Raw genomic sequence first — 57,671 nt, 5'->3', positions numbered from 1 at the left:
ATTTATCGTATTGACCATTACTTAGGTAAGCCCATGGTGCAAAACCTGGAAGCCTTAAAATTTGCTAATCCATTGCTCCAAGGAATATGGAACAATCAATACATCGCCAATGTGCAAATTACCGCTTCCGAGACTGTAGGGGTGGAGGAGCGAGCAGGATACTATGATCATTCCGGCGCTATTCGTGATATGGTACAAAATCACATGCTGCAGGTGTTGATGATGACGGCGATGAACAAGCCGGGACATGTCACGGCTGACCAGGTGCGTGACGAAAAAAGCAAGGTCATGGACGCGCTTCGTGCGCTTGATCCTTCCGACATTGCTTCCAACGTGGTTAGAGGCCAATATACCAACGGTGAGATCAACGGAAAAGCAGTTCCTTCCTATAAAGAAGAGCCGGATATCGGACCTGATTCGCAAAATGATACTTTCATTTCAGCTCGCCTATGGATTGACAACGAACAATGGTCGGGTGTGCCGTTCTATATTCGTACCGGCAAACGTATGAAAGAAAAATCTACTCGTATCGTCGTGGAATTCAAAAAGGACAGCACAGATCCTTATGCCGCTCAAGGACAACCGACTGACCCGAACTTGCTGATCATCCATGTTAACCCGGATGAAAAGGTAACGCTGCGTCTAAATAGCAGAGACCCGCTAAACGCTGGTCAACTGGAAACGGTTCTGATGAATTATCATTCCGAGGCCAAGGATGTACCAGAAGCCTATGAGCGCCTCATCTTTGATGCGCTGCGCGGCGATTCCACCTTTTTTGCTCATTGGAACGAAGTTGAGCTTTCATGGGTGTGGGTTCAACCTGTACTGGAAGCTTTTGCTCGTGGTGAGGTTCCACTTCACACGTATACAGCAGGCTCTTACGGTCCAGAAGCTTCAGATCAATTGTTGGAAGAACAAGGCTTTACATGGTGGCTGGACGAAAAGTCCGAAAGCACTGAAAAAGCAGTCGTTCGTTCTTAACACCAATAAGAAAGTATATACAAAATATGTTTGCTACGGCAGGAGGCCTTTACAATGCAAGTAGGATTAATTGGTTTGGGAAAAATGGGCTTGAATCTCGGAAAAAATTTGATCGATCATAAGCATGAACTTGTCGCTTACGACGTCAATGCAGCCGCAATCCAAGAAATGAAGGATTATGGAGCTACAGGTGCTTCTACATTGGAAGAGCTTGTACAGGCAACTCAATCCCCTAGAGTATTGTGGATTATGGTTCCTCACCAAATTGTTGATTCTGTGCTGGATCAGCTTCAACCGATGTTGTCCAAAGGGGACATCATTATTGAAGGTGGTAATTCTCATTACAAAGAGTCTATTGCTCGTCATGCCCGTCTTCAAGAATATGGTATCAGCTTCATGGATGCTGGAACTTCAGGCGGGATGGAAGGCGCACGTAATGGCGCTTGTTACATGATCGGTGGCGATCCGGAAGCTTGGGCGGTTGTTGAGCCTATTTTCCGCGACACAGCAGTGGAAAATGGATATCTGTATGCAGGTAAATCAGGAAGCGGACATTTTCTGAAAATGGTTCATAACGGTGTGGAATACGGCATGATGGCTTCCATCGGTGAAGGATTTGAAGTGCTAGAAAAAAGCAGCTTTGACTTTGATTATGAACAAGTAGCGCGCGTGTGGAACAACGGTTCTGTTATTCGCTCTTGGCTGATGGGTTTGACTGAACGTGCATTTTCCAAAGATGCAAACCTGGACGAAATTCGTGGGGTTATGCACTCTTCTGGTGAAGGAAAATGGACGGTAGAGGAAGCACTGGACATTCAGGCCGCAACTCCGGTTATTGCCTTGTCCCTGCTGATGCGCTATCGTTCTCTTGATGCGGACACGTTCAACGGGAAAGTGGTTGCTGCGTTGCGCAATGAATTTGGCGGTCACGCGGTAGAAAAGAAGTAATAACAATATAAGTTAGTATCTATCCCCGTAGCTTCACAACTGCGGGGATATTGCTATATGTTTTGTCGTTTATTGGATTTTTGCAAAACCTGCATATGCATATTTTTCCTTGTATATCCGCACAATAGGTGAAAAAGGCGGAAGGATGAATAGCAAATGTGCAAGAGGTTTTCGTTATCGGCTGATTTGGATGAGGTTAGGGATCATTTTGGTATACAACGGGTGATGTATTATTACAAAACACGCTATAACATGAGTCCCACCCAGCATGTTCCAATTGTGCTGCATCAGGATGGAGAACGAGTACTTGATGAATTCCGCTGGGGATTTATTCCCTACTGGGGCAAGGATTGTGTCAATGCAGACTTGAATACGGTTCGGGTAAATCCAAGTTATCGCAAGATGGCGGAAACCCGGCGCTGTATCATTCCATGCAATGGATTTTATTATTGGCGAAAATTGGGTAAACGCATGTGTGCTGTACGAGTGGTATTGCCGGAACAGAAGATGTTTGCGGTCGCGGGGCTATATGAAGTATGGCAGGATAGTCGTAAGGAGCCTTTACGCACCTGTACGATGATGACAGTTCAGGCCAATACGGATATACGTGAATTCGATACCCGTATGCCGGCTATTTTGGAAGCTGACCATATAGATTCATGGCTGAGTCCGTCTGTACAGAACATAGATGAGCTACTACCTCTACTACGCACGTATGAGCAAGGAGACATGAGCATCTATCCGGTGACCCCACTGGTGGCCAATGATGAACATGATAACCGTGAATGCATTCAGGAAATGGATTTGCAGTGGTCCTGGATTAAACCTTAAAACGTATGTAGATTTTCATCCATGATTGATCATAAGCTTCCCGCCGCCTGCATAGGTATGTATTGGGGAACAAGCGTCATGATCCGGGGAGAGGGGAAACGGCCGAAGGAGTATCTCATATGGGATGGAGGCGATTGGAATGAGTAACGATACACTCATCCAGCTGCTGGTGCTCATGGTGACGATCATCGGTCTGGTCCAAAACCGGTAAGTGGCAGGTTCCAGAAGGCGGGAGAATTGCCGTAGGCAATCTTCCGTTTTTTTTGTGTTAAAAAGCTCGCAGATTAAGGAAGCTTACGGTACAATAGATGCTAGGCTACAGGTGACAAGACACCTGAATATACGTCTACATACGATATATTTTTAAGGGAGAGCAAATCATGAGTGAATTAACTTCATTACCACCAGCCAAAAAAAGAAAATTGCTGTTTAGCGCAGGGCTCAGCTGGTTGTTTGATGCTATGGATGTGGGGCTGCTTTCATTTATAGTCGCAGCGTTGGCAAAGGAGTGGCATCTGGGATCTGAGCAAATTGGACTGCTAACTGCAATGAATTCGATAGGAATGGTGTTCGGAGCCGCTTTGGCGGGGATTTTGGCTGATCGTTACGGTAGACGTGCTATATTAGTGTGGACATTGTTGATCTTTTCTATTGCCAGTGGATTATCCGCTTTGGCGACAGGTCTCGGAATGCTGCTGGTACTGCGTTTTATTGCTGGTGCAGGCTTGGGTGGGGAATTGCCTGTTGCTTCGACGCTGGTGTCAGAATCAGTGCCTGTGAAAGAACGAGGAAGAGCGGTTGTCCTGCTGGAAAGCTTTTGGGCGGCAGGCTGGATCCTTTCGGCTCTTATTGCTTATTTTGTTATTCCAAAGTATGGTTGGCAAATGGCGTTTATTCTCGGCGCAGTACCTGCGCTGTACGCTCTTTATCTGCGCAGAGCTATAGATGATTCACCGCGTTACAAGCAGCAAAGCGTCAAACTTCCGCTGCGTGCACGATTGGCTTCGATTTGGTCGGGACCCCATCGCAAGTCTACACTGATGCTGTGGATTTTATGGTTCACAGTTGTATTTTCATACTACGGCATGTTCCTGTGGCTACCGAGCATGATGTTTATGAAAGGTTTCGAACTGGTTAAAAGCTTTGAGTATGTGCTGATCATGACGCTTGCGCAACTACCAGGTTACTTTACCGCCGCTTATCTAATTGAAAAGCTGGGCCGCAAATTCGTACTGATCATCTACTTGCTGCTCACAGCAGTGTCCGCCATTTGGTTTGGCACCTCGGAAACGGCGGGAATGCTGTTGGCTGCTGGTATCAGCTTGTCCTTTTTTAATCTTGGTGCATGGGGAGCCATGTACGCCTATACTCCAGAATTGTACCCGACAGCTGTACGTTCAACTGGTGTGGGTATGGCGGCTGCGTTTGGCCGTATTGGAGGCGTTATCGGGCCTTTTGCGGTCGGTATACTCGTAGGACAGGGCGTAGCGCTACCATCTATCTTTGTGATTTTCTTCGTAGCTATCTTGATCGGAGCTGCGGCTGTATGGTTGCTGGGTACGGAAACCAAAAATCAGGAGATTGACTAACCTTTACATTCACCTGTGTAAAGATTCATAATATAAGAGAGAGGAGTGACCTGAAATGGAGCATACCTTTCTGCTCAAGGCAGACTGGAACGGGGGGCGCAACAGCGACGGCCATATTGAGGCTGGACAGTTGCGGACTGCAATTTCGATCCCGGCTGAGATGGGAGGCCCTGGTGTGGGCACCAATCCAGATGAAATGCTGCTCGGTGCCGCCGCTACCTGCTATTTGATTACGTTGGCGGCGATGATGGAGCGCGCGAGTCTCCCGGTGGCATCACTGGCGCTGGAATCCGAAGGGATTGTCGATGTAACGAACAATATTTTTACATATCGCCGAATTGTGCATCGTCCGCAGGTTCAATTGGTCGCCGATGCGACAGAATCGCAGATTGAACAAGCATTGCGACTGGCAGAGCAGGCAGAAACCTCATGCATGATCTCGCGTGCCGTAGCGGGAAATGTGGCGTTGTCCACAGAGCCCGTGGTGGAGCGCGCCTCTTAAAGCGATGTTTGTAACAGGAGCAATCATTCCAATTGCCCATCATTTTTTTAATCCAAGGAGGACACAACCATGACAGCACAACAAAAATTGCTCGTATTTGCAGGCTCTTACGCCGAATTGGAAGGTAACGGAGTTTATTCGTACACTTTTAATGAACAGACAGGAGCACTTACACTACAGGATGAGTTCTCCGGCTTGAAAAATCCTACATTCCTGAATGTGGACGTCAAAAATCGGAAGCTGTATTCCATTGGAGAGACGACTTCTGCTGCAGGAGCGAAAGTAGGCGAAGCCTCTGCTTTCGAAATTGACCCAGTTAAAGGAACATTTACATTGCTGAATCGTGCGGAAAACGTGGGTGCAACAACTTGCCACATTCAGCGTGATCCATCTGACCGTTACCTTATTGTAGTCAGCTACCACGGTGGTATGGTGGGACTGGTGTCTCTGACTGAGGACGGACGTATCGGTGAGTTGCTGGATGTTAAACAGCATGAGGGCAAAGGAGCGCATCCTGAACGTCAGGATCGTCCACATCCACATTCCAGTTTCTTTAGTCCGGATGGTCGCTTCCTGTTCGTACAAGATCTCGGTCTGGATCTGATCCGCGTTTACACCATTGATGACAGCAAAGGACAACTGGTGTTTCATGGTGAAACGAAAACCCATGCAGGTGCAGGTCCACGTCATTTGACGTTCCACCCGAATGGTAAATTTGCTTTTGTCATTAACGAAGTGGATTCTTCCATTACTTCTTTTGCATATGATGCAGAGGCTGGCAAGCTCACTGAGCTTGAGAGCGTTCCGACATTGCCATCTGACTTTACAGGTGAAAACACAACTGCTGAAATTGCGATTTCGGGGGATGGAGCTTATCTGTACGGTTCCAACCGTGGGCATGACAGTATTGTCGTATACGCTGTAGACGGAGCAACTGGCAAGCTGAGCCTAGTCGAGCATGTATCTGCTGAAGGAGAGCATCCACGCCATTTTGCTTTGACTCCAAATGGTGACCATATGCTCGTGGCCAACCGCGACACCAACAACATCGTTACGTTCAAAGTGGACAAGGCAAGTGGACGCTTGACCTACACCGGGCAACAAGTAACCGTATCCAAGCCAGTATGCGTACAGCCTTTTTACTTTTCCGTGTAAAAATCGTTCTACATTAATATCATGCAGAGTGACAAAGTAACGGTATGCGGCTTGTGACCGCTACGAGGACGGATCATTCTTCCGATCGCTGTTGCCCCCGGATTTCTCGATTGTATGTTCAAGGGTAGAAATCCGGGGGCAAAGGCGAACGCTCCGCTTCTTCAGAACAATTCCGTCCTCTCCGCTGCTTTAGTGCTTTTGGCGACCATTTTTTATGCAGAAACAATAAACGAATACGTTATATGTTGATGGTACTAATAGATTAACCAAGCATATAAAATTTTTTAGTGTAAACGGCTCGTAGAATAACCTACAGCCGTTTTTATTTTAGGACTTAGTCATTTCTAAAGAAGTCACTACCTACAAAAATAATGTAAAATTTTATGGTTACAAATAAGATACGAATAATCTCGGTAGGAAAAGGGTACATATGTTATAAGCGGGACAAGAACCCCTCAAGCACTCCGATAATGCAAATCTAGGACAAGCATTGTGAGTTCCATATAAGGGTTAGAGGCTTTAAATAAAAGTATTATATTTGGCCTAAGTATCAGTTTAGGTCGTTGGCTTTTTAGAAGTGAACTCATGAAAAATGAGAATGGCAAGGATAAGCTGGGTAACGAAGCGGGCAGATGGATTTCGGAGAAGCGATAGCGTTCGCCTTTGGAACCTGATTTTAACCATTAAAATATAATTCAAAAAATCAGGCTCCAACAGCGATCGGAGAAACCATCTGATCGCGAAGTGGGATACACAAATCGAAAGCCTTGGATTGCACATATTTTACAGGAGGAGGAAACGAAATGAAAATTATCATTACGCAAAAGGAAGCTGTCGACAAAGGAATATGGACCGAGATCATGGGGATGTTTGCTGTAACCAAAGAGGACGAAGTATGGCAAAATGAAGAGTTTATTCTCACCGAAGAACAGGCACGTCAGGTCGGGTTATTAAGATAGCAAAGATAAATAGGACTTATTATCAAGTTTTAAGACCAAGTCTTAAAAAATCGTAACTTCTTTTTTATGTATCTGATACACTTTTTAACCGTGCAACGTTTATGATAAGTACACAAGGGTAATGAAGCTTACAGACACCGTGTACATACCCAAACGGCAAGGAGAGATCAGACATGATGAAACTAGCTTCGAAATGGACCGTATTGGCTTTAATGATGATGCTGATTACGACGGCAGGGGCAACAGCGCAAGGCTACACGCCTGTAGCAGCTGCTGAAAATCAGGAGACCGTATATATAAACCAAATGGAGATTCGTGACGGACAAATTTATTTGTCGGCAGACCCGATTGAATGGTATGAAGGCGCGGCAGCTGACAAAGCATTATTGGAGCATGAAGGAAATACAGGATTGGATGGAGCTCCAGATGGCTACTACATCGTAAACAATTCCGTGCAAAATGACGTGTATCAGGTTGCACCAGATGCTTCGGTAGAGGTGCAGATTTATGATCACACGGGTAACATAGAAGATACAGACGTGCAATGGAACGAATCGATTCCTCTGGCACAGTTTGAGAAAGATTTTGCTAAAAAGGACGTTCTGGACCTCAGTCAATTTCCATACCATGTTACGCTTCGTGAGGGTAAAGTTGTAAAAATCGTGCAGCAATTCATTCCTTAAAATAGAAGTAATCTCATTTCACAAACACGTGCTTTCACTTGATTATAGATCAGGGGAGCACGTGTTTTTTATACTTTATAACAAAAAAGAGGATATCCAGCCCATATAGGGCGCGGATATCCTCTTCTCTTCATAATATATGATTAGAACGATTTTGCTGTGTCCACTGCACGTTGTACGGCAGAAGCAACGATTTCTTGTGCTTGATCTGGAGCTTGGTTATGTCCTTCCAGAACAACTTTCACGATGTCTTTCACTCCGAAGAAGGATAAGATGTTGTTCATGTAGTTCAAAGACATTTCAGCTGCAGCAGCTGGTCCTTCGGAATAAACGCCGCCTCTTGCATTCAACAGGGCTACTTTAGTTTCAGTTACGAGACCAACTGGACCTTCAGCAGTGTATTTGAATGTTTTACCAGCCTGGTTCAGGTAATCAATGTACGTATGCAGTACAGCTGGAATCGTCATGTTCCAGAGCGGGAAAGCAAATACGACTTTGTCTGCTGCCAGGAATTGATCAAGGTAGCCATTAGCGATGTTTGCTAGGCGAGCTTCTTCTGCGTTCAGCTCCATGCCTCTAGCGGATTTGAACGTGCCGTTGATCATGTTAGCGTTCAAATAAGGAAGCTCAACGGAGAACAGGTCCAGCTCAGTGATTTCATCAGTTGGGTGGGAAGACTTGTAGCTTTCTACGAAGGCGTTATACAATTTAACTGTTGCAGATTCTTCAGCTGTACGATCATTAGCTTTGACAAATAATACTTTAGACATGATTTATTTCCCCCTAAGTAAGTTGAATAAGTAAGTTAAGTTAGTAAGTTACCACGTAATATTACAATATAAAGATAATATCTGTCAACACTTTTATATTAAATTTACTTTGAAAAGCTACTTTATTTTTTACACTGTAAATTTTACGTGTTTCTTTTGCAAAATATCAGTTTTGCGGTAAAATTTAAATGTAAAGTCTAATGAAGAGAATGGTTTGAGTAGGCGAAGAAGAAAATGAACATGGTGCCTGTAAGATATGGCACAATAGTTGAACGAAAAAAGGTGAGTAGCTTGAAGATAGGTTTTTTTGATTCAGGATTGGGTGGAATTACAGTATTGTCCGAGGCACTAAGACGTTTGCCAAACGAAAATTTTGTATACATGGCGGATACGCTTCATGTGCCTTACGGGACGAAAACTCCTCAAGAGGTGCTTGGTTATGTCAAAGCTTCAGTAGAAACGATCCTTAAAGAAGATGTTAAGGCATTGGTCATTGCCTGCAATACGGCTACAAGTATCGCAGTTGCGGAGCTAAGGAAGGAATATCCTATTCCGATTATTGGTATGGAGCCAGCTGTGAAGCCAGCGGTCGAGATGAACCGAGCCAATGGTAAAAGAGTTCTGGTGTTAGCCACACCATTGACGTTGAAACAATCCTGTTATGCAGCGCTGGTATCCAGGGTTGACGATCATGGAAGCGTGGACTCTCTACCTCTGCCGGAGCTAGTACATTATTGCGAACAGTTGAATTTTGACCGGGCAGAAATGTTCGAATATTTTAACCGTGAGCTGTCTTCGTTCAATCTCGACATATATGGTACGGTGGTATTGGGATGTACTCATTATCCTTTTTATAAGGAAATTCTAAGGGAACTACTACCTTCTCATATTCAGTTAATTGACGGGAGCCAGGGAACAGTTAGGCGGTTGAAACAGGTGTTGTCTGAGCGTAATTTGCTGGAACCTTCGCCAAAATCCGGTCCATCGCAGGAGGGACACATTACATTTCTATGTTCTAGTCAGGATGAGGCCTATGTGCATAAGATGGAGCGGGCGCTTGAAATCTATGCGGAGCATGAAAAGATTTATTTTTAAAAGAAGAGTGGCTGGCGAACGTGTGGGAGCTAAATGAAATATCCAAATCGCCAGCCGCATTGTGGATCAGACGCATGGAGGGAGGCGTGAGATGGATGTTCAACTGATCCTGAATGAGCTTCACGAAACGGGCGTGCTTGAAAGCCATATGCGAAATCTCAAACCGCTGACTGGCGGAACTTCGAGCAAAGTGGTAGTTGTCATGGACGGAACTAAGCCACGATACGTGATTAAGCAAAATGATCCCGCTGTCGTAGAAGCCGAGGCAGAATTCTTACATACCTATGTACAGATTGAGAAACTATCGCGTTTGGTTTATGTAGATCCGTTGCACCGTTATTTGGTATACACGTTCAGGTCAGGGTTCACACAGTATCATGGAAGAAACAAAAGCGATTTGTTGCTTCGTCTGGCAACGGAGGTGATCTTGCACTACAAGCCTTGTGGTGAGGAACGTCATTATGGTTATCCGGATCACCCGTTTGTGGAATGGAGAGATTTTCTGCTGCACAGAACGAAGGAATCTGGAAAGATCATACAAGGCGTTTTACCCCAAGAGAATCATCGGTTCGTTCATACCCTTGTGGCTGGATTGCCGCAACGTAATATTAAATATTTGCTTCATGGTGACTGTGGGGTACATAATTTTGTGTTTACCGAAAACGGCACATTGACGGGTATTATTGACCCTGATCCAGTGGTAGGAGAACCTCTGTATGATCTGATATACGCCTTTTGTTCTTCACCGGATAGGCTGACCGTCGATACTATTTTGCCTGCCTTAGAGAAGGTTGAGCCGGAGATGACAGGGGAATACGAGCTGAACAGGGAAGTGTTACTGGGATTATACTTTCGTATAGCTACCTGCATTCGCCATCATCCTAAAGACCTCGATAAATATACAGAAGCGTGGACCTACTGGCTAGACAGGGTACGCTGAAAGGAATAGGGAACATGAGCATACAAGGGTGGAATCATATTTGCTTTTCGGTGTCTGATTTGGAGAAGTCTATACATTTCTATCAGAATGTACTAGATGGAAAACTGCTCGTTAAAGGACGTAAGCTGGCTTATCTGGACTGTTTGGGAATGTGGTTGGCTCTCAATGTGGAAGAGGATATCCCGAGAAATGAAATTCATCATTCCTATACGCATATTGCATTTTCGATAGCGGAAGCTGATTTTGAGAGTATGCTCAACAAGCTGAGAACTTTTAATGTTACCATTTTGCCTGGACGAGAGCGGAATGAACAGGATAAAAGATCGGTCTATTTTACAGATCCAGACGGACATAAGTTTGAATTCCACACAGGACAATTGCAGGACCGCTTGGAATATTATAAAAAAGATAAAAAGCATATGACTTTTTATGATTGATTAATTGACGTGTAGGTATTAAGTAATAATTGGGTCGCATTTAGGAGGAATACGGAAGGATGTCACTTTCTCAGGAAAACGGTTCCAAGCAAGCACAAGTCGTTAAAACGATGACGGTTTTTGCAATCACTTGGCCGATCTTTATAGAGATGTTGTTTCACATTTTGATGGGTAGCGTGGATACGTTCATGCTAAGCCATGTTTCTGATGAGGTTGTATCGGCTGTGGGTGTGTCAAGACAGTTGATTGAATTTACGATTATACTTTTCAATCTGCTTGGTCTTGGTGTAGGTGTGATCATTGCTCAGCTATTGGGGGCGCAAAAGCATGTGGATGCAAGCCGTGTTACGGCTTCGGCACTAACCTTTAATCTGGTGTTTGGTCTGGCGCTGAGCTTGATGTTTATTGTGAGCCGGGATTTTTTACTATCCTTTTACCATATTACCCCGACGATTAAGGAAAATGCAGAGATTTATATGATGCTGGCAGGGGGTTCGCTGTTTCTGGAAGCGCTTATGCTAACCGCAGGTCCGGTTATTCGATCGCATGGTTTTACTAAAGATACGATGATCGTGGGCATTGGTATGAATATATTGCATATTGTGGGGAATGCGCTGCTCATTTATGGCTGGTTTGGTCTGCCGCAGATGGGAGTGGCGGGTGCAGCGATTTCAACGGTTATTAGCCGTGCTGTAGCATGTGTCTGGATTTTTCTACTGCTGTACAAGCGTGTGAGTGCGCCGATTCGCATCCGGTATTATGTACAGCTTCAATGGAGTAAGCTGGTAGCAATCCTGAAGATTGGTATTCCTGCCGGGCTGGAATGGTTGTCTTATCAACTTAGCCAAATGATGGTGACCCGATTTGTCAGCTTTATGGGTACAACAGCGATCGCAACCCATTTTTATACGAATACAATTGTGTACTTTTTTATGGTATTTGGAATGGCTGTAGGTGAGGGAACGGAAATTATTGTTGCCCGCCTGATTGGAGCAGGAGACAAGGAAAAAGCCTATCATCAACTTTTACGGAGCCTAAAATGGTCTTTGGTCATTACGATTGCTGTGATCGTGGTAGTATCCTTTTTCCGATATGAAGTGATGGCGATCTTTACAGATGAGCCGGCGATCATTCAATTAGGGGCAGCGATTTTGCTGTTCTGTATACTGCTGGAGCCGGGCCGTGTGTTTAATCATGTTGTCATTAACTCCTTGCGAGCAGCGGGAGATGTTCAGTTCCCGTTAATGATGGCCATTATTTCAATGTGGGGGATTAAAATCCCGCTAGCATATGTGCTGGGTATTCATATGGGATATGGTGTGCTGGGTGTGTGGATTGCACATGCCTGCGATGAGTGGGTACGAGGCATTTTCCACTATTTACGCTGGAAGGGGCGGAAATGGCAGCACAAATCGCTGTTATCTAAGGCTGAGCTTCAGGCGGAATCAGTCTAAGGCTGAAAGAGATTCTACAACAGACATTCTCCAAGCAAATTGGGGGATGTCTGTTTTTTTACAAAAATAAGCAAAATGGGGATGTTCAAACTTTTCAAAAATTGCTAGAATATAGTAACCTCGAACGTAGTAGAGGTTTTCAAAGTTTCAAAGACGGATGGTTTCCGATTGAATCCATGAAGGAGGGAATAGGATGGAACGTAAAGTGCATATCATTCCTTACCAAGTGATCAAGCAGGAGCAACAAGTGAATGAAATACCGCGAGGGGTAGAGTTGATTCAGGCTCCTGCGGTATGGAACCAGACTCGAGGCCGAGGCGTGAAGGTGGCGGTGCTGGACACGGGCTGTGATTCGGACCATCCTGATTTGAAGGCGCGCATTATTGGCGGCCGGAATTTCACGGATGATGATCAAGGTAATCCGGAAATTTTCAAGGATTACAACGGTCATGGTACGCATGTGGCGGGAACTATTGCGGCAGCAGAAAATGCGGATGGTGTCGTGGGTGTTGCTCCAGAGGCAGACCTGCTCATCATCAAAGTGCTAAACAAGCAGGGCTCCGGTCAATATGACTGGATTATTCAAGGCATCTATTATGCGATTGAGCAAAAGGCAGATATCATATCGATGTCACTTGGAGGTCCTGAGGATGTGCCAGAGCTTCATGAAGCAGTAAAAAAGGCTGTAGCTAGCCAAATCTTAGTCATCTGTGCAGCTGGAAATGAGGGAGACGGTGACGACAGAACGGACGAGCTCGGCTACCCCGGCTGCTATAATGAAGTGATTAGCGTAGGTGCTATCAACTTTGATAGGCACGCCTCAGAATTCAGTAATTCAAATAATGAGGTGGATTTGGTTGCACCGGGAGAAGATATTTTGTCCACCGTTCCGGGCGGCAAATATGCGACCTTTAGCGGAACTTCGATGGCTACTCCGCACGTAGCAGGTGCATTGGCGTTGATTAAGCAGCTGGCGAATGCGAGCTTTGAGCGTGATCTTACCGAACCGGAATTATACGCACAACTCATAAAACGCACGATTCCACTCGGTAATTCTCCTAAGCTGGAGGGCAACGGTCTACTGTACTTGACGGCAGTGGAGGAGCTCTCCCGCATTTTCGACGCACAACGTGTAGCTGGAATACTCACTACAGGATCATTGAAGGTTAAATAAACCGTAACTTCAACTTCGGATATATAGCGGCTCTCCTAAAGGGAGGGTCGTTTTTTTGGATTTCAAATCTTAGGAAAAACTCCATTTACATTGCATTCAAATGTCGGGTAACATATAACTCAAAGATAGGCATGAGTCAGAAGTGGAGGATGAATATGAACGATATCATGGCGCAAGCTGACGAGCTTAGACGAACAGGGCAAGCAGAGAAAGCACGTAAGCTTCTTTTAAAGGCATTAGAACAGCAGCAAAATGATGCAGAATTGTGGTATCAGACAGCTTGGACACATGATTCATTGGGCTTAGAGAGGGAAGCGGTTGCCTATTATGAAAAAAGCCTAGGTATGGCGTTATCCGCAGAATCAAGGAAAGGAGCAATCCTTGGATTAAGCAGTACATATCGTGTATTGGGAGATTACGCCAAGGCGAAAGCGTGGTTGGACACAGGAATGAACGAATTTCCGGATTACAGACCGTTTCGGGTATTTTACGCGATGGTGTTATACAATCTGGGGGAATACGGGAAAGCCATGCAGGAGCTGCTAATGGAGGTGGCTGAGACGACCTCGGATTTATCTACACAGGAGTACTCACGTGCTATTCAATATTATGCAGATAAACTGGATCAGATCGAGGCATAGGTGAACCGGAGTGAGAGCATAAGCAGTAATGTATATATATGCTCGTACATAAAAAGATCACAGTCAGAGAGCAGTAATTCTCTTCCCTGACTGTGATCTTTTACTGTTTATTGTTTAGCTATAGGGTCCGTAACTTGATGAGTTATATAACTGTGATTACTGCGCACCTTCAGTAACGGCAATTTCTTTCTCCAGGTTTTTTCTGGACAGGTTGGCCTTCAAGTAATCTGGCGTATCGGGCAGGACCAGGTGCAGATTGGATTTTTGACAAATGCGGATGGTACACTTTTCGACGATAAAATCAAAGACATGCCCGCCACCAGTGCGTTCATCGTTAATAAAATGCAGATGAAATCCGGCTACCCCAATACCTTGAGCATAGGCAGGTGTCCAAAAACCTGTAATCACGCCGGAAGCCTCATTAAAAGTGAAGGTAGGCTGTGACTTGGTCGCTTCGATAAAAGGTTTGTATGGTTTAACTTGGTGAGGCACGGTCCGTGTCTTTACTTCATGAAAAGTGCCATCCATACGGAAGGCATAGAACAGATTACGGCTTGGAAACAACGTTAACAGCAGAGCTTCCAGCTCTTCACGATGCATAGGGCGGTCAATAGTATATGTGAAATCTTCCTGGAAAAAGGTGACGGTGGAAAAAGGTGTAGTTTCTTCCGGTTTTACGCGATGGGCCGTACCGTCTGGAAGCAAGTGATAAAATTCACCATCGAACGCGATCATCTCGCCATTCAGTTGATCAAAGGTACCAATTCCGAAATCCCCGTGCTTTTGCAACTCCTCAAAGGCAACAACTCCGTCATAAAGACCATCTAATAGAGCAAGCATAGTGGATGTTTGGTAAATATCATGATCAGCTTCTTGCTTGGTTTCCAATTGCGCAACGGTCATGGCAATACACTTCCTTTTATAATTGTATGCATTTATTTTCTTTCCTTTTCAATAATAAACGTAAAATTTCAGTAAATAACATGAATAACTCAAAAAAATCATAAAAAAAACGTTATACTCCATAATTGTCATAAAGCCGTCACGAGTGAGGCATGGTTAAGGTTAGTTTAATTGGTTAGGCAGCAGTTTACGTCCCAACTGGATGTTATCCTGATAATCAATCGGAATATCGACGACCACAGGACCATCGGTATGAAGTGCCTGCTGCAATACACTTTCTAGTTCTTCAGGAGAGTGCACGCGTAATCCAGTGGCGCCGAAGCTTTCAGCATATTTCACTACATCAACATCTCCAAATTTTACACCAGACGTTCTTCCGTATTTAATCTGTTGTTGAAAAGCGACCATGTCATAGGAACCATCTCTCCATACGATATGCACCAACGGTGAGTTAAGACGTACGGCGGTTTCGAGCTCCATGGACGAAAAAAGAAATCCTCCGTCTCCAGAAATAGAAACGACTTTGTGACCGGGATTGACGAGTGTGGCAGCAATCCCCCAAGGCAGCGCTACGCCTAGCGTCTGCATTCCGTTGCTGAATAGAAGGCGCCGCGGTTCATACGAACGGAAATATCGTGCCATCCAAATATAGTGTGAACCGACATCACAGGTGACTGTGACGTTATCATCAATCAGGCTACGCAGTGTACGAATAAATTGCAATGGATGAATCAGAAAATCATGCTTGTGTGCGGGAACAGCCGCTTGCTCGTTTAGATCATGGCGCAGACGATTCAATTGGTCGCAAGAGGATTTAGGTAGCTTTAAGGTAGGTAATTCTTCTGCAAGGCTACCCACAATCAGGGCTATATTTCCGATTAGCTCGTAATCAGGTTGATAATCATGATCAATATCGGCTTGATGGTCATCCAGATGAATGAGTGTTCGGTTTGCCGGAATGTTCCAGTTTTTTGGATCGTATTCGATAGGATCATAGCCAATCGTCAGTACCAAATCTGCGGCTCCAAGAAGCATATCACCCGGTTGATTGTGGAACAGACCCACTCTTCCAAAATAGTGGTCTTCTAGTTCACGGGAGATGGCTCCAGCGGCCTGGAAGGTTTCGACAACAGGCAGATCTGTATCTCGGATGAGAGCACGGATAGCTGCGGTGGCTTCAGGCGTGCTGGCTTTCATGCCGAGAAGAAGTACGGGCAGCTTGGCTTTTTTGATTTGCTCTGCGACTTGTTTGATGAGTCCGGCGGGTGCGGTTCCGAGTTGGGGAAGAGAAACCTTCTCAATGACTGTTACTTCAGATGACGAAGTCAACACGTCCTGCGGCAGGCTGACGAATGTGGCTCCAGGCTGGGCTGAGGTCGCAATTCGAAATGCATTAGCAATTGCTTCCGGTACATTATCAGGATGTTCTACTTCTACACTGTATTTGGTGATGGGTTCGAATAGTCCGGCGTTATCCATAGATTGGTGCGTGCGTTTCAAGCGTTCGGATCTTGGGACTGCACCCGCAATGGCGACGACAGGATCACTTTCTGCATTAGCGGTGACAAGTCCTGTCGCCAAGTTAGATGCGCCTGGACCTGAGGTAACAATGCATACGCCCGGTTTACCGGTTAATCGACCGACTGCCGCTGCCATAAAGGCGGCATTTTGTTCATGACGACATACGATCAATTCGGGCCCCCGATCTTGAAGAACATCAAAAACAGAATCGATCTTGGCACCTGGAATGCCAAAAATATGGGTAACCCCTTGCTTGATCAAGCAATCGACAACAAGGTCGGCTCCTTTTGTATCGGATATAGTTTTAGTTTGAACAGCTTGCACTTTTGTACTCAATGCTACCACCTCTTCTTCTTCTCTGTGAAATAACTAATGAAATACTTTTAATGTAAATCAATGGATGTATATTGCAATTATAATACAATAACTGGTATTTTCAAGAAAGAAATTTTCAGAAAAAAAGAGAAAAATATATAAAACGTTTTCAAAGTTTGATCTATCAAGGAAAATTAAAATTGTGGAATTTTCTTGTGGTGTCGGTCATCGAGAAGGTATAGAACAGATCTGTCCCAAATGGAGGCAGATCATTTTTATCCGCTCACATGATAAAAATCACTTTCCTCTACAAAGGATAGCGGTTACAATGTAATTGTTGTTAACGTAAACATTAAATTTAAGGCGAAGCAAACCAGTATGACATGATGTACAGGTATCATATTATAGTTGTATTGTCCTGTACAAATCATATGGATTTCCTACTGCTATGGGGAATGTAATTGTTAAAAGGCAAGTAGTATATCGAACATTTTTGTTAACGTTAACAAATTGTTAGGAAACACGATTACAGAAGGGATGAGAAAGTAATGACCAAAACGTTTTTAGACGAAAACTTTTTGTTGAGCAATCCAACGGCTGAAACCTTATATCATCAGTATGCCAAGGATATGCCGATTATTGACTATCATTGCCATTTAAGTCCACAAGAAATTTATGAAAATAAAAAGTTCAAGAATATTACGGAAGCCTGGTTGTACGGAGATCATTACAAGTGGAGACTTATGCGGGCCAATGGGGTCGAGGAGCGTTTGATCACGGGTGATGGTGAAGATTATGACAAGTTTTTGGCTTGGGCCAAAACCGTACCTACACTAATCGGCAATCCGCTGTACCATTGGACGCATTTGGAGCTTCAACGCTTTTTTGGTGTCTATGAGCTGCTGAATGAACAGAGCGCACCTGTAATCTGGGAAAAGGTAAACCAAAAGCTGCAGGGAAAGGGCTTTGGCGCACGTGATCTGATTGTGAACTCGAAGGTAACTGTGGTGTGCACCACGGATGATCCGACGGACCATCTCGAATACCACAAACAAATCAGCAAGCTGAACGATTTCCCAGTGGCAGTGCTGCCAAGCTTCCGCCCCGACAAAGCTTTGGAAATTAATCGCGAAACTTTCCAGCCTTGGGTGGCTCGGTTGGGTGAAGTCAGCGGACTGGATGTTTCTGGCCTGGAAGGGTTTTTGAATGCGCTGGCAAGCCGGGTGCGCCATTTCCATGCTGCCGGAGGTCGGGTATCTGATCATGCGCTCGATACTGTTGTCTATGAAGAAACGACACTGGAGGAAGCAGCAGCCATATTCAGCAAGGGGCTGGAGGAAGGCCATGTGACTCCTTTAGAGGAGGCCAAATATAAATCGTACGTTCTAGTTTTCCTTGGCAAACAGTATGCAGAACATGGCTGGGCTATGCAATACCACATTCACGCGCTGCGTAACAACAACACGGCTATGTTCCGTCATTTGGGACCGGATACAGGCTACGATGCCGTAAATGATGGCTCGATCGCTCGTCCATTGGCGGCATTGCTGGACGCACAGGAGATGGCAGGAGGATTACCGAGAACGATTTTGTATTCGCTTAATTCGGTTGATTATCCAGTACTGGCAAGTCTCGCGGGCTGCTTCCAATCCGGTGGAACTGTAGGGAAAATCCAGTTTGGCACGGCATGGTGGTATAACGACCACATCGAAGGTATGCAGGAGCAGATGAAGTTGCTGGCTAACTACGGGGTGCTGTCCCGCTTTATTGGTATGCTGACGGATTCCCGCAGCTTCCTGTCCTACACACGCCATGAATATTTCCGCCGTATACTGTGTGACTTAATTGGAACGTGGGTTCAGGAGGGTAAGGCGCCTGCGGATTTGGAACTGCTCGGAGCAATGGTACAAAATATTTGCTACAATAACGCCGAGCAATATTTTAATTTCCCAACGGTTGTTCATAGTAAGTGAAGTTATTGCCTAGGTGAGAACTCACTAACTTCATAAAAAGAGCTCTTGCCAGGAGCTTGTTTCAAAACTCCCGGTAAGAGCAATTGAAAACAAAATAGTTATCAACTGAGGATTTTGCAAAAATCTCATAAGCGACTTCCAATGAACAAGATATAGATCGAAATGGTTTAGTTCGTCTATATTTTGCACTTCGGAGCGACTGGAATCGAATTTTGCAAAATCCTGAACTAATTATGTGAAAATAATTACAAACATAGAGGGGTGTGTAGGTATGGGAGTGCCTATCGTGCAGGAGAGCGTCCAAACTGACAACAAGACAGGCGAGCATATTAGCCTGAAAGAAAAGATTTCGTATGGTATGGGTGACTTTGGAAACGGATTCATGTTTGATTTGGGGCAGTTGTATTTGCTGAAATTTTTTACCGATGTAGCTGGGGTTTCTGCAGGAGCCGCCGCAGGCATTTTCCTGGTCAGCAAGCTGTTTGCCGCCGTCTGTGATCCCATTGTCGGGTCCTTTGTTGATTATCGCAAACATATCGGTACACGTGGAAAATTTAGACCTTTTCTTATCGTTGGAAGCGTTATCCTTGCAATTCTTACGATTCTTACCTTTATTTCGCCGAATATTTCACCCACAGGCAAACTCATTTACGCTTACGCGTCCTATATGATCTGGGGAATTGGCTACTCTATTGTAAACATTCCATACGGCTCGCTGGGTGCCGCTATTACGCAGGATACTCATCAGCGTGCCTCATTGTCATCTTTCCGTCAGGCGGGATCTCTGGGCGCATTATTCGTCACCAGTGTCGTTGTCATGCCGCTTATTTTACTGTTTCCTAACCATCATGTTGGCTATCCGGTTGTGATGGGGATTATGTCACTCATTGGTGTGATCGCTTTCATCATATGTTACCGAGGAACGAAAGAACGTATTATTAGCCAGTCCGGGCCAAAAGAGAAGCTATCTATAGGCGTTATCGTGCATACCTTTACGAATAACAAGCCTTTGCTGGTACTCGTTTTGATGACGATTTTCACCATATCCGCGTACAATATCAAGTCCGCACTACTGATCTATTTTGCCGAATATAACTTGGGGCATGTAGAATTAATGGCTTATATGAATTTTATTATTATCGGTTCGTCGCTACTGGGTGTGTTATTCCTGCCCAAGCTGGTACGGCGCTTCGGTAAACGAAAAACAGCCATACTGGGGATGCTGGTTAGTGTCATTGCCGACTCCATTAACTTTTTTATGCCTTCCAATGTATATATTTTTACAATCCTCGCCAGTATTTCTTTCATTGGTATTAGTATTCCTAACGGGGTTACCTGGGCATTCGTGTCCGATATCATTGATTATGGCGAATGGTCATCCGGAGAGCGTAAAGAAGGGATTACTTACTCGTTATTTAACTTTTCACGTAAGTTGGCTCAATCCTTGTCTGGCTTTCTATCGGGTATTGGACTAGCGCTCATCGGGTATGTTCCGAATGTGGTTCAGTCCTCTGGAACGCTGCTTGGGATCAAGGCATTGCTTTGTCTCTATCCGGCTGTTGCCCTGGCTTTGGCCATGCTGGTCATCGGTAAAATGTACAAGCTGACTGACAGCAGACATGCAGAAATGGTTCAAGAGTTACAACGTCGACATGCGGATAACCGCGTATAATTTGTGAAAGTCTTCTTTTCCGGGCGGCTCCTGTGGTATGGTGGGTATATAATTTTTTTAGAGCCTCACTAAGGAAAGGATACGTATATGGCAGCTACCATTAAAGACATTGCCAAGTTGGCTAATGTTTCCCATACAACCGTCTCCCGGGCGCTCAATAACAGCCCGCTGATTAAAGAAGATACGAAACGCAAAATTATGGAGTTGGCAGAGCAACTCAATTACATTCCAAATTTTAATGCCAAAAGCCTGGTTCTCCAGCGCTCGCATACGATTGGCCTGTTTTTCACCAGTATTTCAGAAGGCACCAGCTCCAGTTTTTTTGCGGATACCATCCGTGGAGTTAATCATGTCATCGGGGTGGATTACAATCTGTTTGTGCGAGGGATTGACGATTACGCCGATTTTTCGGCCATTCACCGCAAGCGTTTTGATGGTATCATTCTGATGAGCCAGAGCGAGGCGGACAACCCTTTTATTTATCATGTGCTCGGTCAAGGCATTCCGCTTGTTGTACTGAATCGGCAGGTATCCGGGGCGGGGATTGTAAATGTGATTTCAAATGATAAGGAAGGGTCCTATGAAGCGGTTTCCTTTCTCGTTGAGAGTGGGCATGAACGCATTGCGATCATTGAAGGGGTAGAAGGCTTCAAGTCTACCCAGCAACGCCGCGAGGGTTTTATGAATGCGTTGATTGATAGTGGTAAGCCGATTCGACATGAATATATCGTGCAAGGTCATTATGATACTGAAAGCGGAAGCCAGGCAATGAAGCAACTGCTTTCCTTGCAGGAGCCACCGACAGCGGTATTTTGCTCTAATGATGATATGGCTATTGGGGCAATGAATGCGGTATTCGAAAACGGCTTGAAGGTACCGGACGATATCTCTGTCATTGGCTTTGACGATATCGGTTTCTCGATGTATACGACCCCGCCGTTAACGACGGTCAAAAGACCAATTGAGCAAATTAGCGAGCGCGGAGCCGCCTGCATTCTGGAACGAATTCAGTCACCGTCCAATGAGGGTGAGCTTATATTTATGGAGACCGCGCTCATGAAGCGGAAATCAACGGCAGGCAGACCACGCTGAGTCTCGTTTGATTAACAGGCAGGTCAAAGGGGCAGAAACCATGCTAGATGTATGGTTTCTGCCTCCTTTAGGTTAAAATGTGCTCCGCTTCGTCTGTATTTAACGAAAGAGATTGGTTTTAGCTAGTTCTACAATCTCGTCACCGCGTCCGTTCAGCATCGCTTTCATCATCCACAGTGTAAATCCTTCTGCTTGTTTAAGATTAATTTTGGGTGGCATGGATAGCTCTTGACGGTTCACCACCACGTCTACCACAACAGGGCCATCATGAGCCAATGCTTGCTGAATGGCATCCTCCAGCATTGTCGGATCTTCAACCCGGATGCCCTTGAGTCCCATGGCTTGCGCTACAGTACCAAAATCAGGATTCACCAGTTCCGTGCCATTTTCCAGGAATCCGGCCGCTTTCATTTCCAGCTCGACAAAACCGAGAGCGCCATTATTGAAAACAATGACTTTGATAGGCAGCTGATGCTGCTTCAGGGTGAGCAGGTCGCCCATCAGCATCGTGAGTCCGCCATCGCCTGAGAGGGCAATCACTTGTCGGTCAGGCTCAGTGGCCTGCGCTCCGATCGCCTGCGACAGGGCATTTGCCATCGTGCCATGGTTGAACGAGCCGAGAAGCCGACGCTGACCGTTCATCTGCAAATAACGCGCTGCCCATACAGTGGGAGTACCGACATCACAAGTGAAAATAGCATTTTCCTGCGCGGCGTCACTGATGACCTTGGCGAGATATTGCGGATGGATCGGCGTATGACCTGGTTTACCGACGGCAAGGTCATCCAACTCCTGGCGTACCTTGGTATAGTGGGAGACGGTTTTCTCTAGATGCTTGGAATCATGCTCTGACGTTAAATGCGGTAGCAGCATTTCCAATGTGGCTTTTACATCCCCGCATAAACCATACGTCAACGGAGTACGTCTGCCGAGATGGGCTGGCTCTATATCTACCTGTAGGACAATCGCATCTTCAGGGTAAAATTGTCTGTAAGGAAAGTCTGTTCCGAGCATAAGCAGGACGTCACAATCCATCATCGCATGGTACCCAGAAGAATACCCGATCAGTCCCGTCAATCCAGCATAATAAGGGTTGTCATACTCCAGATATTCCTTGCCTCGCAGAGCGGATACCATGGGGGATTTTAACTTGTCGCATAGCTGCATGAGCAAGTCGTGAGATTGTGCACAGCCAGCGCCGCATAGTAACGTAATTCGTTTGCCTTTATTCAAATATTCGGCCAGTCGGGAAATTTCGGAAGCTGACGGATGCACTACAGGTGCAGTGGGATGGTAGACATGTTCAGGGACGGGTACCTTTTCCGCCTCCAAAGCTGCTACATCACCGGGAAGAACAATGACGGAAACACCTGAACGTGAAATTGCCTGTTGAATGGCCATGGTCACCGTTCTGGGAATTTGACGCGGTGTCGTAATGACCTCACAGAAGTGACTGCATTCTCCGAAAAGATGCTCAGGATGTGTAGCTTGAAAATATTCACTTCCAATTTCGTCGCTTGGAATATGAGCGGCAATAGCCAGTACAGGCACCCGATTGCGGTGGCAATCATATAAACCATTAATCAGATGCAAATTTCCGGGACCACTGCTTCCAGCACATACAGCAATGCTGCCACTAAGGTCAGCATCCGCTCCGGCTGCAAAGGCAGCCACTTCTTCGTGCCTTACATGAATCCATTCAATTTGACCATTGCTGCGAATGGAATCAACCATATTATTTAGAGAATCTCCAACAATGCCATAAATCCGTTTGACCCCTGCATTGACCAAAACTTGTACAATAGTATCTGCAATTGTTTTCATAGGTGTTCCTCCTGCCTAGTAAGTAGTGTTATCCTGCCCGTGCTTTCTTGCGTCTATTCTCCTGAAATGTATATAAGAACAAGGTCTCGGGATAGGGTGATAGTTAGCCTTAACCGTCTTAGATCAGGTGCGAAACAACAGAAAAAGGACGATATACTTGCAGATTTTTATATAAACGTATATGTTAACGTGTTCATATTATTGTCATTATTATTTTTTTAAACTTAAAATGTTGATAAAACTATTTTGTTAACGTGTGCATTGTGATAAAATAACGATGAAATCATTATGGTAATTGTGGGAGGTTACTCCGGATGAAACAAGTAGATGAATTAGACCAATTAAACAGAAAAAGCTTTATCGTTACTGAACCACATCCCGAGAGGGTGCTGCAATTCGGGGAAGGGAACTTCCTGCGTGCTTTTGTAGACTGGCAATTTGACAAAATGAATAAGCTGGCAGAATGGAACACGGGAGTTGTGATTGTACAACCGCAGCCAGGAGGCCTCGTGGAGAAGCTTAACGAGCAGGATGGCCTGTATACGGTTATTCTTGAAGGGATTAAGGATGGGAAGGCCATGAAGGAGCATACCGTTGTGGAGTGCGTCACTCGTGGGATTAATCCGTACGGTTCGGACTTTGTGGAGTATGAAGCATTATCCCAAAAGCCGGAGCTGCGTTTTGTCGTGTCGAACACGACGGAAGCGGGGATCGCTTATGCACCAGAGGATCAATTGGAAGATCGTCCGCAAAAGAGCTTTCCAGGCAAGCTAGCCGCCTTTCTGTACAAGCGCTTTCAATTCTTCGGGGGCGATCAGAGCAAGGGATTGGTGATCATTCCGTGCGAGCTCATCGACCGTAATGGAGACGCTCTCAAGGAAATCGTACTGAAATATGCGGACCAATGGAAGCTTGGGGCCGAGTTTATTGCATGGTTGGAGGAATCGAATACGTTCTGCAACAGTTTGGTCGATCGGATTGTACCTGGTTATCCCAAAGACCGGATTCATGAAATTCAAGCAGAATTGGGTTACAAGGACAATTTGGTTGTTGTAGGCGAACAGTATCATTTATGGGTTATTGAAGGGCCACAATGGCTTAAAGAAGAATTACCTGCTCATTTGGCCGGATTGAATGTACTGATTGTTGACGATATGGCACCCTACCGTATACGGAAAGTACGCATTTTGAATGGAGCACATACGGCGCTTACACCTGTAGCTTATTTATATGGCCTGGACACGGTGGGGCAGGCGGTCGAGCATGATATTATGGGAAACTTTATCCAGTCGCTGATCCGAGAAGAAATTATTCCGACGCTGGACTCGTCAGAAGCGGAATTGAATGTATATGCCGACGATGTTATTGAACGATTCCGTAATCCATATGTAAGTCATTATGTTATGAGTATCGCACTAAATTCGGTGTCCAAGTTCAAGACACGGAACTTGCCATCCTTGCTCCAGTATGTGACACAGCGTAAGGCGTTGCCTGCCAAAATTGTATTTTCGCTGGCGTCCCTGATCGTATTTTATCGGGGAGACAGAAATGGTGAGTCGATTGCGTTGGCAGATGAAGCGGAAGTGTTAAGCACGTTTGGTGAACTATGGAGTCAATATGACGGTACTCTCGCCGGGGCGAAGCAATTGACTGCGCTTGTACTCGGCCAGCAGACATGGTGGGGTCAAGACCTGAACCAGATCGAAGGGCTGGCTGAACAAACGGCACAGCACGTGTATGAAATTACAAGCAGAGGAATGAAGGAGACGCTCGATTCTCTAACCGGGAACAGCGTGCCCAGAGCATAAGCAAGGAGGAGACCGGAATGCTGGAATTCATTCAAATTCATGATCAAGATAACGTGGCTGTCGCCTTGCGTGATTACAAGCAGGGAGAGACACTGGCGTGGGGAGCACAAGAAGAACAACGAGTGGAGCTAGCCGAGGATGTAGCACGTGGGCATAAAATCGCCTTGCAGGATATAGCTGAAGGTGGGTATGTTCTGAAATACGGTTATCCCATCGGTCATGCCATTCAGCCCATTCAGGCAGGACAGCATGTGCATACGCATAATACGAAGACGAACCTGACAGGCGTGGAGGAGTACACTTATAAGCCTAAGCCAGCTCCTCATTTATATGAACAGGAGAGTCGTACGTTTCAAGGTTTTCGGCGAAAGGACGGTCGTGTGGGGATTCGCAATGAGTTGTGGATTGTGCCGACGGTCGGCTGTGTGAACGGGATCGCTGAACTTATTTTAAACCGTTTCAAGCAGGAAGCGGGAGATATTTCACCTTTTGAAAATGCACTTGTGCTTAAGCATAACTATGGTTGTTCTCAGTTGGGTGACGATCACGCACATACGCGCACGATTTTGATCGATGCCGTGAAACATGCGAACGCAGGTGGCGTACTTGTACTGGGTTTGGGCTGTGAGAACAATGAGATGAAAGAATTTAAGGAAGCCATCGGGGAATATGATTCGGAGCGGGTAAAGTTTTTGCTTTCCCAGGATGTGTCGGATGAAGTAGAGGAAGGGGTAAGGTTGCTTCATGAAATTTTTGCGGCCGTGCAAGAAGATCGACGGGAACCTGTACCTTTGTCTGAGCTGAACATCGGCTTGAAATGCGGTGGATCTGATGGCTTATCGGGTATTACTGCCAACCCATTACTCGGACGATTGTCGGATTATATGGCCGCGCAAGGTGGAACAACGATATTGACAGAAGTACCTGAAATGTTTGGGGCGGAGACGATTTTAATGGAGCGCGCTGCCGATGAGCAAGTATTTAATAAGATCGTACATCTGATTAACGATTTCAAACAATATTTTCTGGATTACAAGCAGCCAGTATACGAAAATCCGTCACCGGGCAATAAAGCAGGGGGCATCACGACACTGGAGGATAAATCACTGGGCTGTACGCAAAAATCCGGGTCTTCCACAGTCACTGATGTCATTCAGTACGGGGAGCGTCTTAAGACCAAGGGACTCAACCTGCTCAGCGCGCCGGGGAACGATCTAGTGGCATCTTCAGCTCTCGCCGCAGCGGGCTGCCAGCTCGTTATTTTCACAACCGGACGCGGTACGCCGTTTGGCTCCTTTGTTCCGACGATGAAGGTCTCAACCAACTCGCCGTTGTATAAAGCTAAACCTCATTGGATCGACTATAACGCCGGTTCACTGGTGGAGGATGTCAGTATGGAAGAAGCGCTCCGCAACTTTGTTGATTACATTGTCGATGTAGCCAGCGGAACTTGGGTGAACAATGAGAAAAACAATTTCAGAGAGCTCGCTATTTTTAAAAACGGTGTTACGTTGTAAAAGGCTGTAATGTATGGGAGGCGGAATTATTCCGCTTCCTTTTTTGTGTTTGTATGCTTCAAAATAGGCATGTTAGACTTACTGCAAAACATGCAATATCGATTTTTAAATGAGGGGGGGAAGTACAAGTGCAAAATGAAATTGTTGCTTATCGTGAAGAAAATCATGATCAACTCGTTGATATTTGGCAGCGGGCTGTACGCCGGACGCACACATTTTTGTCGGAAGAGGACATTCAATTTTATCATCATATCGTACGCAATGGTGTTTTAAGAGAACTTGAAGTTTGGATGGAATGGAATAGAAGTCAAGAACCAACAGGTTTTATCGGGCTGGACGGATTGAAAATAGAGATGCTGTTTGTGGACCCTGAACGGCATGAGCAGGGCATAGGCAGCCGACTCATCCAGTATGCTGAAAAAATAAAAGGGAAGCATCTCAAAGTGGACGTGAATGAGCAGAACGAGAAAGCGTATGCTTTCTACAGACATTACGGCTTTGTACAAACGGGGCGATCTGCACTGGATGGATCAGGTAGGGCATTTCCTTTGCTTCACATGGAAATGAACAAGTGAACGATCCACTTACATCGGTATTTTAAAAACTGGAATATATTATCATAATGCACTTGTCATATGCTTGAATTTATGATATAACTTAATTACGTAATAAATACGTAATTAAGTTATTTTCAGTTAGGATTTAGATCTTACTTTTGTTTGGTGAATATAAAAGTCGGATAAGGAGGCGGGAACGGTGGATGATCTTGTTCACTCCGACATCACAGATCTAGACACACTTGTTAACATGATTAAGCTGTCTTTTTCATTTGCGGATGGTGCCAATATGATTGCTTTATGCGACCGGTTGTATAGCCATGTCAACCAAAAGTATCAGGAATTACAGCTCTACAAAGCGCGCAAGAAACCTATACAACCCATACATACCAAACGGCCGCTAGTCTACTACTACGGCTACAGTCATCTCATGAAAGGCATGGCCTTCCAAAAACAGGGCAAGTATGAGGCCGCTCGCGATTGCATCGAAAAATATGCAGAATTGGGCTGGTTTAATGGTCTCGATCAATATGGGGAAGCAGAGGTCGAATTTTACCGCTATGCTGCCAGAGCTAATTTGTATGCCCTTGATATTTTGTCAGGCCATGGCGAAGTGTTGCAGGAATACGTGCAATTTCTTCGTAACAATCCGGAAGAGCTGTTACCGGGGCTTCTTTCCATCGTTGAGGGAGCATCGAGATATGACTATCCTTTAGAGGCTGTGCTTGAATCATTTGCCGAACAAATTGAAGGTTTTAAATATTTAGAAGAGCCCGTGAATGTATCTTATTATTTTCGCTTCTGCTATCAGTTGGCTCTTTATTATATCAAGCAACAACAGTTTACGGTTGCGTTGGGCTATATCCTGCAATCTCTCATGCTGTCCGATACCCTGGGTATGGAACATGAGCATGAGTTTAGGAAATGTACCGCTATATTTGAAATTTTCAGATCCCAAGCTACAGCAACACAGCAAGACCAATATATAACTATTTTAAAAGGAGTGTTAAAGGATGAAAAAATTGATTTCACGCCCTCTGTCGCTCAGTTTGTTTAGCTTGCTAGTGTTTGTTACAAGTCATGACCTCATCACGGTATTCTATCATGGAGCCAATCATTAAGAAGGCAGAAGTAAAGTAGAAAATTAGTTGTTTTAGCAGGTAGGCAGTTCATTTGAAAATATGATGTGGAAGTACACCCAATAGCAAGTAAGCTCATTATGATCAGGGCTTACTTGCTATTTGGCGTATTATGAAGATCGATCATAACGCATATATATAACGTGGTACATGTCCCAAAATTATTTAAGCTGTCGTAGGTTTATGCAGCAAACCTTGTTCTGATGGATGCAATGAAATTCTTGTCTGTTGGTAGCACGGGAATGGTTCTTCCGTGCTGTATGATCTGCTTTTTAACGCTGCATCTAGTGCCCGTAGCAAGGAGCCTATGAATTGCTCTGGAGAAAAGAAAATGCTTTTCCCGACCATATGAATGTGAAGCTCGTTATGGTCACGGTTACTTACAGACAGCAATATACCTTGACCCTGAAAACCCGTACCGATTGCGCGTATTTTGTTTATACCCGAGAGCAGCATTTCCGTTTTCACCGCACGCCCCTGTTCCTCCACAAATACAGAAATCAGGCGTTTGTCTGTAACGATAACAATTTGGTTACCCCGAAACGTTTGGCTCAGGTGTAGAAAATCTTTATATACCCCAATAGTCTGCTCATGCGGAGAAACAATCCCCATTCGTACAAACTCATCCAGCTCAGTGATATCGGGCTCCTGGTGATTTTTAATTCGTTTTTTGATACTGAACTGAATGGTTAGGATACCCAGAATAGCTATGAGAAAAGCGCTAAGTCGGACGTTAAATACAAAGAACATCAGGACAATAAGGCCGCCTACTAACCACTGTCCCCAAGTTAGATAGCGCAGCTTTTGTTGTACCGTACGACGATAATAACCGTAGCCCTTTCCCGGTTGATACTCCTTAGTAAACTTTGTCATACCACGCATCATGGTTAATCCATAGACGGATAAAATTGTCATCGCGAGCGCCAAGAGCGTCATAAGCCATTCCTGAGCTGCAATGCCAACTAAAGTGCACAGGCCAAACATGATGAGCCCCGCCCAGCAGGCAACCTTTTTAATTCGGACCTGTTTCTGAATCGAACGAACCAATTCTTCCATTCTTAATCCTCCTGATCTAGGTATATAGGTAATGATTGGAATCACATATAGTCTTATCGTACCATCTGATAGTCTTCTTCGTAAATTAATAGATGTAAATATCCAAAGGCTGGAAGAAAACTTGTACGTATAGTTAGATCCCCACCTGAAATTTAGATACCAAAATCAAAAAATCCAGTACTACTCATTCGAAGCAGAAGCCTCTAAAATAATAAATGTAAGTGCTTACATCACAAAGAAGGGAGGTCCTCGTATGAGTACAGGATGGAAGAATCTGCAGACACAGCCGCCGGTTCGATCGGGGAGAGGGGCATCACTAGCGCGCAAATGGGTTCAACAAAGACATTTGCAGACCATGGCGCTGCTTGGGGTGGTTTGGATGATTATTTTTCATTACATTCCGATGTACGGTATTTTAATTGCTTTCAAACATTTTGACATCATTGGAACCATATCAAGCGCACCTTGGGCGGGGTTAGAGCATTTTCGGGCCTTTTTGGAGGATGATAACTTTTGGTACATTGTCAAAAACACACTGGGCATTAGCTTGCTCAAGCTGGCGATTGGGTTCCCGTTGCCCATTGTATTTGCTCTGTTCCTGAATGAAATACGATCCATTCGGTTCAAAAAATCTATTCAGACCATTTCGTACCTTCCTCACTTTTTATCTTGGGTCATTCTTGGCGGGATCTTAACGACGTGGCTGGCAGATACCGGGATGATTAATCAACTGTTGCTAGCCTGGGGGTGGATTGACCAGCCGATCAGTTATTTGGCAGAGCCGAGCTATTTTTGGGCTATCGTCGTTAGCTCGGATATCTGGAAGGAGCTTGGATGGTCAGCTATTATCTATTTGGCAGCAATGGCGGGGGTATCTACGGACATGTACGAAGCGGCCACCATTGACGGGGCCGGACGGTTTCAAAAAATGTGGTACGTCACACTTCCCGCTATCAAGGGGACCATATCCATTTTGTTTATTTTGGCGGTTAGCGGCATATTGAACTCCAACTTCGATCAAATTCTCGTCCTGCGTAACTCGCTGAATGAAAGTGCAAGTAATGTAGTTGATATTTATGTATATCAGGTGGGCATTCAGCAGGGCCGTTTCTCGTATTCTACCGCAGTGGGTTTGCTAAAATCGGTTCTTGCTCTCATTTTGCTGCTAATTGCCAATTCGGTGACCAAGCGGGTGAATAATACATCCCTATTTTGAAGGAGGACGGCTGCATGCAGCTATTGCAACGCAGAACAGCAGGCGAAGCGATATTCGATTTCGTGAACAACGTCTTCATGCTGATCATTTGTTTTGTGACGTTGTATCCCGTGTGGTATGTGCTGGTGAACTCCTTTAACGAAGGAGCAGACGCGATGAGAGGCGGGATTTACTGGTGGCCGAGGGTCTTCAGTCTGGGCAGCTATCAGGCTGTGTTTGCCAACAACGGTATTATGACTGCGATGGGAGTGACTATTGCCAAGACGTTAATCGGCACGATTGTTCATGTGTTTTTTACCGCTATGATTGCATATGCATATTCCCGTAAGGAGCTGATCGGGCGCAAGCTGTATATGCTGATTGGCACCATTACACTGTTTTTTGGTGGGGGATTGATTCCAACGTACTTGCTGATTCGTGATCTCGGACTGCTGGACAGCTTTTGGGTGTACATCATTCCTGCGATGTTCAGTTTTTTTGACCTTATTATTTTTATGGCTTTTTTCCGAGAACTGCCGGATGCATTGGAAGAGGCGGCGAAAATAGACGGTGCGAACGATTTCGGTATCTTTTGCCGGATCGTGCTTCCTGTATCTATGCCGGTAGTAGCGACGATTGCGTTGTTTCATGGGGTATACCAGTGGAACGATTATTTTACTGGAATGATCTATATTAATAATACGGATCTTCAGCCGATTCAAACGTATTTGTACCGGGTTGTTGCCCAATCCAGCTCTAATCAGATGATGGCTGCTGCACCGGGGGTCGTTGCCCAGTCCGTCACTTCGCAATCGATCAAGCTGGCGACGATGGTTGTGACGACACTGCCCATTGTACTGGTATATCCTTTTCTGCAAAAATATTTCGTCAAGGGTCTGATGATCGGCTCGATTAAGGGATAGCACATTATCCAAGGGGGAGATTTATGATGAACATTCGCAAATGGCAGAAGGGGCTGTTGGCTTCTGTTCTGCTGGTGGGTTTGCTCGCGGCATGTACGTCCGGTGGAGGCGGTACTGTCACGGAATTGAAGGACGAGAAGACCAAGGCTACGGCAGATGTACCAGGATGGAAGGCGGATATGGAGCCGATTACGTTTGACTGGTATTTGAACTTTTCCTGGTTCCCGAACAAGTGGGGGACGGATATGACCTCAAAGTATGTTACGCAAAAGACTGGGGTCAGCGTCAATTTTATCGTACCCGCAGGGAATGAAAATGAAAAGCTCAATACCATGCTGGCCTCCGGCAAGCTGCCTGATTTTGTCACGCTGGGTTGGGGAGAGGACGCGGTCAAAAAAATGATCGAGGGTAAGATGGTGCTTCCGCTCAACAAGCTGGCCGAGAAATACGATCCGTATCTGATTAAAATAGCTGATCCGGCGAAAATGTCCTGGTATCGCCAAACGGACGGGAATGTATACGGGTATCCTAACGCTTCTTCTTCGCCACAGGATTATCAAAAATACGGCCAAAATTTTGTGTCCAACCAGACGTTTATGGTTCGGAAAGATATGTACGAGGCGATCGGCAAACCAGATATGAGGACACCAGAAGGATTTTTGAAAGCGCTTCAAAAAGTGAAAGAGAAATTTCCGGAGGTGAACGGTCAGCCTCTTATCCCGATAGGATTTCACGAATTTACAGATAACGGAAATTATTCTTTTGAAGACTATTTACTCAATTTCCTAGCCATTCCTCATGAAAAGGACGGCAAGCTATACGATCGTCGTTCGGACGAAGAGTATATTCGCTGGCTCAAAACATTCCGTCAAGCAAATGAGCAGGGCCTGATCGCCAAGGACGTATTTATCGACAAACGTCCGCAAATGGAGGAAAAGGTGGCACAGGGCCGATATTTTGCCATGCTATACCAGCGTTCTGACTTTGCCACTCAACAGGTACTGTTATATGCGAAGGACCCGAACTCCGTCTATATCGCGGTGGATGGACCTTCGAACAGTAAGCTGGACCCGCCGACGCTGGCCGGGCCGGGTATTTCCGGCTGGACGGTGACGCTTATTTCGAAGGATGTCAAAGACAAGGAGCGAGCTATTGAATTTCTGACTTATCTGATTAGCGAGGAAGGAAATCGTGACCTGTATCTGGGGGAGCAGGGCAAGCTATGGGACATGGTTAACGGTAAGCCAGCCTTCAAGCCGGAGGTACAGGAGCTGCTGAACAAGGATCGTTCTGCTTTTGATAAAAAATATGGCGCCTCCTTCACCTTCTGGATGCTGATGGATACGAATATGAATTTGCAGTGGGCGCCGCCCAGCGTCGAGCCGTATAAGCAGCCAGAGGATTGGACGAAAGGCAAGACGAAAGGCTTCTCCCAATATGACAATATTAAACCGACCGGAACTTCGGCAGAGGGTATTGCGTCAGGCCAGATAGATAAAATTTGGGGCAAGACATTGCCGAAGCTGCTGCTTGCTTCCTCAGATGAGGAATTCGACCAGCTGTTTGCTCGCTTTTTGGAAGACCGCAGGAAAGCAGGATATGACAAAGTTATGGCCTATCAGCAAAAAGCCTATGAGGAAAACCTTAAGAAAATTGAACAGTTCACCAAATGATTTAATTCAATGCTTTAATCTATTGAACCCCTAAGGATGTGATTTCATGCCAGGCCGTGCACGTTCACAGATGAAGAGCCTGCTGCGCCGCACGATATGGCAGTGGATGAAGGGGACGGCCGATCGGCTTGGCGGTTGCTCCCTTCAAGTTAAGCTCATTGTCGCGTATATCGGAGTCATTTTAATCCCGGTGGTATTATTCTCGCTATATACCTTTCACCAACTGTACGAGAATACCATGCACGACATCACCGTACAAAATCAGTATGTGTTGGATACAGAGCTGGCCCATATTCATAGCAATATGGAAATTATGGAGCGAACCGCACAGCTTGCGATCTCAGATCGCAACGTACTTCGTTATCTGACCGAGGAACGTGAAATAAGCAGCGATGAGCTGGTCCAATTCAACTTGAATGTGTTTCCAAATTTACAGCACTTGCTGTACAGTAATCCCAATGTAGAGAACATTCGACTGTATACAAGTAATTCACAGACGCATGAAATATGGCCGATGATTTTCAAAGAATCACGATTGCCTAAGGCTTCCTGGCTGAAAATGGCCCAACTCCGACAAGGGAAAATATGGTGGGAAATGTACAAGGGGCCGAAAAGCTTACTTCTGGGGCAATCCCGGCAGGAAAGTGAGACAGTGCAGTATATGGCACTGCTGCGTGAAATTCAGTCTACCGGAGGAAGACACGCAGGTCTGGTAGAAACAAACATGAGGCTGGAGCTATTTTCACCTAGAGTATTTGGAATCCCACAACGTGATCGTGCATGGCAAATGTTCATTCTGGACGGCGATTCCAGCGCAAGGAACGCTGAAAAACCAATGTCTTCTAGCGATATAGCTACAGCTTCCTCTCTATCAGATTCAATTTCCATCCCTCTGTCCCATGTGCACCATCTGTTTCAGTCCCAGGTTCAGGGACCGGGTGGTGCTTTTGATTTTTCCTATGAGAATAAGCCTTATCTCGGTATGTATCGTTATATAGAAGGGTTGGACGCCTATTTGCTAAATGTGGTGGCGTTGGACGGTCCGCTGGGTGATCTCCGTCAGAAACGCAATGCCATGCTGCTCATTATTAGTATGCTGATTGTGTTTATGTCCGTCATTTCTTATACCCTGCATGCCTTCATTCTCAAGCAGCTACATACACTGCGTGAATCCATGAAAAAAGTAGAGCAGGAGGGTGACTTTCAGCTTAGAATTCCAGTATATGGGCGGGGAGAAGTGGCTGAGCTGGCTCTATATTTTCGCAGTCTGCTAAGTCGGATTAACGGACTCATTGCCGAGGCAGTACACAAGCAGGCCGCTGCTCAGGAGGCTGAACTGCTAGCGCTCAAGCATCAGATTGATTCCCATTTTCTCTATAATACATTGGAAAATTTAAAAATGATGGCGGAGATAGAACGGCAGTATCCGCTGTCGGATGCCCTTACCTCCCTTGGCTCGATGATGCGTTATAATCTCCAATGGTCCGGGTCGTGTGTTGCGTTGCGGGATGAAATCCGACATATCCAGCATTACGTGGCCATCATGAACATTCGCCACGATAACCAAATTGGATTGGAAATTCATCTATCGTCGGCGTTTATGGAACTGGAGATGCTGAAAATGTCGCTGCAGCCTGTAGTCGAAAATGCTATCAAGCACGGTTGGAGTACATTGCAAAGCCCATTCAGCATCACGATTGAAGCCTGCTCTAAGCAGGATATCATAGAATTGCGTATACAGGATAACGGAGTGGGGATATCTGAAGAAAGAAGAAACGCCATCATGGCTGGTCTAGCGCGAACGGATATGGATTCCCATGAGCCCGGGATGAATGGGGGAATCGGTTTGTATAATGTGCATCGCCGTTTAAGTATGCAGTATGGCGAAGAGTATGGCATAAGACTGGACAGCATCCCCGGACAATCGACGACAGTGACCCTAATTTTGCCTAGACGTTACATGATGAGGGGGGCGGACCATGACGACCAAGCTGTTGATTGCGGATGACGAGAAAAATATTCGAATGGGACTTCAAGCTATGATCGAACGGGAATTTTCCGGTCTCTATGAATGTTTACTGGTCAAGGACGGAAGGGAAGCCTGGCAGCATGTGAAGCAGTTTTTGCCCGAGTTGGTGATAACGGATATCCGTATGCCTGTTATGGATGGCATTATGCTGATGCAGCATATTCGCGAGCTGGAGCCGGAACGCAGACCTTTGGTGATCATTCTCAGTGGATATGACGAGTTCCAGTATGCGCGCGAAGCGATTCGCTGCGGGGCACGGGAGTATTTGCTCAAGCCGATTGTAAGGGAGGAGCTGTTTGGTGCGCTGGCAGTTTTGAATGAGGAATTGAAGGAGAGGAACCACCTCATAGACGATAGTGTTGTCAGCGTAGAGAAAGATAGACTGGCTGGCGCGAGTGTGATCGCCGATAGAAACGGTAGCATGACACGTGCTATCCAATACATCCATGCTCATTACAGCGAGGATTTAAATATGGCAGTAGTATCCAATTCAGTATCCTTGAATTATACGTATTTTAGTCAGGCTTTCAAAGCCTATACAGGCCTTAGCTTTGTTCAATATGTAAAAAGGCTGCGCATTGCAGAAGCCAAAAAGCTGCTGGAGTGTCAAGGGGGCAAGATTTATGAAATTGCGGCTAATGTGGGTTTTGACAATGCAAAGCATTTTAACAAAGTATTTCGTGAGCTGGAGGGGATGACCCCACAGCAGTTTCGAGTGCAGAATCAAAAGGGTAATTAGATATAAAGAGGCGGAAAACTTGCCTGCCTTTTTACCCTTATCCTGATATAATAAACGTAAGCATAACCATGGCCTTCGATCAGAGAGTTTGTACACAATCACACGAATCGCCGAACGGAAGGGGAGAGCATATGGTTATTTATGAAACGGACCAAGCTTATATCATGACGACGCAGCATGACCATGCCCATATTTCGGGTGAGTTGGCTTCACAATGGGAAGAGAGTGCCTTCAAGAATAGACGTCATAAGCAGGATTTTGTATATGCAGCAAGGGAGCATGATCGGGGTTGGATACAGTTAGACGCTGCTCCTTTCTGGAATGATCATGTGTCTGCACCATATACATTTATTGATTTTCCGCTCAGTCCACGTTTTGTTTTCTATCGTCTTGGGATTGATGAAGTCGAACAAGGAAGTATGTATGCGGCGTTACTGTGTAGCTTGATGTACAAGGAGCTAGTCGGACGGACCGAGCATCAAAACGCTCAGGACAAGCAGATTACGCATGCTTATCAGGAGGCGGAGGAACAGCGTCGGCAGAGGCTCAAACAGGAGCTGGCATGTAGCGTAACCTTCGACCATCAAGTGCGGACCGATGTACGGAGAATGTTGTTTTGCGACGAATTGAGTCTGTTTTTGTGCAGCCGAGAGCCGGGTACGCCTACAGCAGATTATGAATGGTTTGCTGAAGGTTTAAGCTTCCCGGCTGTTCGACATGAAAGCGGGCGAGTTTGGGCCGAGTGGCTATCGGATCAAACTGTAGGTCTTTCCTTTTTTCCTTTCAGGGGAAAGGTAGGGATTACTCATACCTTTAAGCAGGTGGACAAGGAGAAAATTCGTACCTTTGGTCTCCTAGAGGCTTACCGTTCTTCCGAATGGACGCATCGAACCTTTACCGTTGAACATATCATGGAAGTAGAAGAACATAAGGAGAATGCCTGACCGTCTACGGATACAGCCTCGAACCATATTTTGTTCGTAGACGCAGAAAAAAGTCAGAGCAAAGCCTCCCTGAACCATGATTCAGAGAGGCTCGCTTTTTCTACCTTTAACATTCTACGATTTTGCAGATGTTTTCGCACGATTGACAATGGTCTGTACCTTATTCAATACCTTATCGCGTGCCCCTTTATTTTTCATCAGATACGTAACACCCATTCCCAATGCTGCTACCACCCATTTTTTATTCTTCATGAATAACGCCTCCTTATGATCATGTTGTCATACACGAATACTTTAAAAGTATCCAAAATGTGAAAAGATGAACGGGATTTTACGATTTAGTGATTCCTTGCACTCGTTCCGCATAACTATGATTTTACCCTTCTCCATCACATCTTACCCGTTCCTTCGCCAATGAAACGATTACGACTGTCTTTTCATGTTTAATGGATATTATCAAATATCCCGCCACAATTGCTTCAGACGCACATGACAGGGAGGTCTTTGTTATGAGGAAAAAGGAAGTGGTTGCCATGCTGCTCGCCGGCGGACAAGGCAAAAGACTCAAAGGACTTACCCGTACACTAGCCAAACCGGCAGTGTTTTTTGGAGGAACTTACCGTATTATTGATTTCCCTCTCAGCAATTGCACTCATTCTGGTATAGACACCGTAGGCGTATTGACCCAATACGAGCCGTTGGTGCTTCATTCCTATATCGGCGTAGGCAGCGACTGGGATTTGGATCGCCTGGATGGAGGAGTGTTCGTTTTACCTCCGCACGAGAAAGAAAATGGAAACAACTGGTACAGGGGCACGGCGGATGCAATTTATCGAAACCTGCATTTCTTGGATCAGTATGACCCGGAGCATGTACTCATTCTGTCAGGGGATCACATTTATAAAATGGACTACAGTCGAATGCTCCACTATCACAAGGAGAAGGAAGCAGACTGCACCATTTCTGTCATCAATGTCACGATTCAGGAAGCCCAACGATTTGGGATACTGAACGCCGATGATGATCTGAAAATATATGACTTTGAGGAGAAGCCTGAACAGCCGAAAAGTACATTGGCCTCCATGGGCATTTATTTGTTCAAATGGGAGGTGTTGCGTCGCTATTTACTGGAAAGCGCAAGCGATTCTGAATCCTCACATGATTTTGGCAAGGATATCATTCCATTGCTGCTTCAGCATGGCCGGTCGCTGTATGCGTACCCGTTTGCCGGGTACTGGAAGGATGTAGGTACCATTCAGAGCTTGTGGGAGTCCAACATGGATCTTCTGGTTCAGGATCCGCCTTTGGATCTGAACGATCCTTTCTGGCGCATCTATACCCGCAGTCCCAATCAACCGGCCCAGTATATAACCCAACGGGCGATTCTCAAAAACAGTATTGTAAATGAAGGCTGCATGGTGGATGGAGAAGTAAGGCATTCTGTACTATTTTATGGGGTCGAAGTAGGTGAAGGGAGCGTTATTACCGATTCTGTCATCATGCCGAACGTAAAAATTGGGCGCAATGTACGTATCCACCGGGCTATCGTGAATGAGAACATCGTTATTGAAGACAACGCGTTTATCGGACCTGAAGATAGTTCTGATGAGATTATTTTGTTCGATCAGGAAAGCCAGCTTCATGCACGAATTTAACCCGGATAAGGACGGTGTCTGCTATGAGCCGACTCATTGGAGTTATCAACCTGGATCACGAACTGGATCAGTTGAAGGAGTTGACCTATTTCCGGTGCGGGGCCGCAGTTCCCTTTGCCAGTCGATATCGGCTCATTGATTTTACCTTATCCAACATGATGCATGCAGGGGTGCATGATATTGCACTGTTTATCCGCCGCAAATACCGTTCGCTGCTGGATCATCTGGGTGAAGGTCGGCCTTGGGATTTAGACCGCAGACGGGGCGGGTTGTTTATTTTGCCACCGGACTGGAATGATCCGACGGATGCATCACGTGGAGATTTGCAGCATGTGCACAACAATCTGGATTTTTTTCATCGCTCATCGGGGCAAACCCTTGTTCACGCAGGAACTCAGCATGTCAATAAGGTTGATATCGAGGATGTATACCGTTATCATCGGGAGAAAAATGCAGATGTTACCCTCGTATATAAACCCATAGACCAGCTCGAATCTGAGCATGCTCCTTGTGCACGACTGGAGATTGATGAGAACGGACGGGTGACTGGTATTCATCAGGAGCAGGATCATCATAATATTTATCTGGAAATGTTCGTGATGGACAAAGGCTTGTATCTGGATCAGGTGAAGCATTGCATAGCCCATCAGGATAATCATTTCTTTCGCGATGCCATCCAGAAAAACCCAAGTGGGCTGCGCATTTATGCGTATCGTTATGAAGGTTATCATGCAGTCATTAATTCTATCGAGAGCTACTATAAAAATAGCATGAAGCTGCTGGATCAGCAGCAGTATCAAGCACTGTTCCAGAATCAGCCGGTGCACACCAAAATCAAGTATGAAGCCCCGACTCGTTATACGCACAGCGCCGAGGTGGATCATTCGCTTGTTGCTAATGGCTGCACCATTGGGGGCAAGGTCGAGAACAGTATTCTTTTCCGTGGAGTGCAGGTGGAGGAGGGCGCGCGGGTAAGCAACTCGATTATTATGCAAAAATGTGTCATCCGTAAAGGGGCAGTTGTGGAGAATGTGGTTTTAGATAAAGATGTACAGCTTTCACCAGATCGAACTCTGATTGGAGACATTAGAGTTCCCTATGTCATTGCCAAGAATAGCGTAATTTAAAGGATATACTTAGCCATTAAAACGGAAATAACAGGAGGTACAACTTTGTTCAGCAATAAAGAAGCTTTTAAGCAGGCTTTTCGAGAGCAACTGGTCGGAAGGCTGGGCAAACCGATGCAGGAGGCTCAGTCGGAAGACGTATATAAGGTTTTGGGTGGCATGATTCGTGAACAAGTCGGCAAGAATTGGGCAGAAACGAACCAAGCCTACAAAGAAGGAAAAGAGAAGCAGATTTATTATTTTTCACTGGAATTTTTGATAGGTCGTCTACTGGGCAGTAATCTGCTTAATTTGGGCGTACTGGATATGGTACGGCAGGCATTGGGTGAACTGGGCTGGGATCTGGAGGAAATTGAAGAACAGGAGGCTGACGCGGGGTTAGGCAATGGTGGTCTCGGCCGTCTGGCGGCTTGCTTCATGGACTCGCTGGCATCCCTTGGCTATGCAGGACATGGCTGCGGCATCCGATATAAATATGGTCTGTTTGAACAGCGTATTGTGGATGGCAATCAGGTTGAACTGCCGGATTACTGGTTACAGAAAGGGAATGTCTGGGAGGAACGCCGTCCTGACAAAAAGGTCGAGGTTCATTTTTGGGGAAGAGTGGAAACCCGTGAACAGGAGGGACGTCTTGTATTCGAGACACAGGATGCCGAAACAGTCTGGGCTGTCCCTTACGATATTCCGCTGGTGGGCTATGGTCATGCGCAGGTGAATACGCTGCGGATTTGGAGTGCGGAATCAGCGCTTGATCCCGTTCGAGGACCGATTCGAGGCGAGGGCGGTTATTACCGCTTTCTCGACTACAATCGATCGGTGGAATCCATCTCGGCATTTCTATATCCGGATGACTCCAATTATGAGGGAAAGCTGCTTCGCTTGAAGCAGCAGTATTTCCTGTGCTCGGCCGGATTGCAAAGTATTTTGCGTACGTTCGAGAAGCTTCGTTTACCTTATAGCCAGTTGCCCGATAAAATAGCACTGCACATTAACGATACACATCCGACGCTGGTTATACCGGAACTGATGCGTATTCTGATAGACGTGAAGGGCTTGGGCTGGGACGATGCATGGGATATTACGACGCGAACCGTTTCATATACAAATCATACGATATTAAGTGAGGCGCTGGAACAATGGCCTGTCAATATGGTACGGGAGCTACTTCCTCGTATTTCCTTGATCATTGAAGAAATTAACAAACGTTATTGCGCTATGCTACTGGAGCGTTACCCGGGTCAGGACATCAAAATTGGTGAAATGGCGATTATTCACGGTGAACAAATCCGTATGGCTCACTTGGCAATCGTCGGCAGCTACAGCGTTAATGGGGTAGCTGCGCTGCATACGCAAATATTAAAGGAACGAGAGATGAAGTCGTTTCACGAGCTGTACCCTGACCGTTTTAATAATAAAACAAACGGGATTGCCCATCGCCGCTGGCTAATACATGCCAACCCGGAGCTGGCAAGCTTGTACGATGAGACCATCGGCACACGTTGGAGGACCCGTCCAAGGGAGCTCATCGACCTGCTTCGTTACAGTGGGGACGAGTCGTTCAAAGAACGGATACAGGCGATTAAGCGAAATAATAAAGTCAGGCTCGCTGAGCATGTTTTTGCAAAACAGGGCGTGCGGCTGGATACGTCCTCCATTTTTGATGTACAGGTCAAACGGTTGCATGGTTATAAGCGACAGCTGCTCAACATTTTGCATGTGATGCATTTATACAGTCAGCTTAAAAGTAATCCGGGCCTGGATGTGACGCCACGCACGTTTGTTTTTGGAGCCAAAGCCGCCCCCGGTTATTTTCTCGCCAAACAGACGATCAAGCTTATTAACAACGTGGCGGACACGATCAATCGGGATGTAGATGTCAAGGACAAGCTGAAAGTCGTTTTCCTTGAAAATTATTCGGTCTCGCTAGCCGAGCTGATTATTCCTGCGGCGGATGTCAGTGAGCAGATTTCCACGGCAGGCAAGGAAGCCTCAGGCACAGGGAACATGAAATTTATGATGAACGGTGCGCTCACAATAGGTACATTGGACGGAGCCAATGTTGAAATGCATGAAATGGTAGGCGATGCCAACATGTTCATTTTTGGATTGAAGGTGGATCAGATCGAGGCATATTACCGAGACGGCCAGTATTCGGCGCGCAAAACAGCCAACAGTGACGAAAGACTGCGTGAAGTGTTGGATCAACTCGTGAACGATGCTCCTTTTACGCGGCATGAACGGGAATTTGAGGCCATTTATCAATCCCTGATTGATCATAATGATGAATACTTTGTGCTCAAGGACTTCGCATCCTATGTGGATACACAGGTTCACATTGAACAAGTGTATCGGAATCCCCCGGAGTGGACTCGGCGTGCTATTGTGAATATGGCCCATTCTGGGAAATTTTCTAGTGATTGTACGATTCAGCAGTACGCGGCTGAGATTTGGGACATTGTACCTCTCCAAAACGATGTCAACAAGCGAATTCTGTCCTAAAACGGCGAAACAGGCGGAATAACATTGCTTTTCGAACGCTGAGGGTTATAATGACAGTATAGACATAAGTAAGGATGGGAGCTGTATTGACTCATTCCTGAACTTGAATAGTACTGTTGAAGGAGTCCTCCTATTGATAAAGCTCAATCCGAAAAGGCTCAAACCTCATAAATCGAAGAAGAAGTATAATATGTTTCAAAATATATGGCGTGCGATTCGGCTGAATTTCATCAAGCTGTTGCGTGCCCCTGGTGGAGTTAAAAAGATTTCTTTGGGCTTCGCCATTGGCTTTGCGCTGGAGATGATCGTGATTTCCACGGCTTCTCTGGTATACCTTGTTTTTTATCCGATTGTTCGTCTCTCTGGCGGCTCGCTGCCTGCGGCCATTGTGGGTAACGTTGTAGGTAAGCTGACCTTTTTGCCAATTGTACTGATGCCATTCGCCAAGCAAGTGGGAGCTTGGATTTATCCATCTCATTATCCGGTACATGTCAGGGGCGGACGACTTCACGAGCATTCTTTTATGGAGCTGTTTCACGGCAACTGGTCTGTATTCAGAGACTTGCTGCACGGAGGCTTGCACATCCTGATCGGCATGTCGATTTTCGGTGTGGTGCTGGGCATTATCTCGTATTTTGTCATTCAGGTTCTGTATAATCGTTCGCTGCACAAACGGTTGGAAAAGCGAAAGTTGCGTCATGGTGCAGCATTTTCGGCGGCCAGACTGCTGAAGAATGGATAATGTAGTGAATGAGAAGCTCCTTGAGCCTATAAATTAGGTCTAAGGGGCTTCTTTGAGTTAGGACAAAAATCCCAATTGAGATGTCAGGAGGAATTCCCATGAAAAAATGGAGCTCTGTCACTGCAACAGTTGCGGCAATATCCATGCTTTTGGGAACGGCTCCAGTTCCAGTTGCAAGGGCACAGCAGCCCGCCGCTGCCATAGATCAAAACGCACAAACTTCTGTTAACTTGGACCCAACCGCCACTAAGCATTTAACAGATGTGCTGAACACATTAGCGGGGAAACAAACGATAGAGTTTACAAGTGCAGACACCTCTTTTGACGCTTGGACGGTAAACGGAACTTTGGCTATGCCCGCGAATGGAGTTCGAAATTAAGCAGATTGATTTTATTGAAAAGCGTATGATCTCTATAAGTGTCATACGTTTTTACATATTTTGTAACAGGATTGGCTTCATTCGCTCGAATCGTTTACAATACGTGTGCATACAACAATGGACGACAGGTTAATGTACATACGAGGAGTGATGAAGTTGCGGAAGATATGGCAAATCTACTTAACAGACTGGAGAAATGTATTCAAAGTATCGACCGGGACTTTATTAGTCATTGGCATCATTCTTTTGCCTTCCGTCTATGCATGGGTGAATTTGAAAGCGATGTGGGATCCGTATGCGAATACATCTGGGATTAAAATTGCAGTAACCAGCCAAGATCAAGGTGCAGAAGTGAATGGTAAAAAGATTAATATCGGCGACGAGGTTATACATAACCTTCAAAATAACAAGAAGCTGGGTTGGACTTTTGTCAATGAAGCGGAAGCACGAAAAGGTGTGTTGAATGGTGATTATTATGCCAGCCTGCTGATCCCGAAAGATTTTTCAGAGAAAATTACGAGTGTGCTGACGGAAAATCCGCAAAAGCCGGAAATTGATTACGCCGTAAATGAAAAAATTAATGCAGTAGCTCCGAAAATTACATCTTCGGGGGCAACCTCTCTGACGAACCAGATTAGCCAAAACTTTATTGAAACTGCCAGCCAGGCCGTATTGACAAAGTTGAAGGAAGCCGGAGTCAAGTTGGAGGAGGAGCTCCCGACGATTCGTAACATTGAGAACCGGGTGTTGGAGCTGAATAATCGATTGCCGGATATCGAAAGGTTGGGCAAACAGGCATTGGAACTGGAGCAAAATTTGCCGAAAATAAAGGCACAGGGACAAAAGATCATTGCATTGAAGGAGAAAATTCCTGAAATTAACCGTGCCGGTGACCTGGTGCTCAAAATTGACAAAAACATGCCTGAGCTGGACAAGGTAGCCACTGTTATTTTGGATATCCAAAAAAGACTACCTGATATTCAAAAGGCCGGTGATCGAATTGTTGAACTGGATCAAAATTTCAGCAAGGTAGAAAGTGCACTGGCTACCGCTTTAGAGGACACGCAAACGGCCCTTGAGGTCATTAATGCTGCTCAGAAAGCACTGCCAGAAGTACAGAAGATAGCGGACACAGGCAAAGACTTTACAACCGGTTTACTTGAATTTCTGGACAAAAATGAGGGTGCGCTTGATTCGATTGGTACAATAGTTAAAGAAGACTTACAGCTGGTACAACAAATCGCGAATGAAGTTTCTCAGATTACAGACATCATTCGTGGTGTGGATTTTGATCCTAAAGCAGCACAAGCTGCGGTGAATCGTGTCAGCGGTAGGCTGACAACTGCCGTGGGGGTGCTGGATCATATTTCTCAATTGCTGAACCGTGTGAACGGTTACTTGCCAAGTCAACCTCTGGATTCACTTATTTCCCGTGTGAGCGGGGTGGAGGATCGTTTCCGTCGTCTGAATAGCACAGTAACTAGTATCGGGGATGCCATCCAGCGCGGTGAAAAGCCTGCGCAAAATCTGCTGGATGACACTGATCGCCTTGCAGGAGAAATCAGTAGCGGAATTGACAGCATTTTGGGCAATTATGATACGGAGTATGCACCCGCCATTCAAAAGGCGCTGGATCAGATCAAATCCGTTGCCCGCAATTCTGCCAATGTGCTGACTACAGCTCAAGAGCAGCTACCGAATATTGAAAAGCTATTAAATGACGCACAGGCTGCAGCAGAATTCGGTCAGCAAGAGCTAACACGTCTCCAGCAGGATCTGCCACAATACCGTCAAAAACTGCATGAAGCGGCTACGACGATTCAGGGACGTATGGGCGAGTTTACGAATGCTGTGAACAAAGCGGCAGACTTCGTAAATAACGATTTGCCGGCGGTTAAAAATAAAATTCATCAGGCAGCAGATTTTGTGCGTAATGATTTGCCCAAAGCGGAACAACAGTTTGTCAAAATGGCTGATTTAATTGAAAATAAATTTCCTGAAGCTGAAAAAGCGGTACACCAAGTAGCCAATTTTGTAAGGACCGATCTTCCAGCTGCCGAGGATTCCATACGCCAGGCTGCAGACACAATTCGCAAGCTTAAGGGCGAAAATGCACTCGGACGCGCTATTGCATTGCTCAAGGGGGATGTGAAAAAGGAAAGTGATTTTCTCGGCAGTCCGGTATCGTTGAAGCAGGAACGGATATACCCAATCCCCAACTATGGTTCGGCGATGTCACCTTTTTACACTACATTGTCGATTTGGGTGGGTGCGATGCTGCTGGTCTCGATGTTTAGGGTAGATGTGGATGACCCGGAAGGACAATTTAAAAGCTACCAAGTGTATTTCGGACGGCTTATGACATTCTCCACGATTGGTATTTTTCAGGCGCTGAGCGTATCTCTCGGTGACTTGTTCCTGCTCGGGGCGTATGTGGATGCCAAAGTAGCTTTTGTACTGTCCTCTATGCTGATCAGTCTGGTGTTTACGGCGATGACCTATACACTAGTTTCAGTGTTCGGCAATATCGGCAAGGGACTGGCAGTCATCCTACTGGTGCTTCAATTCTCCAGTTCAGGAGGGACATTCCCGATTGCGACGAGTACACCGTTCTTTCAGGCGCTGAATCCGTTTGTACCATTCACCTATGCGGTGAGTCTGTTACGAGAGACAGTAGGAGGGATGTTGCCTTCAACGGTGACACGGGATGTGGTGATGCTGTTTGTATTTATCGGTGTTTGCTTCCTGTTTGGATTGGTGTTTAAGAAGCCGCTCAGCAAGCATACGAAAAAAATGGCCGAGCGAGCAAAAGAAACGAAATTGATTCCTTGATTGTAAAAAAAAGAATGAGTTACGGTGGTTGAAGTGAGCCGCTCCGCGAAGGATTTGATCTTACGATCGCTGTTGCCACGGGATTCTTTGGATTAGATAGACATGAAAAGGTAAGAATCCCGTGGCAAAGGCGAACGCTTCGCTTCTCCAGATTCAAATTCTCCGCTCCGCTGGTAACCATCGTAAAGTCACTTCTTTTAATATTTGGCGGGTAGTATAAGGGGAGATGGCCTCGCGCTTGCTGCTTCGGCGGTGCGTGGGGCTTTTTTGCATGCGCTATCCCTTTAAATTGATTTTGAGGTGTTTCAAAGGAGTTTGATTTGGTGAATAAACGAAGTATGGTCTTTTTTGGCATGTCATTTTGCGGAATTTTAAAATCCTTAAGCAAAGGCGGGAGATAGTATGGAGTATTCATACTTAGGAAAGTCAGGCTTGAAGGTTAGTCGGTTATGTCTGGGCACGATGAATTTCGGACCGGAAACCGAAGAAAAGGATGCGTTTAAAATTATGGATGCCGCACTGGATGCAGGCATTAACTTTTTTGATACAGCTAATGTATATGGCCATGATCGTAAAGGTTGGACAGAGGAAATTATCGGACGTTGGTTCCAGCAGGGCGGCGGAAGACGCGAGAAAGTCGTGTTGGCAACGAAGGTATACGGAGATATGAAAAATGAACATGACGGACCCAATGCAGGATCAGGCTTGTCTGCTTACAAAATTCGCCGTCATTTGGACGCGTCGCTGAAACGTCTTCAAACCGACCATGTAGAGCTATATCAAATGCATCACATTGACCGTAATGTGTCATGGGATGAACTATGGGGCGTATTCGAGTCCGTGGTGGATCGCGGACAGGTTGATTATATCGGTTCTAGTAATTTTGCAGGCTGGCATATTGCGGTGGCGCAAGCCGAAGCGAAGGCACGACGTTTTCTGGGGCTTATATCCGAGCAGCATTTGTATAACCTGAACGAACGTTCCGCTGAGCTTGAAGTATTACCGGCAGCTCAGGAGCTGGGTCTGGGTGTGATTCCATGGAGCCCGCTGGCGGGCGGACTGCTGGGACGGAATGCGTTAGCAGGTACTGGTTCTCGCAGCGCACGCGCCAAAGAAAAGGTGGAGCAGAATCGTGCGAAGCTGGAGCAATTTGCAGCATTGTCCCGCGATCTGGGTGAAAAGGAAGACGTGATTGCACTGGCTTGGGTACTGTCCCATCCGGCCGTAACGGCTCCAATTATCGGACCACGGACCTTAGAGCAGTTAGAGGATGCTCTACGGGTACCTGAGGTCAAATTGAGCGAAGATGTGCTTGCCAAGCTGAATGAGATTTTCCCCGGTCCGGGAAAACCTGCGCCAGAAGCCTACGCTTGGTAATCATACTTCGTACTCGTCATAAAGCATCATTCTTTGTGAGAAATAATCGGCAAAAAGCAGCAGATCAGGAGCTTCCTCTTTGATCTGCTGCTTTTTTTCTGGTGCCTGATCCACACTTGAACGACCATGGCAAGAATAAATATACGCTAAACGGGATCTATTTTTTTAGATATTATTTGCTGAGTGGATCACCCCTGAAAACACAGCCACCAAGGCGGACTGTACCGTCTGTTCCTTATTTGGCATTCCCACGCTGAAAACTCCATATACAGAAAACAATAACCAGAAGGGGAAGCTGGCTAATGTCATCCCGAGCACACGTTGATAGGCATCCAATCGTCCCGCACAGGCTTCCATCATTTTACGATTATTTAATGGATAGATTATTCATTTCAAGAGTTTCTCCACAGTTGACAAGGCAAAAGGGATGCTGTATATTACTGAAAGTTGATGTTAATAGTAATTATTACGATTTAAAAGAATAAAATCTAATATTCAAGGGAGCGTACCAGCGATGAATAAGAAACCAATACCGGTAACCGTGTTGAGCGGATATTTGGGTGCAGGAAAAACAACGATTTTGAATCATGTATTAAACAATCGGGACGGAATGAAAGTGGCAGTCATCGTCAATGACATGAGTGAAGTGAATATAGATGCCGAGCTGGTTAAAAAAGAGGGCGGCTTGTCCAGAACAGAAGAAAAACTGGTCCAGTTGTCTAATGGTTGTATTTGCTGCACATTGCGTGAAGATTTATTACTGGAGGTCAAGAAGCTGACGGAACAAGGCGAGTTTGATTATATTTTAATCGAGTCTACAGGCATCAGTGAGCCCGTGCCAATCGCTCAAACCTTTACGTACGCCGATGAAGGAACTGGCATTGATTTGGCTTCGCTGGCAAAACTGGATTGCATGGTGACCGTAGTTGATGCGAACCGTTTCTGGCATGATTTTGAATCTGGAGAAACGCTACTGGATCGTAGGCAGGCTACTGGTGAAGACGACACGCGTGATATCTCGGACTTGTTGATTGACCAGATTGAAACTTGTGATGTATTGATTTTGAATAAGTGCGATCTGGTTCAGCCTGTGGAGCTAGACAAGCTGGAGGGTGTGCTGCGGAGATTACAGCCTGAAGCCCGAATCATTCGTACTTCCAAGGGAAAGGTCGCTCCTTCGGACATTTTGAATACAGGGCTGTTCAATTTTGACAAAGCTAGTCAATCCGCTGGATGGATTCGGGAGCTGGAGCTTGAAAGCCATACACCGGAAACGGACGAATATGGGATCAATTCCTTTGTATATCGCCGTAGAAGGCCATTTCATCCTGCGAGATTGGCTGAATTTATGAGCTTCTGGCCGGAGGAGGTTGTTCGCGCCAAAGGTTTGGCCTGGATTGCAACCCCGCAGGATTGGGCAGCGAGTATTAGCCAGGCAGGACCATCTATTCAATTTGGCCCTGCGGGAAGCTGGCTTGCTGCGTTATCTGAAGAAGAACGGCAGGTGATCGTGGCAGCCGATCCTGAGGCTCTGGACCATTGGGATGAACAATGGGGCGACCGCATGAACGAAATCGTCATGATAGGTATTGGAATGAATCGACCGGACTTGGAAGAAGAGCTAGATGAATGCCTACTGAACGATAACGAAATGGATATGGACTGGTCCAGTTTTGAGAATCCGCTTCCTTGGCCGACATGATGAAGCTAGTTGATCCATTCAGTAATAAAGTCCATACATTTTTTAGCGGCTGGAGAAACATTTTTTAAGGAAGCGGTAGCGATACCGATAGTACGGGAATGCCTTTCGTCCAAAGGTCGAATAGAGATGTCGTAAGGAATGTGAGACAGGATCATTTCAGGAAGAATACTCACGCCTAGGCCATTCTGCACCATAGCCATAATCGCATGGTCATCTTCTAATTCATATTTGATTTTAGGTGACATATTATGCTGTGAAATAATATTTCTTACATCGGTGTCACAGCCTGCAACAGGCATAATGAAAGGCTCATCTCTGAGCTGTTCTATTCGAATTGAGGCTTGATTTCCAAGAATATGATCGGAAGGAAGTAGACAAAGCATGCTTTCTTCTTTTAATGGCAATGCCTCTAATGCGTCTAACGTGGGTAGGTTCACAAAGCCGAAATCAGCTTCCCCACTGACTATCCAGCTCTCAATTTCATGGTAGTTCCCATCGAGCAGTTTTATTTCAATAAGAGGAAACTGCTCATTGAATTTTTTTAGAATACGAGGCAGCCAATGAATAGAGACGCTTGAAAATGTGCCGATCTTTACGGTTCCGATTTCCAATCCTTTAATTAAAGCTACCTCTTGGTAGAGCTTTTCGTCCATTTGTACGATCTCTCTAAATCGCTTCATTAATCTTTCCCCGTTATTGGTCAATCTGATGCCTGAACGACCTCGGATCAGAAGAGTCAGCCCTAGTTCATGTTCCAATCCAGAGATCGCATGGCTGATTGCTGATTGTGTAAGATTTAAAACTTCCCCGGCCTTTGTGAAACTTCCCATTTCAACTACGCAAAGAAAAATCTTATATTTAAACAAATTCGTGTTCACTCCTATTTTTTATGAAATATATTCATGTATCATATCAGATATATTCATTTTTTTTATTTAATATTTATGATTATAATCAAATTAAAGAAAGGTTATTTAATTTTGTTTTAGGAGGGTCATATGAACTCAATTGCTAAAACTCCTCGTCCGCCCTATTATGCGGCTATCTTTACTTCTGAACGTACGGAAGGAGATGGCGGGTACGGAGTGATGGGAGACAAAATGGTGGAACTGGCTGCCCAACAGCCAGGTTTTCTAGGTGTGGAAAGTGTTCGTGACCACAATGGAGTAGGCATTACAGTTTCCTATTGGGAGTCTCTGGAAGCTATAAAAAATTGGAAACATAACGAGTTACACAAGGTAGCGCAGGAAAAAGGGAAATCCGAGTGGTATAAAACATTTGGTTTAAGAGTGAGCAAGGTAGAACGAGATTATTTTTTTACAGTGTAAATAGGTTCAATATCCAAGTTAGTGCTTAGCATGAAGCCGAATCTGGAAATAAAGGTTTTCCAATATTCATTAAAAGAACATCCATGAGATGAAGCCAAAGAAGTCCCATATAGGGACTTCTTTGGCTTCTCTGTCAGAAAGAAATTATCATCAATTTTGGAAAACGTAAACGGTTCTATTCATATTCAGTTCATAAACGTGGGTTATCCTCTCTATAGAAACCGTATAGGGAGGATATGAATGTGGATTATACAGACAGAAAAGAGACCTTGGCCATTGAAGCAAGGGGACTCGTTAAAGCTTTTGGTGATAAGCATGCAGTTGACGGTGTCGATTTGAATGTACGTGCTGGCACGATCTACGGGGTGCTCGGTCCTAATGGAGCAGGTAAGACGACTACCATCCGAATGCTGTCAACATTATTACGGCCTGATAGGGGATCGGCCCGTATCTTCGGGCACGATGCAGTAAAGGAACCGCAGGTTGTGCGTCAATTGATCGGGGTGACAGGCCAGTACGCATCGGTCGATGAGTCGCTTAGCGCTACCGAGAACCTGATCATCTTCTCCAGACTGCTTGGGCTGGGACGTGCCGAGGCGCGTCATAAGGCAGCGGAGCTGCTGGAGGAATTCGGCTTGGTCGAAGCGGCCAAACGACCGCTAAAGCATTTTTCTGGAGGTATGCGCCGCCGGCTGGATTTGGCTGCAAGTCTCATTGCTAAGCCGCCGCTGATTTTCCTGGATGAGCCGACTACAGGACTAGACCCGCGCACGCGTGTCCAGATGTGGGACACGATCCGGCGTCTGGTCAAGACCGGTTCCACCGTACTGCTCACAACCCAGTACCTCGACGAGGCGGATCAACTTGCTGACCGAATCGCGGTGATCGATCATGGTCGGGTAGTCGCTGAGGGTACGGTGGATGAACTGAAAGCGGCAGTAGGAGCGTCGACTCTGCAACTCAAAGTGCAAAATCAACAGGACATTGAGAGAGCTGTTCAGATCGTTGAACAAGTGCTTCCAGTCAAGTCCAGCGTGTCAATGGAAGCTGGAAAGATTATTTCTCCGATGGCCAATGCAGATCGGGTAACGGACCTGCTGATTGCCCTCCGTACTGGAGAGATTCGCCTAGCAGAGATGAGTGTGCAAAAGCCGACGCTTGACGAGGTGTTTTTGTCCATCACTGGTCATGGAGCACAAGTAAACAAGCAGCAGACGTCCCAAGGAGCGCATGCTGTGGAGGGGGCGAGAGCATGAAGAGTACTACTGTTATGACAGGTTCTGATCGCACATTGAAGAAGACTGTGAGTTTCAGGCAGGCGTTCTCCAATTCCATGACGATGGCCTACCGGGGCATTCTAAAGATTCGGCATACTCCCGAACAATTGTTTGATGTCACGCTCCAGCCGATCATTTTTACCCTTATGTTTACCTATATCTTTGGCGGCGCCATCTCAGGAGACGTGCAACATTATTTGCCGGTTATTATTCCAGGCATCCTCGTGCAGACTGTGATCTCGACCTCCGTCGTTACCGGCGTCCAACTACGTGAGGATATGGACAAAGGAGTGTTCGACAGGTTCAAGTCACTCCCAATCGCACGTATTGCGCCTTTGGTTGGAGCCCTGCTGGCTGACAGTATCCGGTATACTATTGCAACTGTACTTACCTTCGCCATGGGGTATATTTTGGGGTATCAGCCAGGGGGAGGACTGCTGAGTGTAGCTATCGCCGCGCTTCTGGTCATCGTGTGTTCCTGGGCGGTCAGCTGGATTTTCGCCTTCTTTGGCGTGATTGCCCGCACTGCTTCTAGTGTACAGGGCATCTCCATGATTGTTCTGTTTCCGCTCACTTTTGTTTCCAACGCATTTGTGCCTGTCGGCACAATGCCTGGTTGGCTGCAGTGGTTTGTGAACGCCAACCCGATTTCACATCTTGTGAACGCAGTCAGAGAGCTTGCGAATACGGGAACGATTGGCGGGGAACTGGCGATCTCCCTACTTGGCGCTACAGTCATTGTGGCGATCTTCGCGCCGCTTACGGTGCGTGCTTATATGCGTAAAGCATAAGATGGCAGTCTTCTTGACGAGGACGAGAGATTTAAGGCAGAGTTAGTTAGGGGGGATTGAAATGACGCGTGTATTGGTCGCTGATGATGATCCGCATATTCGTGAACTGGTCGGACACTTTTTGAGAATGGAAGGACTGGAGGTAGTCGAGGCGGTGGATGGTTTGGACGCGATGCGCATTTTTGATCAAATCAAGGTCGATTTGCTTGTTCTTGATATCATGATGCCGGGAATGGATGGTTGGGAGCTGTGTCGTAAGCTGCGAGAGCAAACCGACCTGCCGCTGCTTATGCTTACAGCTAAAGGCGAGACGTCACAGATCGTGAAAGGTTTCGCACTCGGAACGGACGACTATCTTGTCAAGCCATTCGACCCCATGGTGCTTGTCGCACGTGTGAAGGCTTTATTAAAACGTTATCGTATCATGGCTTCAAAATCAGTAACTGTCGGAGCTCTTGTCCTGCGCAGCGATACATTTGAGTGTCGGGCTGGAGAGAAGGAGATTACCCTGCCGCGCAAGGAATTTGAGCTGCTCTTCAAGTTGGCCAGCTATCCTGGCAAAACCTTTACCCGCGACCAGCTGATCGAACAGATCTGGGGTTATGATTATGAGGGAGACGAAAGAACGGTTGATGTCCATATCAAACGCCTTCGGGAACGATTTCCGGAGGCAAGCCACTCCTTCCGGATCAGTACGATCCGGGGATTGGGTTATCGGTTGGAGGTAAGGCAATGAAGAGGGAACCGGGGTTACTCCATATTCTTGCAAGAGTCCTGCTGGTAGTATTGGTGCTATATCTTAGCTGGGCTGCCGCGTACTTTATTATGGAGGCGATCTATTCGCACATGTCATGGGCTCCCCATGGTTTGTTCGTCTTTCTTATGAATACGACGCTAGGCTTTTTCTTCTTCGGTATTATCAGTATGACGGTAAGGCGTTTCTTTCAGCCTAGAGAACAGCACGCTTTTACCGAAATGATCGATGCTTTAAAACGTATTTCGCAAGGAGACTTTCACATTAACCTGGATTGGGACCTCGGCGGGCGGAACGGAAAACATCGGAGGCCACATCCTTATGTACAGTTGGTGGACAGCATCAATGATATGGCTGCAAATCTGAAGGCTATGGAAAAGCTACGGGAGGAGTTTATTTCGAACGTATCCCATGAAATCGGCTCACCGCTGACCTCGATAATCGGATTCGCCAAAGCGCTCAAGGACGAGAATCTGAATCGTGAGCAGCGAGATCGGTATTTGACGATCATCGAGACGGAGTGTATTCGTCTATCCAAGCTAAGCGATAATCTAATGAAGTTGGCGATTCTGGATTCGGAGCGACATCCGTTTCGTCCGTCCCTTTATCGGCTGGACAAGCAGCTGATTTCGCTTATTCTCGCCTGCGAACCGCAATGGGAGGCTAAAAAAATCGAGATGACTGTTGAGGTGGATATAGTTGAGGTCAACGCAGACGAGGATCTGATGGGCCAGGTTTGGGTGAATCTTCTTCACAATGCCATTAAATTTACACCGCAGGGTGGAAGCATATCTGTTTCTCTTTCAAGTAACGGTGATCAGGCGGTTATCTGCATTGCGGATACGGGACAGGGTATCAACGAACAGGATCAGCAACGCATTTTTGAACGATTTTATAAAGCAGACCAGTCACGGGCCCGAACTGCAGGAGGCAGCGGCTTGGGACTGTCCATTGCTTATAAAATAACAGAGATGCATACTGGCTCTATCTCTGTATCCAGCAAGGTGGGAGAAGGAACGGTATTTACAGTTATGCTGCCGCTGCGCCAGAAAGTAATGGAAGGCAGCAACAGTGAAATGTACACCGGCACAGTAAGTTAAAAAGGAGCGTCTTCAAAGCCATAAACGGCTGAAGGACGCTCCTTTTTAGTTCCCATGCTTCTACTCTTATGGCATATGCGTATGTGCTCAGGACTTAGATGTATTTACCGGCTGCATCTCCTGTATAGCTTCTTTCAAGCTTTGTGAGCATTGCTCATATAGCTGTTTTCTTTGTTGCTCACTGGAACCAGATGCGAGTTTTTGCAACTCCGTTGTGCATTGTTCCAGCAAAGTCAGCACGGCTTGATTCGAATCCTGCACCTTGCTTAGCTGTACATTATCACTATATTGGTCAATGTACAGTTCCCCTTGTGGGTCCACCTGTGCGAAAAATACATCTTTGACCGTTAGGCTCTTTTCCTTTAGCTTTTCATCCAGCCATTGTTGCGTAATTCCCATGTATGCCATTTGCTGCTCCATAACTTGTCCATCCATAATAATGGCTGTCGGTTCCTTCTCCGGCAGCTGCAGCATATTGAGATCCTTAAGCGTCACGGCCTGCTTGTCTTTGGTCAGCAGCACGTTGATCGCACCACTGGTCTCCATAATGGCAAATTCCACGTCTGCCACCTTGAATACATTTTTACTCCGCAGCTGCTCCATGAGCTCATCTAGCGTTAGCCTTTCCTTTTTCATATTATCCTCTAAAATTTTGCCGTCTTTGATCAGAGTAGTGGTCTTTCCATCGGTAAAATCTCTGATTTTCTTGCTTTTAATTTGCAATACTTCAATGACAAATGTTGTGAGGACCCATACTGCCAAGGCTATAAACCCCAAGTACCAAGTCTGTTCTCGCTCCATAGGAATGGTAGCAGCCAGATTCCCTATCGTGATTCCGGTTATATATTCGAACACGGAAAGCTGGGATACCTGACGTTTTCCGAGAATTTTGGCAATTAAAAATAATACAGCGACAGCCATTAATGTGCGTGTAACAACCTCGGCCCAATCATGCATTTACTCCACCTCATTTCATTTCGTTTTGCCGCAAGTGCGCTAATATTCCAAGCATGTCCGCGCCAAGGCCCATTTAAACTCCAATTCATCTAAATTTAAAAAATCAGGCTGCCAATAAACCGATTAAATACGATATAAAATTAAAATTTTCTATCGTTGAATTAGCAATGTCTATTACACAAGCGATTGACGGAAAAGGGGCGGCAGGATACATTATAAATATAATTCTTATTTAATTCATCGGGATTATAAACATTAAGCTCACGGAGGTATGTATATGTCGTCCAAACCTAAAGTTGTATTGTGGAGCAAAACCGGCTGTCATTTTTGTGGAGAGATCAAATCGTACCTGGAATCCCAAAATCAGCCGTATGAAAATATCCAAGTGGACGGAAATGATGCGCTGCGTGACGTGCTGGAGACCAAATATGGTATTCGTTATGTCCCTGTCGTCGAGGTAGGTGGCGATAATAAATATGAAGCACTGCTCAACCCAGATCTGGAAGAGTTGGGTAAAGTGCTGGAAAGTTACAATCAAGTGGTATAAGCCGACGGGAAATCAATAATTTCAAGAGAGGTGGAAGAGTTATGGCTAAGAATAGACAAATTAAATTTGGTGCGATTATTCACGGTGTTGGGGGAAGCATGACGACTTGGCGTCACCCCGAAGTACCTGCGGATGCGAGTGTTAACTTTGAATTTTATAAAACGCAGGCGCAAAAGGCAGAGGAAGGAAAGTTTGACCTCGTATTTATCGCAGATGGCCTGTTTATTAACGAAAAATCCATTCCCCACTTTCTGAACCGTTTTGAACCAATTACGATTTTGTCCGCTTTGGCTGGGGTGACGAAGCATATCGGACTGGTCGGCACACTGTCGACTTCCTATAGCGAACCGTTCACGGTAGCACGCCAGTTTTCTTCCATTGATCATATAAGCGGAGGTCGTGCAGGCTGGAATGTGGTGACTTCCCCGCTGGAAGGCTCTGCCCTTAACTTTAGTAAAGGCGAGCACCCGTCGCATCCGCAGCGCTATAAAATTGCAGAGGAATATTTACAGGTTACCAAAGGACTGTGGGACTCGTGGGAAGAGGATGCGTTCGTTCGTGATAAGGAAGCCGGCGTATTCTTTGATCCTGAAAAGCTGCATACATTGAATCATAAAGGTGAGTTTTTCTCTGTGCAGGGTCCGCTGAACATTGGACGATCCAAGCAGGGACAGCCGGTTATTTTCCAGGCAGGTTCCTCGGAGGATGGCAAAAACCTGGCCGCCAAGGAAGCGGATGCTGTATTTACAGGACATGAAACGTTAGAGGAAGCGCAGCAGTTTTATCGTGATGTGAAAGAACGTGCGGTACGTTATGGTAGATCCGAAGAGGATATTGTCATTTTGCCGGGCATTTCGCCGATTATTGGCAGCACGACGGAGGAAGCAGAACGTAAGTATGAAGAGATCACTAATCTGGTGACGATTGAGGCTGCGTTAAAATATTTGGGACGTTTCTTCGATCATCATGATTTCTCACAATATCCGCTGGATGAGCCATTCCCTGAGCTTGATGGTATTGGCAGCAATGCGTTCCGCAGCGGTACAGATAAAATTAAACGAGTAGCCAAGGAACAAAATTTGACCTTACGCGAGGTTGCATTGCGTTCAGCTACACCGAGAACCTCTTTTATCGGAACCGCTGAGCAAGTAGCGGATCGAGTGCAGGAGTGGTTCGAAAGAAAAGGGGCAGACGGATTCATTATTGGTTCTGATGTGCCATCGGGTCTGCATGACTTCGTCAATCTGGTTGTGCCTATTTTGCAGGAACGCGGTATTTACCGTCAGGATTATGAATTTAGCACACTACGTGAAAACCTGGGCGTGCCTATTCCTGAGAACCGCTATACAGCAGCCAGATCCAAAGTGAAGGTTGACGCATAACAGAAGGAGGGAAAAATATGTCCAAGGTTGTCATCCTATCAGGCAGTCCGTCTACACAATCCCGTTTATACGGCTTGATTAACTATACAACGGAGCAGTTGCAGCAGGCTGGAGCGGAGGTCACATTACTGAATGTGGTCGACTTGCCAGCGGAGGATCTGGTCACAGCTAACTTTAACAGC

The 57,671-nt window shown here is 45.9% G+C and carries 51 protein-coding genes and 1 pseudogene (2 of these 52 running past the window's edge); 43 read left to right on the top strand and 9 right to left on the bottom strand.

Annotated elements, in window-relative coordinates; translation table 11 throughout:
* The 8 genes from zwf to ACUYLD_RS21470 all read left to right on the top strand — a co-directional run.
* Window positions 1-981, top strand: the 3' portion of a protein-coding gene (zwf, locus tag ACUYLD_RS21505; protein WP_446675956.1) for a glucose-6-phosphate dehydrogenase. Its footprint begins 522 nt before the window's first position; 981 of the gene's 1,503 nt are visible here — the last part of the coding sequence; its start codon lies beyond the left edge, outside the window; its stop codon occupies window positions 979-981.
* A 54-nt stretch (window positions 982-1,035) separates the two neighbouring features.
* Entirely contained in the window at window positions 1,036-1,929 is an 894-nt protein-coding gene (gene gnd / locus ACUYLD_RS21500) for a phosphogluconate dehydrogenase (NAD(+)-dependent, decarboxylating) (protein ID WP_053325295.1), read from the top strand.
* A 156-nt stretch (window positions 1,930-2,085) separates the two neighbouring features.
* Window positions 2,086-2,760, top strand: a complete 675-nt coding sequence (locus ACUYLD_RS21495; protein ID WP_165175551.1) for an SOS response-associated peptidase — start codon at window positions 2,086-2,088, stop codon at window positions 2,758-2,760.
* 380 nt (window positions 2,761-3,140) lie between these two features.
* Window positions 3,141-4,349, top strand: coding sequence for an MFS transporter (locus ACUYLD_RS21490; RefSeq protein ID WP_069291760.1), 1,209 nt, complete (start codon window positions 3,141-3,143; stop codon window positions 4,347-4,349).
* A 55-nt stretch (window positions 4,350-4,404) separates the two neighbouring features.
* Window positions 4,405-4,851 (top strand): OsmC family protein, encoded by a 447-nt coding sequence (locus ACUYLD_RS21485; protein ID WP_254351354.1) that lies wholly within the window; start codon window positions 4,405-4,407, stop codon window positions 4,849-4,851.
* 69 nt (window positions 4,852-4,920) lie between these two features.
* The gene (locus tag ACUYLD_RS21480) at window positions 4,921-6,006 is read left to right on the top strand and encodes a lactonase family protein (protein ID WP_061830324.1); all 1,086 of its coding nucleotides are present in this window, start codon (window positions 4,921-4,923) and stop codon (window positions 6,004-6,006) included.
* 803 nt (window positions 6,007-6,809) lie between these two features.
* Window positions 6,810-6,965, top strand: a complete 156-nt coding sequence (locus ACUYLD_RS21475) for a hypothetical protein (protein ID WP_023988309.1) — start codon at window positions 6,810-6,812, stop codon at window positions 6,963-6,965.
* A 173-nt stretch (window positions 6,966-7,138) separates the two neighbouring features.
* Window positions 7,139-7,648: a hypothetical protein gene (locus ACUYLD_RS21470; RefSeq protein ID WP_061830325.1), complete on the top strand. Its 510-nt coding sequence runs from the start codon at window positions 7,139-7,141 to the stop codon at window positions 7,646-7,648.
* 143 nt (window positions 7,649-7,791) lie between these two features.
* Here the strand turns inward: ACUYLD_RS21470 and ACUYLD_RS21465 are convergent, their stop codons facing one another.
* A complete protein-coding gene (locus tag ACUYLD_RS21465; RefSeq protein ID WP_043882169.1) occupies window positions 7,792-8,418 on the bottom strand; it encodes an FMN-dependent NADH-azoreductase in 627 nt (208 codons plus the stop codon).
* Window positions 8,419-8,658: 240 nt separating this feature from the next.
* Between ACUYLD_RS21465 and murI the strand changes: the two genes are divergently transcribed.
* The 6 genes from murI to ACUYLD_RS21435 all read left to right on the top strand — a co-directional run bounded on the left by murI (window position 8,659) and on the right by ACUYLD_RS21435 (window position 14,159).
* A complete protein-coding gene (gene murI / locus ACUYLD_RS21460) occupies window positions 8,659-9,513 on the top strand; it encodes a glutamate racemase (protein WP_254326044.1) in 855 nt (284 codons plus the stop codon).
* A 91-nt stretch (window positions 9,514-9,604) separates the two neighbouring features.
* The gene (locus tag ACUYLD_RS21455) at window positions 9,605-10,453 is read left to right on the top strand and encodes an aminoglycoside phosphotransferase family protein (RefSeq protein ID WP_254351353.1); all 849 of its coding nucleotides are present in this window, start codon (window positions 9,605-9,607) and stop codon (window positions 10,451-10,453) included.
* Between the two features lie 14 nt (window positions 10,454-10,467).
* Window positions 10,468-10,890, top strand: a complete 423-nt coding sequence (fosB, locus tag ACUYLD_RS21450; protein ID WP_061830328.1) for a metallothiol transferase FosB — start codon at window positions 10,468-10,470, stop codon at window positions 10,888-10,890.
* A gap of 59 nt (window positions 10,891-10,949) precedes the next feature.
* Window positions 10,950-12,344: an MATE family efflux transporter gene (locus ACUYLD_RS21445; protein ID WP_069291764.1), complete on the top strand. Its 1,395-nt coding sequence runs from the start codon at window positions 10,950-10,952 to the stop codon at window positions 12,342-12,344.
* A gap of 193 nt (window positions 12,345-12,537) precedes the next feature.
* The gene (locus ACUYLD_RS21440) at window positions 12,538-13,518 is read left to right on the top strand and encodes a S8 family peptidase (RefSeq protein WP_061830330.1); all 981 of its coding nucleotides are present in this window, start codon (window positions 12,538-12,540) and stop codon (window positions 13,516-13,518) included.
* 155 nt (window positions 13,519-13,673) lie between these two features.
* Complete coding sequence (locus ACUYLD_RS21435; protein ID WP_061830331.1) at window positions 13,674-14,159, top strand: tetratricopeptide repeat protein; 486 nt, start codon at window positions 13,674-13,676, stop codon at window positions 14,157-14,159.
* A gap of 156 nt (window positions 14,160-14,315) precedes the next feature.
* Here the strand turns inward: ACUYLD_RS21435 and budA are convergent, their stop codons facing one another.
* Together budA and alsS are read right to left on the bottom strand one after the other, a co-directional pair.
* On the bottom strand, window positions 14,316-15,062 hold the full coding sequence (budA, locus tag ACUYLD_RS21430; protein ID WP_446675955.1) for an acetolactate decarboxylase: 747 nt from the start codon (window positions 15,060-15,062) through the stop codon (window positions 14,316-14,318).
* 162 nt (window positions 15,063-15,224) lie between these two features.
* Window positions 15,225-16,928: an acetolactate synthase AlsS gene (gene alsS, locus ACUYLD_RS21425; RefSeq protein ID WP_172828313.1), complete on the bottom strand. Its 1,704-nt coding sequence runs from the start codon at window positions 16,926-16,928 to the stop codon at window positions 15,225-15,227.
* A 518-nt stretch (window positions 16,929-17,446) separates the two neighbouring features.
* On the opposite strand from alsS, the gene uxaC reads away from it, so the two are divergent.
* From uxaC to ACUYLD_RS21410, 3 genes are all read left to right on the top strand, one after another.
* A complete protein-coding gene (uxaC, locus tag ACUYLD_RS21420; protein ID WP_446675954.1) occupies window positions 17,447-18,871 on the top strand; it encodes a glucuronate isomerase in 1,425 nt (474 codons plus the stop codon).
* Window positions 18,872-19,142: 271 nt separating this feature from the next.
* Window positions 19,143-20,543 (top strand): MFS transporter, encoded by a 1,401-nt coding sequence (locus tag ACUYLD_RS21415; RefSeq protein WP_061830333.1) that lies wholly within the window; start codon window positions 19,143-19,145, stop codon window positions 20,541-20,543.
* Between the two features lie 87 nt (window positions 20,544-20,630).
* Window positions 20,631-21,635: a LacI family DNA-binding transcriptional regulator gene (locus tag ACUYLD_RS21410; RefSeq protein WP_013310043.1), complete on the top strand. Its 1,005-nt coding sequence runs from the start codon at window positions 20,631-20,633 to the stop codon at window positions 21,633-21,635.
* A 99-nt stretch (window positions 21,636-21,734) separates the two neighbouring features.
* On the opposite strand, the gene poxB is transcribed toward ACUYLD_RS21410, so the two are convergent.
* Window positions 21,735-23,459, bottom strand: coding sequence for a ubiquinone-dependent pyruvate dehydrogenase (gene poxB / locus ACUYLD_RS21405; RefSeq protein ID WP_446675953.1), 1,725 nt, complete (start codon window positions 23,457-23,459; stop codon window positions 21,735-21,737).
* A gap of 314 nt (window positions 23,460-23,773) precedes the next feature.
* Between poxB and ACUYLD_RS21400 the strand changes: the two genes are divergently transcribed.
* The 4 genes from ACUYLD_RS21400 (at window position 23,774) to ACUYLD_RS21385 (ending at window position 28,398) form a co-directional block, all read left to right on the top strand.
* Complete coding sequence (locus tag ACUYLD_RS21400; protein WP_446675952.1) at window positions 23,774-25,267, top strand: tagaturonate reductase; 1,494 nt, start codon at window positions 23,774-23,776, stop codon at window positions 25,265-25,267.
* 17 nt (window positions 25,268-25,284) lie between these two features.
* Complete coding sequence (locus ACUYLD_RS21395; RefSeq protein ID WP_322162067.1) at window positions 25,285-26,784, top strand: UxaA family hydrolase; 1,500 nt, start codon at window positions 25,285-25,287, stop codon at window positions 26,782-26,784.
* 128 nt (window positions 26,785-26,912) lie between these two features.
* Window positions 26,913-27,359, top strand: a complete 447-nt coding sequence (locus ACUYLD_RS21390) for a GNAT family N-acetyltransferase (RefSeq protein WP_322162065.1) — start codon at window positions 26,913-26,915, stop codon at window positions 27,357-27,359.
* Between the two features lie 181 nt (window positions 27,360-27,540).
* Window positions 27,541-28,398, top strand: coding sequence for a DNA-binding protein (locus tag ACUYLD_RS21385; protein ID WP_322162063.1), 858 nt, complete (start codon window positions 27,541-27,543; stop codon window positions 28,396-28,398).
* 247 nt (window positions 28,399-28,645) lie between these two features.
* Here the strand turns inward: ACUYLD_RS21385 and ACUYLD_RS21380 are convergent, their stop codons facing one another.
* Window positions 28,646-29,536, bottom strand: coding sequence for a hypothetical protein (locus ACUYLD_RS21380; protein ID WP_322162061.1), 891 nt, complete (start codon window positions 29,534-29,536; stop codon window positions 28,646-28,648).
* A 253-nt stretch (window positions 29,537-29,789) separates the two neighbouring features.
* On the opposite strand from ACUYLD_RS21380, the gene ACUYLD_RS21375 reads away from it, so the two are divergent.
* The 6 genes from ACUYLD_RS21375 to ACUYLD_RS21350 all read left to right on the top strand — a co-directional run bounded on the left by ACUYLD_RS21375 (window position 29,790) and on the right by ACUYLD_RS21350 (window position 37,039).
* Window positions 29,790-30,752 carry an ABC transporter permease gene (locus ACUYLD_RS21375; protein ID WP_254351347.1) on the top strand — a complete coding sequence of 321 codons (963 nt, stop codon included), beginning with the start codon at window positions 29,790-29,792 and terminating at the stop codon, window positions 30,750-30,752.
* 14 nt (window positions 30,753-30,766) lie between these two features.
* Window positions 30,767-31,654, top strand: coding sequence for a carbohydrate ABC transporter permease (locus ACUYLD_RS21370; RefSeq protein WP_061830342.1), 888 nt, complete (start codon window positions 30,767-30,769; stop codon window positions 31,652-31,654).
* Between the two features lie 26 nt (window positions 31,655-31,680).
* The gene (locus ACUYLD_RS21365; RefSeq protein ID WP_061830375.1) at window positions 31,681-33,327 is read left to right on the top strand and encodes an extracellular solute-binding protein; all 1,647 of its coding nucleotides are present in this window, start codon (window positions 31,681-31,683) and stop codon (window positions 33,325-33,327) included.
* A 46-nt stretch (window positions 33,328-33,373) separates the two neighbouring features.
* Window positions 33,374-35,335 (top strand): sensor histidine kinase, encoded by a 1,962-nt coding sequence (locus ACUYLD_RS21360; protein ID WP_446675951.1) that lies wholly within the window; start codon window positions 33,374-33,376, stop codon window positions 35,333-35,335.
* Entirely contained in the window at window positions 35,307-36,095 is a 789-nt protein-coding gene (locus ACUYLD_RS21355) for a response regulator transcription factor (RefSeq protein ID WP_061830344.1), read from the top strand. The genes ACUYLD_RS21360 and ACUYLD_RS21355 overlap by 29 nt, the downstream gene beginning before the upstream one ends.
* A 131-nt stretch (window positions 36,096-36,226) precedes the next feature.
* Entirely contained in the window at window positions 36,227-37,039 is an 813-nt protein-coding gene (locus tag ACUYLD_RS21350) for a DUF3891 family protein (protein WP_061830345.1), read from the top strand.
* Window positions 37,040-37,153: 114 nt separating this feature from the next.
* Here the strand turns inward: ACUYLD_RS21350 and ACUYLD_RS21345 are convergent, their stop codons facing one another.
* A complete protein-coding gene (locus ACUYLD_RS21345) occupies window positions 37,154-37,291 on the bottom strand; it encodes a hypothetical protein (protein ID WP_023988334.1) in 138 nt (45 codons plus the stop codon).
* Window positions 37,292-37,548: 257 nt separating this feature from the next.
* On the opposite strand from ACUYLD_RS21345, the gene ACUYLD_RS21340 reads away from it, so the two are divergent.
* The 7 genes from ACUYLD_RS21340 (at window position 37,549) to ACUYLD_RS21310 (ending at window position 47,651) form a co-directional block, all read left to right on the top strand.
* Window positions 37,549-38,694: a glucose-1-phosphate adenylyltransferase gene (locus ACUYLD_RS21340; protein ID WP_069291775.1), complete on the top strand. Its 1,146-nt coding sequence runs from the start codon at window positions 37,549-37,551 to the stop codon at window positions 38,692-38,694.
* Window positions 38,695-38,717: 23 nt separating this feature from the next.
* Window positions 38,718-39,821 carry a glucose-1-phosphate adenylyltransferase subunit GlgD gene (gene glgD, locus ACUYLD_RS21335; RefSeq protein ID WP_061830347.1) on the top strand — a complete coding sequence of 368 codons (1,104 nt, stop codon included), beginning with the start codon at window positions 38,718-38,720 and terminating at the stop codon, window positions 39,819-39,821.
* 45 nt (window positions 39,822-39,866) lie between these two features.
* On the top strand, window positions 39,867-42,320 hold the full coding sequence (locus ACUYLD_RS21330; protein ID WP_322162048.1) for a glycogen/starch/alpha-glucan phosphorylase: 2,454 nt from the start codon (window positions 39,867-39,869) through the stop codon (window positions 42,318-42,320).
* A 190-nt stretch (window positions 42,321-42,510) separates the two neighbouring features.
* Entirely contained in the window at window positions 42,511-43,062 is a 552-nt protein-coding gene (locus ACUYLD_RS21325; protein ID WP_028542387.1) for a DUF2062 domain-containing protein, read from the top strand.
* A gap of 98 nt (window positions 43,063-43,160) precedes the next feature.
* Window positions 43,161-43,442 carry a hypothetical protein gene (locus ACUYLD_RS21320; protein ID WP_446675950.1) on the top strand — a complete coding sequence of 94 codons (282 nt, stop codon included), beginning with the start codon at window positions 43,161-43,163 and terminating at the stop codon, window positions 43,440-43,442.
* 156 nt (window positions 43,443-43,598) lie between these two features.
* A complete protein-coding gene (locus tag ACUYLD_RS21315; RefSeq protein WP_446675949.1) occupies window positions 43,599-46,274 on the top strand; it encodes a YhgE/Pip family protein in 2,676 nt (891 codons plus the stop codon).
* A 402-nt stretch (window positions 46,275-46,676) separates the two neighbouring features.
* The gene (locus tag ACUYLD_RS21310) at window positions 46,677-47,651 is read left to right on the top strand and encodes an aldo/keto reductase (RefSeq protein ID WP_446675948.1); all 975 of its coding nucleotides are present in this window, start codon (window positions 46,677-46,679) and stop codon (window positions 47,649-47,651) included.
* A gap of 186 nt (window positions 47,652-47,837) precedes the next feature.
* Here the strand turns inward: ACUYLD_RS21310 and ACUYLD_RS21305 are convergent.
* Window positions 47,838-48,032 (bottom strand): annotated as a pseudogene (locus ACUYLD_RS21305) (multidrug resistance efflux transporter family protein); the annotation flags it as partial.
* Between the two features lie 133 nt (window positions 48,033-48,165).
* On the opposite strand from ACUYLD_RS21305, the gene ACUYLD_RS21300 reads away from it, so the two are divergent.
* Window positions 48,166-49,353 carry a GTP-binding protein gene (locus ACUYLD_RS21300; RefSeq protein WP_446675947.1) on the top strand — a complete coding sequence of 396 codons (1,188 nt, stop codon included), beginning with the start codon at window positions 48,166-48,168 and terminating at the stop codon, window positions 49,351-49,353.
* Between the two features lie 5 nt (window positions 49,354-49,358).
* Here the strand turns inward: ACUYLD_RS21300 and ACUYLD_RS21295 are convergent, their stop codons facing one another.
* Window positions 49,359-50,219: a LysR family transcriptional regulator gene (locus tag ACUYLD_RS21295; protein ID WP_446675946.1), complete on the bottom strand. Its 861-nt coding sequence runs from the start codon at window positions 50,217-50,219 to the stop codon at window positions 49,359-49,361.
* A 132-nt stretch (window positions 50,220-50,351) separates the two neighbouring features.
* Here ACUYLD_RS21295 and ACUYLD_RS21290 point away from each other — a divergent pair, with 132 nt between their 5' ends.
* The 5 genes from ACUYLD_RS21290 to ACUYLD_RS21270 all read left to right on the top strand — a co-directional run bounded on the left by ACUYLD_RS21290 (window position 50,352) and on the right by ACUYLD_RS21270 (window position 54,603).
* Window positions 50,352-50,681: an antibiotic biosynthesis monooxygenase family protein gene (locus ACUYLD_RS21290; RefSeq protein WP_446675945.1), complete on the top strand. Its 330-nt coding sequence runs from the start codon at window positions 50,352-50,354 to the stop codon at window positions 50,679-50,681.
* A 236-nt stretch (window positions 50,682-50,917) separates the two neighbouring features.
* The gene (locus ACUYLD_RS21285) at window positions 50,918-51,937 is read left to right on the top strand and encodes an ATP-binding cassette domain-containing protein (protein ID WP_446675944.1); all 1,020 of its coding nucleotides are present in this window, start codon (window positions 50,918-50,920) and stop codon (window positions 51,935-51,937) included.
* Window positions 51,934-52,749, top strand: coding sequence for an ABC transporter permease (locus ACUYLD_RS21280; RefSeq protein WP_446675943.1), 816 nt, complete (start codon window positions 51,934-51,936; stop codon window positions 52,747-52,749). Before ACUYLD_RS21285 ends, ACUYLD_RS21280 begins: the two co-directional genes overlap by 4 nt.
* Before the next feature lie 61 nt (window positions 52,750-52,810).
* Window positions 52,811-53,485 carry a response regulator transcription factor gene (locus ACUYLD_RS21275; protein ID WP_446675942.1) on the top strand — a complete coding sequence of 225 codons (675 nt, stop codon included), beginning with the start codon at window positions 52,811-52,813 and terminating at the stop codon, window positions 53,483-53,485.
* A complete protein-coding gene (locus tag ACUYLD_RS21270) occupies window positions 53,482-54,603 on the top strand; it encodes a sensor histidine kinase (protein ID WP_446675941.1) in 1,122 nt (373 codons plus the stop codon). The genes ACUYLD_RS21275 and ACUYLD_RS21270 overlap by 4 nt, the downstream gene beginning before the upstream one ends.
* 87 nt (window positions 54,604-54,690) lie before the next feature.
* On the opposite strand, the gene ACUYLD_RS21265 is transcribed toward ACUYLD_RS21270, so the two are convergent.
* Window positions 54,691-55,560 (bottom strand): DUF421 domain-containing protein, encoded by an 870-nt coding sequence (locus ACUYLD_RS21265; protein ID WP_446675940.1) that lies wholly within the window; start codon window positions 55,558-55,560, stop codon window positions 54,691-54,693.
* 277 nt (window positions 55,561-55,837) lie between these two features.
* Here ACUYLD_RS21265 and ACUYLD_RS21260 point away from each other — a divergent pair, with 277 nt between their 5' ends.
* The 3 genes in view from ACUYLD_RS21260 to ssuE are tightly spaced (at most 41 nt apart) and all read left to right on the top strand, a layout consistent with a single transcriptional unit that may run on beyond the window.
* Window positions 55,838-56,107, top strand: a complete 270-nt coding sequence (locus ACUYLD_RS21260) for a glutaredoxin family protein (protein WP_023988351.1) — start codon at window positions 55,838-55,840, stop codon at window positions 56,105-56,107.
* A gap of 41 nt (window positions 56,108-56,148) precedes the next feature.
* Complete coding sequence (locus ACUYLD_RS21255; RefSeq protein WP_013310067.1) at window positions 56,149-57,489, top strand: LLM class flavin-dependent oxidoreductase; 1,341 nt, start codon at window positions 56,149-56,151, stop codon at window positions 57,487-57,489.
* A gap of 17 nt (window positions 57,490-57,506) precedes the next feature.
* A protein-coding gene (gene ssuE / locus ACUYLD_RS21250) for an NADPH-dependent FMN reductase (protein WP_029519116.1) crosses the window boundary here: on the top strand, window positions 57,507-57,671 show its 5' end (the start). It continues 366 nt past the right edge of the window; only the first 165 of its 531 coding nucleotides appear in the window; its start codon is at window positions 57,507-57,509; its stop codon lies beyond the right edge, outside the window.

This window comes from Paenibacillus sp. SER-28 (genome assembly GCF_052906305.1).
The sequence above is the reverse complement of the archived record's forward strand: the minus strand, read 5'-3'. Positions and strand labels throughout refer to the sequence as shown.

Coding starts and splice junctions, on each gene's coding strand:
- gnd (WP_053325295.1), top strand. CDS start 1,036: ATGCAAGTAGGATTAATTGGTTTGGGAAAAATGGGCTTGAATCTCGGA.
- ACUYLD_RS21495 (WP_165175551.1), top strand. CDS start 2,086: ATGTGCAAGAGGTTTTCGTTATCGGCTGATTTGGATGAGGTTAGGGAT.
- ACUYLD_RS21490 (WP_069291760.1), top strand. CDS start 3,141: ATGAGTGAATTAACTTCATTACCACCAGCCAAAAAAAGAAAATTGCTG.
- ACUYLD_RS21485 (WP_254351354.1), top strand. CDS start 4,405: ATGGAGCATACCTTTCTGCTCAAGGCAGACTGGAACGGGGGGCGCAAC.
- ACUYLD_RS21480 (WP_061830324.1), top strand. CDS start 4,921: ATGACAGCACAACAAAAATTGCTCGTATTTGCAGGCTCTTACGCCGAA.
- ACUYLD_RS21475 (WP_023988309.1), top strand. CDS start 6,810: ATGAAAATTATCATTACGCAAAAGGAAGCTGTCGACAAAGGAATATGG.
- ACUYLD_RS21470 (WP_061830325.1), top strand. CDS start 7,139: ATGATGAAACTAGCTTCGAAATGGACCGTATTGGCTTTAATGATGATG.
- ACUYLD_RS21465 (WP_043882169.1), bottom strand. CDS start 8,418: ATGTCTAAAGTATTATTTGTCAAAGCTAATGATCGTACAGCTGAAGAA.
- murI (WP_254326044.1), top strand. CDS start 8,659: ATGGTGCCTGTAAGATATGGCACAATAGTTGAACGAAAAAAGGTGAGT.
- ACUYLD_RS21455 (WP_254351353.1), top strand. CDS start 9,605: ATGGATGTTCAACTGATCCTGAATGAGCTTCACGAAACGGGCGTGCTT.
- fosB (WP_061830328.1), top strand. CDS start 10,468: ATGAGCATACAAGGGTGGAATCATATTTGCTTTTCGGTGTCTGATTTG.
- ACUYLD_RS21445 (WP_069291764.1), top strand. CDS start 10,950: ATGTCACTTTCTCAGGAAAACGGTTCCAAGCAAGCACAAGTCGTTAAA.
- ACUYLD_RS21440 (WP_061830330.1), top strand. CDS start 12,538: ATGGAACGTAAAGTGCATATCATTCCTTACCAAGTGATCAAGCAGGAG.
- ACUYLD_RS21435 (WP_061830331.1), top strand. CDS start 13,674: ATGAACGATATCATGGCGCAAGCTGACGAGCTTAGACGAACAGGGCAA.
- budA (WP_446675955.1), bottom strand. CDS start 15,062: ATGACCGTTGCGCAATTGGAAACCAAGCAAGAAGCTGATCATGATATT.
- uxaC (WP_446675954.1), top strand. CDS start 17,447: ATGACCAAAACGTTTTTAGACGAAAACTTTTTGTTGAGCAATCCAACG.
- ACUYLD_RS21415 (WP_061830333.1), top strand. CDS start 19,143: ATGGGAGTGCCTATCGTGCAGGAGAGCGTCCAAACTGACAACAAGACA.
- ACUYLD_RS21410 (WP_013310043.1), top strand. CDS start 20,631: ATGGCAGCTACCATTAAAGACATTGCCAAGTTGGCTAATGTTTCCCAT.
- poxB (WP_446675953.1), bottom strand. CDS start 23,459: ATGAAAACAATTGCAGATACTATTGTACAAGTTTTGGTCAATGCAGGG.
- ACUYLD_RS21400 (WP_446675952.1), top strand. CDS start 23,774: ATGAAACAAGTAGATGAATTAGACCAATTAAACAGAAAAAGCTTTATC.
- ACUYLD_RS21395 (WP_322162067.1), top strand. CDS start 25,285: ATGCTGGAATTCATTCAAATTCATGATCAAGATAACGTGGCTGTCGCC.
- ACUYLD_RS21380 (WP_322162061.1), bottom strand. CDS start 29,536: ATGGAAGAATTGGTTCGTTCGATTCAGAAACAGGTCCGAATTAAAAAG.
- ACUYLD_RS21375 (WP_254351347.1), top strand. CDS start 29,790: ATGAGTACAGGATGGAAGAATCTGCAGACACAGCCGCCGGTTCGATCG.
- ACUYLD_RS21370 (WP_061830342.1), top strand. CDS start 30,767: ATGCAGCTATTGCAACGCAGAACAGCAGGCGAAGCGATATTCGATTTC.
- ACUYLD_RS21365 (WP_061830375.1), top strand. CDS start 31,681: ATGAACATTCGCAAATGGCAGAAGGGGCTGTTGGCTTCTGTTCTGCTG.
- ACUYLD_RS21360 (WP_446675951.1), top strand. CDS start 33,374: ATGCCAGGCCGTGCACGTTCACAGATGAAGAGCCTGCTGCGCCGCACG.
- ACUYLD_RS21355 (WP_061830344.1), top strand. CDS start 35,307: ATGACGACCAAGCTGTTGATTGCGGATGACGAGAAAAATATTCGAATG.
- ACUYLD_RS21350 (WP_061830345.1), top strand. CDS start 36,227: ATGGTTATTTATGAAACGGACCAAGCTTATATCATGACGACGCAGCAT.
- ACUYLD_RS21345 (WP_023988334.1), bottom strand. CDS start 37,291: ATGAAGAATAAAAAATGGGTGGTAGCAGCATTGGGAATGGGTGTTACG.
- ACUYLD_RS21340 (WP_069291775.1), top strand. CDS start 37,549: ATGAGGAAAAAGGAAGTGGTTGCCATGCTGCTCGCCGGCGGACAAGGC.
- glgD (WP_061830347.1), top strand. CDS start 38,718: ATGAGCCGACTCATTGGAGTTATCAACCTGGATCACGAACTGGATCAG.
- ACUYLD_RS21325 (WP_028542387.1), top strand. CDS start 42,511: ATGTTTCAAAATATATGGCGTGCGATTCGGCTGAATTTCATCAAGCTG.
- ACUYLD_RS21320 (WP_446675950.1), top strand. CDS start 43,161: ATGAAAAAATGGAGCTCTGTCACTGCAACAGTTGCGGCAATATCCATG.
- ACUYLD_RS21310 (WP_446675948.1), top strand. CDS start 46,677: ATGGAGTATTCATACTTAGGAAAGTCAGGCTTGAAGGTTAGTCGGTTA.
- ACUYLD_RS21300 (WP_446675947.1), top strand. CDS start 48,166: ATGAATAAGAAACCAATACCGGTAACCGTGTTGAGCGGATATTTGGGT.
- ACUYLD_RS21290 (WP_446675945.1), top strand. CDS start 50,352: ATGAACTCAATTGCTAAAACTCCTCGTCCGCCCTATTATGCGGCTATC.
- ACUYLD_RS21285 (WP_446675944.1), top strand. CDS start 50,918: ATGAATGTGGATTATACAGACAGAAAAGAGACCTTGGCCATTGAAGCA.
- ACUYLD_RS21280 (WP_446675943.1), top strand. CDS start 51,934: ATGAAGAGTACTACTGTTATGACAGGTTCTGATCGCACATTGAAGAAG.
- ACUYLD_RS21275 (WP_446675942.1), top strand. CDS start 52,811: ATGACGCGTGTATTGGTCGCTGATGATGATCCGCATATTCGTGAACTG.
- ACUYLD_RS21270 (WP_446675941.1), top strand. CDS start 53,482: ATGAAGAGGGAACCGGGGTTACTCCATATTCTTGCAAGAGTCCTGCTG.
- ACUYLD_RS21265 (WP_446675940.1), bottom strand. CDS start 55,560: ATGCATGATTGGGCCGAGGTTGTTACACGCACATTAATGGCTGTCGCT.
- ACUYLD_RS21260 (WP_023988351.1), top strand. CDS start 55,838: ATGTCGTCCAAACCTAAAGTTGTATTGTGGAGCAAAACCGGCTGTCAT.
- ACUYLD_RS21255 (WP_013310067.1), top strand. CDS start 56,149: ATGGCTAAGAATAGACAAATTAAATTTGGTGCGATTATTCACGGTGTT.